55 protein-coding genes and 3 pseudogenes (2 of these 58 cut by a window edge) are annotated in these 56149 nt (G+C 69.7%); 31 read left to right on the plus strand and 27 right to left on the minus strand.

The genetic code is table 11. The annotated features are described in order from the left end of the window. Nucleotides 1-78, plus strand: the 3' end of a protein-coding gene (locus tag CD790_RS18125) for a DEAD/DEAH box helicase (RefSeq protein WP_144384290.1). It extends 1584 nt beyond the left edge of the window; 78 of the gene's 1662 nt are visible here — the last part of the coding sequence; its start codon lies off the left edge, out of view; it ends in the stop codon at nt 76-78. A gap of 386 nt (nt 79-464) precedes the next feature. After that, nucleotides 465-1964: a carboxylesterase/lipase family protein gene (locus CD790_RS18130; protein ID WP_144384291.1), complete on the plus strand. Its 1500-nt coding sequence runs from the start codon at nt 465-467 to the stop codon at nt 1962-1964. Between the two features lie 177 nt (nt 1965-2141). Here CD790_RS18130 and CD790_RS18135 read toward each other — a convergent pair whose 3' ends face one another. Together CD790_RS18135 and galE are read right to left on the minus strand one after the other, a co-directional pair. After that, the gene (locus CD790_RS18135; RefSeq protein WP_144384293.1) at nt 2142-3272 is read right to left on the minus strand and encodes a hypothetical protein; all 1131 of its coding nucleotides are present in this window, start codon (nt 3270-3272) and stop codon (nt 2142-2144) included. A 184-nt stretch (nt 3273-3456) separates the two neighbouring features. Beyond that, on the minus strand, nt 3457-4452 hold the full coding sequence (galE, locus tag CD790_RS18140) for a UDP-glucose 4-epimerase GalE (RefSeq protein WP_144384295.1): 996 nt from the start codon (nt 4450-4452) through the stop codon (nt 3457-3459). A 1760-nt stretch (nt 4453-6212) separates the two neighbouring features. Here galE and CD790_RS18155 point away from each other — a divergent pair. Continuing rightward, nucleotides 6213-6695: a macro domain-containing protein gene (locus CD790_RS18155; protein WP_144384299.1), complete on the plus strand. Its 483-nt coding sequence runs from the start codon at nt 6213-6215 to the stop codon at nt 6693-6695. Nucleotides 6696-6785: 90 nt separating this feature from the next. Here CD790_RS18155 and CD790_RS18160 read toward each other — a convergent pair whose 3' ends face one another. Together CD790_RS18160 and CD790_RS18165 are read right to left on the minus strand one after the other, a co-directional pair. Continuing rightward, nucleotides 6786-7262 carry a hypothetical protein gene (locus tag CD790_RS18160; RefSeq protein WP_144384301.1) on the minus strand — a complete coding sequence of 159 codons (477 nt, stop codon included), beginning with the start codon at nt 7260-7262 and terminating at the stop codon, nt 6786-6788. A 236-nt stretch (nt 7263-7498) separates the two neighbouring features. After that, complete coding sequence (locus CD790_RS18165) at nt 7499-8017, minus strand: N-acetyltransferase (protein ID WP_260867703.1); 519 nt, start codon at nt 8015-8017, stop codon at nt 7499-7501. A 61-nt stretch (nt 8018-8078) separates the two neighbouring features. Here CD790_RS18165 and CD790_RS18170 point away from each other — a divergent pair. Next, a pseudogene (locus tag CD790_RS18170) lies at nt 8079-8269 on the plus strand (IS5/IS1182 family transposase); the annotation flags it as partial. Between the two features lie 246 nt (nt 8270-8515). On the opposite strand, the gene CD790_RS18180 reads toward CD790_RS18170, so the two are convergent. Then, on the minus strand, nt 8516-8809 hold the full coding sequence (locus tag CD790_RS18180) for a hypothetical protein (protein ID WP_144384303.1): 294 nt from the start codon (nt 8807-8809) through the stop codon (nt 8516-8518). Between the two features lie 327 nt (nt 8810-9136). Between CD790_RS18180 and CD790_RS18185 the strand changes: the two genes are divergently transcribed. Further along, complete coding sequence (locus tag CD790_RS18185) at nt 9137-10228, plus strand: endonuclease/exonuclease/phosphatase family protein (protein ID WP_144384304.1); 1092 nt, start codon at nt 9137-9139, stop codon at nt 10226-10228. A 403-nt stretch (nt 10229-10631) separates the two neighbouring features. Here CD790_RS18185 and CD790_RS18190 read toward each other — a convergent pair whose 3' ends face one another. Next, nucleotides 10632-12095, minus strand: a complete 1464-nt coding sequence (locus CD790_RS18190; protein ID WP_144384306.1) for a PepSY domain-containing protein — start codon at nt 12093-12095, stop codon at nt 10632-10634. A gap of 114 nt (nt 12096-12209) precedes the next feature. Then, nucleotides 12210-12941 carry a hypothetical protein gene (locus CD790_RS18195; protein ID WP_144384308.1) on the minus strand — a complete coding sequence of 244 codons (732 nt, stop codon included), beginning with the start codon at nt 12939-12941 and terminating at the stop codon, nt 12210-12212. A gap of 346 nt (nt 12942-13287) precedes the next feature. Between CD790_RS18195 and CD790_RS18200 the strand changes: the two genes are divergently transcribed. The 5 genes from CD790_RS18200 (at nt 13288) to CD790_RS18220 (ending at nt 17767) form a co-directional block, all read left to right on the plus strand. After that, a complete protein-coding gene (locus CD790_RS18200) occupies nt 13288-13764 on the plus strand; it encodes a hypothetical protein (protein WP_144384310.1) in 477 nt (158 codons plus the stop codon). Nucleotides 13765-13848: 84 nt separating this feature from the next. Continuing rightward, nucleotides 13849-14196 (plus strand): hypothetical protein, encoded by a 348-nt coding sequence (locus CD790_RS36865; protein WP_399217761.1) that lies wholly within the window; start codon nt 13849-13851, stop codon nt 14194-14196. A 118-nt stretch (nt 14197-14314) separates the two neighbouring features. Next, on the plus strand, nt 14315-14971 hold the full coding sequence (locus tag CD790_RS18210; RefSeq protein ID WP_144384311.1) for a TetR/AcrR family transcriptional regulator: 657 nt from the start codon (nt 14315-14317) through the stop codon (nt 14969-14971). Between the two features lie 928 nt (nt 14972-15899). After that, on the plus strand, nt 15900-16559 hold the full coding sequence (locus CD790_RS18215; RefSeq protein ID WP_144384312.1) for a DJ-1/PfpI family protein: 660 nt from the start codon (nt 15900-15902) through the stop codon (nt 16557-16559). Nucleotides 16560-16726: 167 nt separating this feature from the next. Further along, complete coding sequence (locus CD790_RS18220; protein WP_144384313.1) at nt 16727-17767, plus strand: vWA domain-containing protein; 1041 nt, start codon at nt 16727-16729, stop codon at nt 17765-17767. A gap of 476 nt (nt 17768-18243) precedes the next feature. Here the strand turns inward: CD790_RS18220 and CD790_RS35265 are convergent, their stop codons facing one another. Then, nucleotides 18244-19287: a hypothetical protein gene (locus CD790_RS35265; protein WP_222108269.1), complete on the minus strand. Its 1044-nt coding sequence runs from the start codon at nt 19285-19287 to the stop codon at nt 18244-18246. On the opposite strand from CD790_RS35265, the gene CD790_RS18230 reads away from it, so the two are divergent. The 3 genes from CD790_RS18230 to CD790_RS35860 all read left to right on the plus strand — a co-directional run bounded on the left by CD790_RS18230 (nt 19271) and on the right by CD790_RS35860 (nt 21691). Further along, entirely contained in the window at nt 19271-20188 is a 918-nt protein-coding gene (locus CD790_RS18230; protein WP_144384314.1) for a hypothetical protein, read from the plus strand. The genes CD790_RS35265 and CD790_RS18230 overlap by 17 nt on opposite strands. Before the next feature lie 314 nt (nt 20189-20502). Then, nucleotides 20503-20889 (plus strand): VOC family protein, encoded by a 387-nt coding sequence (locus tag CD790_RS18235; RefSeq protein WP_144384315.1) that lies wholly within the window; start codon nt 20503-20505, stop codon nt 20887-20889. Between the two features lie 496 nt (nt 20890-21385). Beyond that, nucleotides 21386-21691 carry a hypothetical protein gene (locus tag CD790_RS35860; protein ID WP_260867675.1) on the plus strand — a complete coding sequence of 102 codons (306 nt, stop codon included), beginning with the start codon at nt 21386-21388 and terminating at the stop codon, nt 21689-21691. A 204-nt stretch (nt 21692-21895) separates the two neighbouring features. Here the strand turns inward: CD790_RS35860 and CD790_RS18245 are convergent, their stop codons facing one another. Further along, nucleotides 21896-23923: an AAA family ATPase gene (locus CD790_RS18245; RefSeq protein WP_186319090.1), complete on the minus strand. Its 2028-nt coding sequence runs from the start codon at nt 23921-23923 to the stop codon at nt 21896-21898. Between the two features lie 395 nt (nt 23924-24318). Here CD790_RS18245 and CD790_RS35865 point away from each other — a divergent pair. Beyond that, nucleotides 24319-24402: pseudogene (locus CD790_RS35865) on the plus strand (type I restriction endonuclease subunit M); the annotation flags it as partial. Nucleotides 24403-24754: 352 nt separating this feature from the next. Here the strand turns inward: CD790_RS35865 and CD790_RS18255 are convergent. Next, complete coding sequence (locus CD790_RS18255) at nt 24755-25558, minus strand: SDR family oxidoreductase (RefSeq protein ID WP_144384317.1); 804 nt, start codon at nt 25556-25558, stop codon at nt 24755-24757. A gap of 158 nt (nt 25559-25716) precedes the next feature. Between CD790_RS18255 and CD790_RS18265 the strand changes: the two genes are divergently transcribed. Continuing rightward, a complete protein-coding gene (locus tag CD790_RS18265) occupies nt 25717-26361 on the plus strand; it encodes a dihydrofolate reductase family protein (RefSeq protein ID WP_144384319.1) in 645 nt (214 codons plus the stop codon). A gap of 192 nt (nt 26362-26553) precedes the next feature. Here the strand turns inward: CD790_RS18265 and CD790_RS18270 are convergent, their stop codons facing one another. Both CD790_RS18270 and CD790_RS18275 read right to left on the minus strand, forming a co-directional pair. Next, nucleotides 26554-27213: a DUF5701 family protein gene (locus tag CD790_RS18270; protein WP_144384321.1), complete on the minus strand. Its 660-nt coding sequence runs from the start codon at nt 27211-27213 to the stop codon at nt 26554-26556. Between the two features lie 119 nt (nt 27214-27332). Continuing rightward, nucleotides 27333-28163, minus strand: coding sequence for an alpha/beta fold hydrolase (locus CD790_RS18275; RefSeq protein ID WP_144384323.1), 831 nt, complete (start codon nt 28161-28163; stop codon nt 27333-27335). Nucleotides 28164-28205: 42 nt separating this feature from the next. On the opposite strand from CD790_RS18275, the gene CD790_RS18280 reads away from it, so the two are divergent. The 3 genes from CD790_RS18280 (at nt 28206) to CD790_RS18290 (ending at nt 29591) form a co-directional block, all read left to right on the plus strand. Further along, nucleotides 28206-28700, plus strand: a complete 495-nt coding sequence (locus CD790_RS18280) for a MarR family winged helix-turn-helix transcriptional regulator (protein ID WP_144384325.1) — start codon at nt 28206-28208, stop codon at nt 28698-28700. After that, nucleotides 28697-29155 carry a MarR family transcriptional regulator gene (locus tag CD790_RS18285; RefSeq protein WP_144384327.1) on the plus strand — a complete coding sequence of 153 codons (459 nt, stop codon included), beginning with the start codon at nt 28697-28699 and terminating at the stop codon, nt 29153-29155. Before CD790_RS18280 ends, CD790_RS18285 begins: the two co-directional genes overlap by 4 nt. Before the next feature lie 67 nt (nt 29156-29222). Beyond that, a complete protein-coding gene (locus tag CD790_RS18290) occupies nt 29223-29591 on the plus strand; it encodes a tetratricopeptide repeat protein (protein WP_144384329.1) in 369 nt (122 codons plus the stop codon). A gap of 198 nt (nt 29592-29789) precedes the next feature. Here CD790_RS18290 and CD790_RS18295 read toward each other — a convergent pair whose 3' ends face one another. Beyond that, complete coding sequence (locus CD790_RS18295; RefSeq protein WP_144384331.1) at nt 29790-31310, minus strand: serine/threonine-protein kinase; 1521 nt, start codon at nt 31308-31310, stop codon at nt 29790-29792. A gap of 288 nt (nt 31311-31598) precedes the next feature. Between CD790_RS18295 and CD790_RS18300 the strand changes: the two genes are divergently transcribed. Together CD790_RS18300 and CD790_RS18305 are read left to right on the plus strand one after the other, a co-directional pair. Continuing rightward, the gene (locus CD790_RS18300; RefSeq protein WP_186319091.1) at nt 31599-33668 is read left to right on the plus strand and encodes an NACHT domain-containing protein; all 2070 of its coding nucleotides are present in this window, start codon (nt 31599-31601) and stop codon (nt 33666-33668) included. A gap of 336 nt (nt 33669-34004) precedes the next feature. Next, nucleotides 34005-34970 (plus strand): RimK family alpha-L-glutamate ligase, encoded by a 966-nt coding sequence (locus CD790_RS18305; RefSeq protein ID WP_144384335.1) that lies wholly within the window; start codon nt 34005-34007, stop codon nt 34968-34970. Nucleotides 34971-35038: 68 nt separating this feature from the next. On the opposite strand, the gene CD790_RS18310 is transcribed toward CD790_RS18305, so the two are convergent. Continuing rightward, entirely contained in the window at nt 35039-35302 is a 264-nt protein-coding gene (locus CD790_RS18310; RefSeq protein ID WP_260867715.1) for a hypothetical protein, read from the minus strand. On the opposite strand from CD790_RS18310, the pseudogene CD790_RS18315 reads away from it, so the two are divergent. Continuing rightward, nucleotides 35241-35456: pseudogene (locus CD790_RS18315) on the plus strand (SAM-dependent methyltransferase); the annotation flags it as partial. The gene CD790_RS18310 and the pseudogene CD790_RS18315 sit on opposite strands and share 62 nt — an antisense overlap. A 28-nt stretch (nt 35457-35484) precedes the next feature. Here the strand turns inward: CD790_RS18315 and CD790_RS18320 are convergent. Next, nucleotides 35485-36438, minus strand: a complete 954-nt coding sequence (locus CD790_RS18320; RefSeq protein ID WP_222108270.1) for an NADP-dependent oxidoreductase — start codon at nt 36436-36438, stop codon at nt 35485-35487. A gap of 69 nt (nt 36439-36507) precedes the next feature. Between CD790_RS18320 and CD790_RS18325 the strand changes: the two genes are divergently transcribed. Both CD790_RS18325 and CD790_RS18330 read left to right on the plus strand, forming a co-directional pair. Then, nucleotides 36508-37449 (plus strand): GlxA family transcriptional regulator, encoded by a 942-nt coding sequence (locus CD790_RS18325; RefSeq protein ID WP_144384337.1) that lies wholly within the window; start codon nt 36508-36510, stop codon nt 37447-37449. Between the two features lie 277 nt (nt 37450-37726). Continuing rightward, nucleotides 37727-38362, plus strand: a complete 636-nt coding sequence (locus tag CD790_RS18330; protein ID WP_144384339.1) for a LysE family transporter — start codon at nt 37727-37729, stop codon at nt 38360-38362. A gap of 137 nt (nt 38363-38499) precedes the next feature. On the opposite strand, the gene CD790_RS18335 is transcribed toward CD790_RS18330, so the two are convergent. Next, nucleotides 38500-38886, minus strand: coding sequence for a hypothetical protein (locus CD790_RS18335; RefSeq protein WP_144384341.1), 387 nt, complete (start codon nt 38884-38886; stop codon nt 38500-38502). Nucleotides 38887-39105: 219 nt separating this feature from the next. Between CD790_RS18335 and CD790_RS18340 the strand changes: the two genes are divergently transcribed. Beyond that, the gene (locus CD790_RS18340; RefSeq protein ID WP_144384343.1) at nt 39106-39903 is read left to right on the plus strand and encodes a matrixin family metalloprotease; all 798 of its coding nucleotides are present in this window, start codon (nt 39106-39108) and stop codon (nt 39901-39903) included. A 351-nt stretch (nt 39904-40254) separates the two neighbouring features. After that, entirely contained in the window at nt 40255-40803 is a 549-nt protein-coding gene (locus CD790_RS18345) for a hypothetical protein (protein WP_144384345.1), read from the plus strand. Nucleotides 40804-40904: 101 nt separating this feature from the next. Here CD790_RS18345 and CD790_RS18350 read toward each other — a convergent pair whose 3' ends face one another. The 4 genes from CD790_RS18350 to CD790_RS18365 form a co-directional block, all read right to left on the minus strand. Beyond that, entirely contained in the window at nt 40905-41069 is a 165-nt protein-coding gene (locus CD790_RS18350; protein ID WP_399217770.1) for a hypothetical protein, read from the minus strand. A gap of 31 nt (nt 41070-41100) precedes the next feature. Continuing rightward, nucleotides 41101-42705: an alpha/beta fold hydrolase gene (locus tag CD790_RS18355; RefSeq protein WP_186319092.1), complete on the minus strand. Its 1605-nt coding sequence runs from the start codon at nt 42703-42705 to the stop codon at nt 41101-41103. A gap of 12 nt (nt 42706-42717) precedes the next feature. After that, nucleotides 42718-44274, minus strand: coding sequence for an alpha/beta fold hydrolase (locus tag CD790_RS18360; RefSeq protein ID WP_399217771.1), 1557 nt, complete (start codon nt 44272-44274; stop codon nt 42718-42720). A 324-nt stretch (nt 44275-44598) separates the two neighbouring features. After that, nucleotides 44599-45843: an MFS transporter gene (locus CD790_RS18365; RefSeq protein WP_144384349.1), complete on the minus strand. Its 1245-nt coding sequence runs from the start codon at nt 45841-45843 to the stop codon at nt 44599-44601. A 135-nt stretch (nt 45844-45978) separates the two neighbouring features. Between CD790_RS18365 and CD790_RS18370 the strand changes: the two genes are divergently transcribed. Both CD790_RS18370 and CD790_RS18375 read left to right on the plus strand, forming a co-directional pair. Next, nucleotides 45979-46914, plus strand: coding sequence for a LysR family transcriptional regulator (locus CD790_RS18370; RefSeq protein ID WP_144384351.1), 936 nt, complete (start codon nt 45979-45981; stop codon nt 46912-46914). 193 nt (nt 46915-47107) lie between these two features. Beyond that, a complete protein-coding gene (locus tag CD790_RS18375) occupies nt 47108-48013 on the plus strand; it encodes a serine protease (protein ID WP_144384352.1) in 906 nt (301 codons plus the stop codon). Nucleotides 48014-48107: 94 nt separating this feature from the next. Here CD790_RS18375 and CD790_RS18380 read toward each other — a convergent pair whose 3' ends face one another. Continuing rightward, complete coding sequence (locus tag CD790_RS18380) at nt 48108-48533, minus strand: tautomerase family protein (RefSeq protein ID WP_144384353.1); 426 nt, start codon at nt 48531-48533, stop codon at nt 48108-48110. Nucleotides 48534-48568: 35 nt separating this feature from the next. After that, nucleotides 48569-49270 (minus strand): SDR family oxidoreductase, encoded by a 702-nt coding sequence (locus CD790_RS18385; protein ID WP_144384354.1) that lies wholly within the window; start codon nt 49268-49270, stop codon nt 48569-48571. Between the two features lie 91 nt (nt 49271-49361). Between CD790_RS18385 and CD790_RS18390 the strand changes: the two genes are divergently transcribed. Continuing rightward, the gene (locus CD790_RS18390; RefSeq protein WP_144384495.1) at nt 49362-49844 is read left to right on the plus strand and encodes a helix-turn-helix domain-containing protein; all 483 of its coding nucleotides are present in this window, start codon (nt 49362-49364) and stop codon (nt 49842-49844) included. A gap of 105 nt (nt 49845-49949) precedes the next feature. Here CD790_RS18390 and CD790_RS18395 read toward each other — a convergent pair whose 3' ends face one another. From CD790_RS18395 to CD790_RS18405, 3 genes are all read right to left on the minus strand, one after another. Then, nucleotides 49950-50921 carry a YihY/virulence factor BrkB family protein gene (locus tag CD790_RS18395; RefSeq protein WP_144384355.1) on the minus strand — a complete coding sequence of 324 codons (972 nt, stop codon included), beginning with the start codon at nt 50919-50921 and terminating at the stop codon, nt 49950-49952. 331 nt (nt 50922-51252) lie between these two features. Next, complete coding sequence (locus CD790_RS18400) at nt 51253-51777, minus strand: hypothetical protein (RefSeq protein ID WP_144384357.1); 525 nt, start codon at nt 51775-51777, stop codon at nt 51253-51255. A 316-nt stretch (nt 51778-52093) separates the two neighbouring features. Then, a complete protein-coding gene (locus tag CD790_RS18405) occupies nt 52094-52723 on the minus strand; it encodes an ABATE domain-containing protein (RefSeq protein WP_144384359.1) in 630 nt (209 codons plus the stop codon). Nucleotides 52724-52835: 112 nt separating this feature from the next. On the opposite strand from CD790_RS18405, the gene CD790_RS18410 reads away from it, so the two are divergent. The 3 genes from CD790_RS18410 to CD790_RS18420 all read left to right on the plus strand — a co-directional run bounded on the left by CD790_RS18410 (nt 52836) and on the right by CD790_RS18420 (nt 55183). Next, a complete protein-coding gene (locus CD790_RS18410) occupies nt 52836-53828 on the plus strand; it encodes a zinc-binding alcohol dehydrogenase family protein (RefSeq protein WP_144384361.1) in 993 nt (330 codons plus the stop codon). Between the two features lie 146 nt (nt 53829-53974). Beyond that, entirely contained in the window at nt 53975-54352 is a 378-nt protein-coding gene (locus CD790_RS18415; protein ID WP_144384362.1) for a nuclear transport factor 2 family protein, read from the plus strand. A 450-nt stretch (nt 54353-54802) separates the two neighbouring features. Continuing rightward, a complete protein-coding gene (locus tag CD790_RS18420; RefSeq protein WP_144384364.1) occupies nt 54803-55183 on the plus strand; it encodes a hypothetical protein in 381 nt (126 codons plus the stop codon). A 482-nt stretch (nt 55184-55665) separates the two neighbouring features. Here the strand turns inward: CD790_RS18420 and CD790_RS18425 are convergent, their stop codons facing one another. Continuing rightward, entirely contained in the window at nt 55666-55878 is a 213-nt protein-coding gene (locus CD790_RS18425) for a DUF4287 domain-containing protein (RefSeq protein ID WP_144384366.1), read from the minus strand. Beyond that, on the minus strand, nt 55875-56149 hold the 3' portion of the coding sequence (locus tag CD790_RS18430; protein WP_186319094.1) for a hypothetical protein. Its footprint extends 241 nt past the window's final position; 275 of the gene's 516 nt are visible here — the last part of the coding sequence; the start codon falls outside the window, past its right edge — the gene reads right to left on this strand; it ends in the stop codon at nt 55875-55877. Before CD790_RS18430 ends, CD790_RS18425 begins: the two co-directional genes overlap by 4 nt.

Below are 56149 nucleotides of genomic sequence, written 5' to 3' on the forward strand. Positions count from 1 at the left end.
GTGGCCCGCGGATCCGGCCGACCGACGGCGTCCACGGCGAAAGCGCCGACGAGGAAACCGTCGCGGACGGCGAAGTAACCGTCAGTGATGCTTAGGGCTCCTGGAGGCATCGGCCTCCAGGAGCCCAGACGGTGGGCCCGGACTCCTCCATCGAGCACATCCTCCGCCAAGCGCCAGCGCCCGTCACTGTCCGTGACTGCGAAGTCTCCGGGTTCCCCGTCGCGGTGGTCAGCTCGTCCGCTCAGCCGATGCGACACATCTCCCGCGTCACACGATCAGCGACAGAGCCGGTCGCCCTGCGAGCGGCCCGCAGCCGATTGACATCACACATGCGTCAATCGGGCGGATCCCGGTGTTGGTGCTGGACTCCGCATCCCTGTCAGGCTGAGACCCGAGTTCGACGACACGCTCGAGTCGATGTTGCTACGCGCAGCCGACCGCGTACCACCTGATGGAGGAAGCCCGTGGATGTCCGCAGGACGAAAGACGGTTTGGTTCGGGGCCGTCGGTCGGCCCCCGATGTCGTGGCGTTCCTCGGTATTCCCTATGCTGCCGCGCCCTTCGGAGCCAACCGGTTCAGAGAGCCGCGTCCCGTTCAGGCGTGGGAGGGCGTCCGTGAGTGCCGGGACTTCGGACCGGTGGCCCCGCAGTCGGCCCAGCTTCCCGGGGCGCCGTCCTGGTCGCCCGGCGACGAGGACATCCTCACGCTCAACGTCTGGGCTCCGGCATCCGACAGCGGCCCGGTGCCGGTTCTGGTCTGGATCCATGGTGGTGCCTACACCTTCGGCTCTTCCGCGCAGCCCGACTTCGACGGCACCGCCCTCGCTGGTGCCGGGCTGGTGGTGGTGACCTTCAACTACCGACTCGGCTTCGAGGGCTTCGGTCACATACCGCCCGGCGCCGAGCCGCCGTACCCGGAGAACCGGGGCCTGCTCGACCAGATCGCCGCGTTGCGGTGGGTGCGCGAGAACATCGCCGCATTCGGTGGCGATCCGACCAATGTCACGGTGGCGGGGCAGTCCTCCGGGGCGACCTCGGCCGCCTGCCTGATGGTGATGGACCGGGCGCGCGGGCTGTTCCGCCGCGTCATCGCCCACAGCGCCGTCGGCCCCTGCTACTCAAGGGAGCTCGCGGCTGAGACCACCCGGAGGGTCGCCGCGGCGGCCGGCATCCCCGCCACGTCCGAGCACCTGGCATCCGCGACCCCGCACACACTGGTCGTGGCCTCCGATCGTGTCGTCGAGAGCTACCGGCAAGATCCGGGTTCCGGGCCCCGCCACTACAACCCCGTGATCTACGGTCCGGTCGCCGACGGAGACATCCTGCCCGCCGACCCCCTGTCGGCGGCCGCCGGAGCCTCAGAGACGGTGGACCTCCTGGTGTCCCACACCACGGAGGAGTACTGGCTGATGGACGCGGTCGGCAGCAGTGCGAAGGTCACCACCGACGAACAACTGGCCGACTTCGCCCGGGACTTCCGCCTCCCCGCCGACGTGGTGCCGGGCTACCGGGCGCTGATGCCCGACGCCCCCGTGCTCGACGTCTATCTTGCGATCTTCGGCGACCTGTTGTTCAGCGAGTACAGCAACCGGCTCGCGGAGCGGCACGCCCAATCCGGTGGCCGAGCCTTCACATCCCGCTTCGCCCGCCACCGCGAGGGCCCCGAGGGAGTGGTACGCGCCTGGCACTCCGCCGACATCCCCTTCGCCTTCGGCAACCTCGCCCTCGAAAGTGTCGAGTTCCTCATCGGAGGCCCACCCCGTACCGCAGACCATGAGCTGTCCCAACGCATGATGGCAGCCTGGGTCGGCTTCGCCTCCACGGGTGATCCCGGTTGGCCACCCCTCGACGGCACGACGTCGACCTCCCAGGTCTGGTACACGGCAGACAGCCCTGCCGGGGCCCAGAACACCGCGGCCCGTGCCCTGTGGCGCCAAGCAGACTTCTCACCCCTTCGACCCTGATCCGAATCGTTGGCCAGCGGGTCGAGGTCGACGGTGGTCGGCCAGCGGTGCGCCGGTGCTCCAGCCAGTCCGGCAGCGGCTTCAGGTCGAGTTCGTCGAGAAGGCGGACGCGGTGGCGTGGGCGTGCTGATCAAAGCGGCGGCGCTTCGGCATCGGCGGCGAGGGCATCGTAGCTAGCTACCAGCCCAGGCGCAGGGCGGAGATGTAGCCGTCTCTCATCTCGAAGCGCAGTGGTGCGGCGTGGTGCCGCTCGATCCCGCGCGTACGCGCCCAGCGGTCGTAGATCTCGGACAGCTGCTTCCAGCCGTCCAGGAACCCGTCGACGCGCCCTTGGTACGCCTCGCGTCGGGCGATGGTGGCTGCGGGCGGGTGGCTGGTCACATGCTGTGCTGCGGCCCGGTAGGTGCCGTTGCTGTGCTGGAACACGGAGCGGTCGAAGGCGTCGAGGTCGGGGATTGCTCCGGTTTCAACGGCGTCGGTTCGAGCCGTGACCAGTGCGGCGATGAGGCGGCTGGCGTAGCCCAGCTCCAGTCGGGTGCCGAGCAGGCAGGTCTCCATGTCGCGGCACTCGGGCTCGACGGCGTTGTCGCCGAGCCGTTCGAGGTAGTACGCGAGGTAGGCGCGCTCGGCGTCGTAGAGGATGGCGAACGCCTCGGGATCGGTGGCCAGGTGGCCCACGACCTCCTTGAGAGGCCACTCGGAGTTGTGGTCCTCGTACCAGAAGACGGCGTGAGCCTCACCCGGGTGCGGGTACGGCGTCGCCCAGTTTCCGCTGCCGTTCCCGTATGCCGCCTCCTCGCTGAGCACGGCGGGGCGGCCGGTGGCCTCATCGCCTCGGGACCCGGAGAAGTCCCGGTGGACGTCGGCGATGTACGCGGCGAGCATGCGGGCTATATACGGCTCCAGGCCCTTTGGCATGCGCGAATCCGGGGCCTCGCCGAGTGCCAGGACCGCCGTGTGGGCGATGCGGGCCATCGTCCGGCTGTGCGGCCGCTGCCCGTCGGCCGTGGCCGCGACCAGCGCGCGCCCCGCCGCCTGTACGCCGGTGTGCCCCGCGCACAGCACCCTTCCCCGTAGTCCGAGCACGTCCTTCAGCCGCCCGATCCGGGCCAGGTCCTCGCCTGGGTCGAGGGCGCGCGTAGCCGCTCGAGGATCGCCTGCGAGTGCGACGGTGGACGCGGGCGCGGAGCGGCAGGAGGGACCGTCGTCACCCAGCCTGGGGGCCACAACAGCGGTGGCTATGCCGAGCACGACCACCGCCAACGAGGCGGCGAGCAGCCCGACCCTCTTGCGCCGCCCTAACCCCATCCGCCCCCCTGCTTCCGCCCCTACCTTCTCGTCCCAGTCTCGTGCCCCGGGCGCAGCATAGCGACCGCCCGTCCCTCCGGACCGGAAGGACGCGCTGCTGAGAAGTTTCGGCGGCAGCCGCACCGGCCCGGGGTTGTCTGCCAAGGCCGAGGCGCCCCCGCAGGAGTGACGGCGAGAGAAAGACTCAGTCCTTCAGCATCTCGTCGCGCACCGGGATCCAGTTCAGGGCGGACCGGATGCCCTCCTCCAGGGACAGCTTCGGCGTCCACCCCAAGAGCGTCGCGGCCCGGTCGCTCGTGGTGTAGCCACCGGCGACGTCACCAGGACGCGGATCGGTGTCGACCGTGCTCAGGGGTGTGCTCACCACGTTGTCGAACGCCGCGCACAGCTCCCGGACGGTGGTGCCGGAGCCGGTGCCCAGGTTGATCGCGATCGACGGCTTCGACGCCGTGAGGATGGCGTCGAAGCAGTCGATCGCCGCGATGTGAGCCGCGGCGAGGTCCCACACGTGCACGTAGTCACGGATGCCCGTCCCGTCGCGGGTCGGGTAGTTCACGCCGGTGACCGGGAACGGCGTGCCCTCCTGGTGGGCCTGGATCAACTTGCCCAGGGCGTGGCTGGGTCTCTTGAGCTGGAGACCGGTCCGTAGCAGGGGGTCGGAGCCGACCGGGTTGAAGTAGCGCAGCGACAGCACCCGCATCTTTCCGGCCGCGGCGATGTCGGTGAACATCTCCTCGCACACGGCTTTGGTCCGCGCGTAGGGGCTCTGCGGTGCCAGTGGCGAGTCCTCGGTGACGGGGGAGCCGTCCTCGGCCTGGTAGATGGAGCCCGAGCTGCTGAAGACAAGGCGGTCGCAGCCGTTGCGGTGGAGATGGCTGACGAAGGCCAGGCTCTTGGTGACGTTCGCCTCGTAGTAGCCGATCGGGTCCGCCACGGACTCCGGCACCACGATCAGCGCCGCGCAGTGCACCACGGCGGAGATGTCCGGGTGCTCCGAGAAGATCCGGTCGATCAGGGCTCCGTCCGAGATATCGCCTTCGTAGAAGATCCGTCCGTCGGTGAACTCGCGGCGGCCCCTGACGAGGTTGTCGAGGATCACCGGGGTGACCCCCGCGTCCAGGCAGGCTGAAGCGACGGTACTTCCGATGTAACCGGCTCCCCCGGCGATAAGGACAGACACCGTGATTCTTCCCTGCCTCGTTCCAGACCCGGTAGGCGACCGGCAGCAAGGCTAGCGGAGCAGGCGGGCAAGGAAGGGCGGCCGTGCCAGCAGGGCCTGAAGCCGCCCTGAGCGTGAGCGGGCCAGGCTTGCTACCGATTCACCTTGGCGCTGGACCTGTCTGACAAATTCAACGTCGTACTGGTCTCGGACGGTAGTTAATGGTCTTGCTGTGATGGTGGGGCCCAGCGATGCTGGGCCGATGCCAGGGCAGCGGAAGCGACGACGTCAGCAGCAGGAGGACATGCAGCGGACGGCTGCTCGCTTCGCGCCTGGCGCGGGCCGCTGGGAGGTGCTCTTCGAGACCCAGGATGAGTCGGAATGGCGCGCTCACATCCGCCGTCTCCGAGCGTCGGACACGCAAGTCGACTGGACGGCGGTGCGAATGGACACGTTCTGTGGGCGCCTGATGCAGCCGACCACCTACAGGCTGAGCCGCTTTCAGCCGAATGCAGTGCCCGATCCGGGCCAGGACTCGCTCGATAATTGATCTTGTGGTTGGTAGAGGTGAACTGACGCATGTGGCGGGGGGAGCGAATTAAAGCCCTGATGCCACAGGTGAATCGGCGTCGTCGCACTCACCCACTGGGAGCTGACGGCACCTGGGCCGGCTGCTGGGGCACGTCCAAGTCAGCAGGGAGAAGAGCTCGTCGCGGTCGAGGCTTTGAGTGATCGAGCCCGTCGGGGCAGCGGCCGGCAGCCATGCGGGGTCTTCACCGGCCATCCGACCAGCAAGCCGAGGTGCTGCCGCAGGGTCAAGGCGCCACGCCCTTACGGGGGGTCGGCAGCGCGGGTGGAGGCGTCCACCAGTACCCGGCTGCGTCGATGCGGCTCAGGATCCACGCCCGTCGCTCCTCGCCGGCCACATTCCACCGATAGCTCATCGGCCGCGCGCGCATCGCCCGGGTGTGTCTGCTCGGGTATCCGACGCCGCGCCGGGAGAAGTGCCGAGGGCGTGGACCGGAGGCGATGGCCCACATGTCACGGCAGAAGTCGGCCAGCCTGTCCATCCTGTCGATGACCTCGGCAGGTGCGACACCCTCAGGGGACATCCTGGCACGCCTGGCACGGTTCGCCCAAGGCCGAACGGCCTTCGGCCGGGGCAGCGCGACGCGGTCACAAGCCGCACTTCTCCGCGCGGGCTCAGAAGGAAGCACCGAGCACGGTGGCTGCAACGGCTGGGCACAGGCACCGTGATCACATCCCCGGCCGTCGCACCCACGGTGCCAAGCGCTCCCCGGTCGCCAGGTTCTCACGCCAGTACCGGAAGACGGTTCTCCGGACGACGTTGAGCCGCCCGGCGGCGATGAGACCCGAGGCGGGTTCCGGGCGTGATCTTGCATTGCCTGTACTCCCGGCACAGCGACGGCAGGGTACGCCAGCGTCGACTCGAACAGGTCGTGGGGTCGAGGAGGCTGGTGAGCTACTGGTCCTGCTACCACCGTGGGAAGTACCCGGTGTTCGGCACGTATCCGGGAAGCCCCCTGGCGGAGGCGTTCCGGGCCGCCGCGTCGGAACACACCGGCACGCGGTGGCCCCGGCACATGCCGCCCCCGGTGGCGGCAAGGGGGAGCGGATCCAGCTGACTCCGGCCATCGTGCCTCCGGTGTAGGCGATGTTGCGCGAACGGCGAAGCGCCGGTCGCCCGCGCGCTGCCTGTCGGGCCGCATCCGGCGTCGGAGAACGCATCGGTTGTCAGACCCGGTCGATACCGTTCGTGCATGAGTGCAGAGATCGGGTACGAGTGTGGCGACGCGACCAGACCGCCGGGGCCGGGACCCAAGATCATCGCTCACGTGTGCAACGATGCCGGGCGGTGGGGCGCGGGCTTCGTGGTGGCGGTCTCCCGTAGATGGCCGCAGCCTGAGGCGGCCTACCGAGAGTGGTACTGCGGCCGCCAGAGCAACGATTTCGCCTTGGGCGCCGTACAGCTCGTTCAGACCCAGGACGATGTGTGGGTAGCCAACATGATCGGCCAACACGGCATCCGCAGCCGCACCAGGACCGAGGTGCCCGTGCGGTACGAGGCCATCGATCAAGCCCTGGAAAGCCTGTCGAATCACGCGTCGGCCCTGGCGGCCTCAGTCCACATGCCCAGAATCGGATGCGGACTTGCCGGCGGACGGTGGGAGAGGATCGAACCGCTCATCGCCCACCACCTGACGGCGCAGGGCATCTCCGTGACTGTTTACGATCGTCCGTAGTCGCCCGACGTCCTGAGCGACATCTGCGGCCGGTTGGCAAGGACTGCCTTTTTGCCTTCGGCGCAACCTTCTTCGGGGTTCGCTGGTGGGCTATTCCATGACCGCTCGGGCCGCGTCGAGGAACGCCAGCCGGTTCTCCTCCAGGTAGTCCCGTACGCTCTCGCCGTCAGGAAGACCTTCCCACACCGTCCGGTTGAGGTCGAGGAAGTACGCACGTGCCGCGTCATGCACGGGCAGGGGGAACTGGATGCGGATGAGCCGCTCGGCGACCCACAGCCTGTTCATGACGTCCTGGGTCTTGAGGTACCAGGGGTGGGTGTCGTCGAACTCGGAAGGCCGGCTGAACGCGGAGCGTTCGGCCTCGGCCCCCACCTCGACGAATCGCTCCAGCAGCGCCAGCCGTTCCGCGCGCCGAGCCTCCGACAGGGTGTTCTGCTGCCGTTGCTGTTCAGCGCGTTCCGCTGACAGTTGAGTCCTGTGCTGAACGAGGTAGGACAACACGCCTCCAAGGACAACGCCGCCCAACGATATGAGTGACACCCAGACCTGACCTGACACGGTGGTCATCGTTCCATGCCGTCGATCCTTGAGACGATCTCGCTGTGGCCGGCGTGATCACGGCGTCCGAGCCGCGGAGCGGCCGAACTGGGTGCGGATGGGCCCGCTCCGCGACCACAGCTTGGCTGGATCCGAGCAAGAAGCCTCCGCCGTGGCCGACAGCTTTGGAGGACGGCGCCTGGATCTGATGACTACATGACCTGGGACGACGCGTCCGCTGAAAGATCCCGCGAAGGTGACTGAGCCTACGTGAGTTCCTTCCGCATCAACGTGCACATCGTTTCGTAGCAGCGCAACGATCCATCAGGCGCTTGCTCGTCCCAGGAGTCCGGCTGACGGTCGTACGCGACATATCCCAGTCGTTCGTATAGTGCACGTGCCCGGGGGTTGCTTTCCTCCACACCCAGCTCGGCCCGCCGCAGACCGCGGTTCCTGATCCTCAGTTCTGCGGCTTCGACGAGGAACGTGCCGATCCCGCACGACTGCAATGCGGGGTGGACTGCCAGCTGCCACAAAGTGCCGACGCCCTTCTTGACCTGGTAGTCGACGCCGCCCTTCGCCACCGGGATGTCCGTTGCAGGGCAGACCGCGAGGTAGTCGACCTCGCCGAGCCGGGCACGTGCCAACTGCTTGGCGACGTTGGCCAGGTGGCGGTCAGACCCCGCCCACCCGCACGACGCCAGGTCCGCGTGCACCAAATCACGGGCTGACAGCTTCAACACAACGTTGATCATCTTCAGTACCTCCGGCGAGCCAGCATCCATGCCGATCACGCAGGGCGCAAAGCCGTTTCCTCTGCCCACACTCCTGGCTCACGGGCCATCGCTGCCCAAGCAATTGGCACTGCGGCAGCGCAAGCGAGTCCGCAAAGGAGGCTGTGCTGATCGTGGACGGCACCCTGGTTCCAACCCGGTGACCATACGGTGGCCGAGCAGTCGAAAAGCTACTGGTACTCCACCAACCACCAGGTCGTCATCGACGCCGACACCCGGCGCGTCGTGGCCGTCGGCCGGCCCGCCGGCGCTTCGCACCGGCGCGCAGGGCCCGCTTCTTGGCCTGGACGCGAGCTTGGCGTGGTGGCGTTCGTGCCATAACGGACCGATCTCCGAGACGGGTTCAGCGATCACATCGCCCGACAGGGCGGTGATCATTCGGTCGCTGGCGATGGCTGTACGAGTCGAGTTCCCCACCACACGACCATGATCGGTGATCGGGAAGTCGACGCCGCACCGCCAACCGGGCACGAGCGCGTCAGGTACGAATCACTCCGGACATATCCGGCTGCAAAGGCCGTCGTCGTCGTTCGGCCACTCGCAGCAGGCGTGGTGAGCACGCGCGACCTTGTCGCGATCGAGGAACTCCGTGATGATGCGACCGTCCTCAATGCGCGTGACCCCTACCTGCTTTTTAAAGTCGATCTTCAGTATCTCGAGCTCCAACCTTCTACATTTCACCGCATACCTGTCGGCAGCCTCAGGGTACTTGGCGAACAGTCTGTCCACTTCTTCGAAGAAGTCAGGGTCGCGCTGCGGTCCACAGGCGGGCTTGGTGTCCATGGTTCTCGCTCCCGCGTCGAGTGCTTGAGGGCCCCGGATTTCATGGTCCCTCAGCCTTGAGCCCGGTGCCACCGAGCCCAGGAACCTCCCCGTTCAACCATCCATGGCCCGCGCACGATCTACCGCGGGGCTGGGGGAGAGGCGAGTTCTCGGAGCCGGATCGGCCGCGACGTTGATCCGGGGCCTGCACGCGGGCGGCCTGGCCTGGTACCGCAACCCGTTATACGTCACGGACAGCGAGTAGAGCTGCTCCCTCGGGTGCGGCCCCGCTCCGTTCGACAGACATGGTGCGCCGCCGGAGAATCGGATTACGTGTGAGGAGGGGCCATGAGCATCCGCATAGCCACTTTCAACTGCGAAAACCTCTTCCGGAGGCCCATCGTCTTCGGTATCGGAAACGACCCTGTACGCGACGCCGTGCTCGAGGACTACAGGAAACTTGTCGACATCCTCGATCATGACACGTATACGGCCAACGACAAGACAAAGATCATCGAGCTTCTCAAGAAGCACAGCGTCGACGTCTCCCAAGACATCTCCACCCAGACGATCCTGGTGAACGAGCCGCGTGGACGGGCCCGACTACTCAAGGGCGAGGGCCGGAACATCGAGGTCAGGGCCGAGGTCACGGGACGGTCCGCCTGGGTCGGCTGGGCCGAACTGGTCAAGGACGACCTCAGCTGGGACGCCGTCAAGAACACCGCCAAGGTGATCGCCGAGGTGAACGCCGACATACTGCTGACGGTTGAAGTCGAGGACCGGCTCACTCTGCACCGCTTCAACAAACAGGTGCTGGCAGGCCAGTTCGATACGGAACCGTATCCATTCAACCTGCTGATCGACGGCAACGACATTCGCGGCATCGACGTGGGGCTGTTCAGCCGACATCCGATCACCTCCGTACGCTCGCACATCTTCGACAAGAAGGATTCCCGGGACATCTTCAGCCGGGACTGCCCGGAATTCGAGATCGACATCGATGGCGAACCGCTCTGGCTCCTCGGAAACCACTTCAAGAGCAAGCGCGGCGGCGGAGGTGGCGACAAGCGCAAGCTCCAGGGCGAGCGTGTCGCCCAGCTCTACCAGGCCGCGCTCGATCGCTCGGCCCATGTCGTAGTAGCCGGGGACCTCAACGACACCCCGGGCAGCCCGCCGCTCACGTTCCTCGAGGCCACCAGCCTCAAGGAAGCGATGAACCACGACAGTTACGAGGGACCGCCCGGCACCCATGGGAAGTGCACGAACCTCAACGACAAGATCGACTACCTGATGTTCTCGCCGGAGCTGTTCGCCAGGGTAGACAAGGTCGAGGTGGAGCGGCGTGGGATCTTCGAGTTCGGTACCCCGTTCGACACCGTGACCGGACCCGGCGACCAGGCTTCCGACCACGCTGCCATCGTCGCCGAACTCGACCTGTGAAGGCAGCCCGGCGGCACGGCCAGCCCCCGGGTGAGTTCGCCGTGCAGCGCCCGCCAAGCGGGCGAGTTGCGGCGGCGGGCGTTGCGGACCTGAGGGTACAGCTCGCGAGCCGATTCCCTGGATGAGGCCCTCCTCCCGGTGTCCTCCTCCAGGCACTGCCGGGCGCGGGCCAAGAAGAGCCCCTACTCACTGGCCGTCGACTTCAGCGCCCCGAGCTCGCACAGCCGGATCATTGGTCGGTGAACACACCGGATTCACTTCTCGCCGGAGTGGGGAGCGGTTCGTGATGAGGGTGCTCGAGGGCGTGGGCCACTGGCAAAGCCAGGCACGTGCTCCCGTCGACGTCGCGGTCCCCCTGGGGCGACCGCGTGCCGGCGGGGCACGTGCCTGCCGTGCCCTGCGGCTACCTGGTGCGCAGTCGCTTGACCAGTCCGGCGCCGAGGTCGGCCAGCAGGAAGCCGGCCAGGGTGATACCGAGTACGGGAAGCGCCCAGCCGAGGGCGGCCACGGCCGGAACGCCGAGGATCAGCACCGGCAGCGGGATGCGGCGCCAGGCGCCGCGGGCGGGAGCCTTGCCGAAGGGCGCCGAACGGTCCGCGCGAGTGGGGCGGCGCTGCCACCACATGCGGTAGCCCCAGAAGGTGATCAGCATGAGGCCGATCGCGATGGCCGCGAGGACGATCTGGTTGAGGATGCCGAAGAGGGCGCCCATGTGTCCTTGGACGCCGAGCTTGGTGAGCTTGGCGGGCAGCGGGTGGTCCGCCCATCGGGTGTGCGCGGTGACCTCGCCCCTGGCCGTGTCGACCGCGACGCGGTCGTAGTGGACGGGCCAGACGTTGTCCTTCTGCGCGACCGTCCATGCGCTGGACGGGTCGGCGGGCGGGGTGACCTCGACGGTTCCGCCGAGCCCGGCCTGCCGGGCGACCTTGAGGGCCGCGTCGAAGTCCGAGGGGACGGCGTCGGCCTGCTTCTCGGTGTGAGCCGCACCGTGGCCGGCGTGGCCGGCGTGGCCGGCGTGCGCGTCGTCGGCGGGAGGGGGCCCGCCGGGCAGTCGGGTATCGAGCTCCGGGGCGTGGCCCTGGACCGCGTCGAGGGCCTGGCCGAACCGCTCACCGGCGTACTTCGACCACGTCAGACCGGTGGCGCTGAGGAAGAGCAGGCCCAGTGCGAGCCAGAGGCCGGTGGCGGCATGCCAGCCGCGGGTGCGCCGCACGCCGCGTGCCGACCGGTCGGGTAGCAGCACCCCTCGCAGGGAGCGGGCCCGCTGGCCGCGGCCGCGGCCGAGCCACAGGACGAGTCCGCCGGCTACGACCACCCACAACCAGCTTGCCGCGACCTCCGAGTACAGCCGCCCCGTCTCCCCGAGGTGGAGGTTGCGGTGCAGGTCGTCGAGCCATGTCCGCAGAGGTGTCGAGCCCCACCAGGTGGTGAGCTCGCCTCGGACGTCGGCGGTGTAGGGGTCGACGAAGACGGTGCGCTGCTTGTCGCCCAGTCCGGGGACCGACAGCACCACACGGGTGGTGTCCTCGGGCTCCGACGGGGTGACGACGGAGGCCAGGGTGCCCTCGGGGTGAGCCTCGCGGGCGGCGGCGATCTGCTCGGCCAGCGGCCGCGGCGCCTGGCCGACCGTCTCGACGGTCAGTTTGTCGCCGTAGAGAAGCTGGTCGAGCTGTGGCGTGAGGGTGTAGAGCAGGCCGGTGAAGGCGGCCACGAAGAGGAAGGGGGCGACGAACACCCCGGCGTAGAAGTGCAGGCGGACCAGCAGGGCGCGTACGCCCTGCCAGGAACGTCCGGCGGCGGGGTCCGGCCCACCGGACGGCAGGTCATGGTGCGGTCTTCGTGTGCTTCGGTCAGTGGTTGTGGACATGCGTGGTGATCCTCACGTGCTGCGCGCCGCGACAGCGACGCGTGCTGCGATGACAGGAGGGTGTGAGCCCGCCCCTGCGGGGCGGGGTGTCGTGATCGCGGGGTGAACGGGCGATCAGACCGTCATCGGCACGGGAGGCCCGCGCAGCGGCAGGCTGCGGACCAGCAGCACACCGAACGGCGGAAAAAGGTCGCGAGCAGCGAGCGGCGACCGTGGAGGTGCGGGTACCACCGCCACCTCGGGGTCGACGCGGCGGAGGCCGGAGAACAGCAGGGACACCAGGCGGCGCAGTACGCGTTCGCCGTAGACCAGGCACACGGCGGTCCCGAGGGTGGCCAGCGCGTGGGCCGCGGTCATCGCGGCGGGCATCGAGTGCGCGGCGGCCCCGGCGGTCTCGACACCACGACCGGTCGCGTTCGCCAGTCCCGGACGGCCGAGGTCCGGCGGCGCGAGCCAGTCGAGCTGCCCGGACGGACGGTGGGCAGGCGCCAGGCGCGCCGAGGTGTGATGCGGACCTGACGGGCCGGCCCCGCCCGGTCCATGTGGTCCGCCGTGGGCGACATGCCCGCCGAGGCGGGCGGACGACAGGAAGTGCAACGCGAGGTGCAGCGCGAACTGCGCCCCGCCGACCAGCAGCACACTGACGTCGAACCGTGGCCGCCGCACGCCGAAGGCCGCCGTCCCGACCACGGTCAGCACGGCGAGAACGACCAGCAGCGCGCCGACGCCGGGAAGGTGCCCGCCGGCCGCTCCGTGCCCCGCCATGGCGAGCAACAGGCAGACGCAGGCACAGAGCAGGCCCCTACGGGCCCGGCTCAGCCAGCTTCCCGGTTCACGCACCGGCATAACGTACAGTCGAATTCCAGCCACTTCTGAAACCGGCCACCCGACACGCCGCAGGCTGGCAGATGCGCCATCTCGCCCTGTGCGCACAGTTGTTGAGCGGTTGCCGCATCGGCCGCGATGTGAAGATCATGTCACTGCGGCACTGATCGAGTGTCTGAAATCACGCCGGGATGAGCATCCTTTATTTCGGTGCATCAGTGGATGTTCCAGGGCGACCGGGGCGCTGTCGATCCGCCGAACGTCCAGACCGCCGCCACCGCGAACATATCCGCGGGACAGCCAGGGGCAGGCATGGTCCGAGCGTCCGGCCGAGCCTCGCCGCTCGACCAGCGGGGATGATGGTGCGGTGATATCCCTGGACAGACGTCTCATAGGAAGCTGGTTCGGCCCCGTCGTCAACGTGATGGAGTCGACCGACATCGTGTTCCTGGCCAATGGGTGGGGCTGGAGCAGGCTGGACAGTGTCAGCGGAATGCTGGCCGTCTCCCGGTTCCGCTGGTCCTGCCCGTCCGTAGGAGTACTGCGGCTTCGCTACACCTGGCTGATCAGCGGGCAGGCCGACGCACGTGACGTATTCAAGACCGTCGACCATAACGAGTCGACAGACGAGATCATCGAGACCGGTTACCGGATCACCCGTCAGCCGCCTCCGTTCTCGGAGGAGATGGAGACGGCTCTCCTGGTGGACCAGCTGATCGACTACGAGGACACCTTTTATCGCGGACAGGGGACCCTCACCGCTGACGACGACCCTTCGGCCGTGTTGGTCCCCTACCCGCCCTCGCCCCGCCCCGGACCTCTTGGCCCCAGGCGTGTCTCATAGGAGAGACGTCGATCACGTCGCGGATCTGGTCGGGGTGGTGCACGACGGGCGGGTCGCTGGTGGTCCAGGGCGGGACGGACTGAGGTGTTCGGGCAGGACGGCCGCGCTGCCGTATCCGACCCTGCGGGCTATCTCCTCGACGGCAGGTCCGTTGTCTCCAGGGGCTGCTCCTCGGCGCTGCTCAGCCGTAGGTCGCGCAGCCAGGCGGCGGGGTGGTGCCGGTGGCGGCATGACCGCAAGGCGATCTACGAGGCCGACCAGCGGACCGACCGGGACGCCGAGAGGTATGAGTGCACCCCGTCGCTGCGGCCGATCCGCACCCCAGGGCGCAGTCCCGAAGACAGCACACTGCTGGCGGGTACGGACGCCGGCGTGGTGGCCTCGTGGGGGACCTGTGGTGGCGACCGGACGGCCCGGTGGGTGATCCGGTGACGATCGGGTGACCCCGACCCGGAGGGGAGACCCGCTGCGCCGCCTGGTCGGCGGGTCCAGGAGGGCGAACAAGCGACATGTGTAGACACTGTCTACTCGCATCTGGTAGACAGTGTCTATGGAGACTGAGAGTTCCTTGCGGGAACGGTTGATCGACGTCGGCGTGGAGCTCGTGCTGACTGAGGGTTCCGCGTCCCTGGGGCTGCGCGAGATCGCCCGCAGGGCCGGGGTGTCGCACGGGGCGCCTCGCCGGCACTTCCCGACACACCACGCCCTGCTGTCGGCGATCGCCCGTCGCGGCTTCGAGGACCTCGTGGCCCGGGTCGGTGCCGCGCTCGCTGACGCGACGTCGCCGCGGGCACAGTTGCGGGCCGTCGCGCGGGTGTACGTCGGGTACGCGCTGGAGCGCCGCGGCATGTTCGAGCTGATGTTCCGGCACGAACTGCTCGACAGTGAGCAGCACGCGTCGGGCGAGCGACGGCTGCGGGAGTCGACGATCCCGCTGTTCGAGCGCATCGTCGCCCTCGTCGCCCGGTGCGGGGCGGACGGGGACACCACACAGCGGCGACCCGGCGGGCCGGACGCGACCCCGCCGCCGGCCGTGACGGCTGCCGCCCTGTGGTCCAACCTGCACGGCGTCGCCCAACTGTGGGCATGGGGCAGCCTGCAGCTCGCCCTCGACGCCACACAGTCGGACGGTACGCTTCGCGGCGACCCACTCGATCGCATCGTCGCGGCGGTTCTGGACGCCCACCTGGGCCCGGTGAACCCGTGACCGTGCCCGCACGGGCCCCCAGCCGGCGACGCTCGCCCTGCCGCCACCGACATACCCGGCGGACTCGCTCGACACGCCGATCGCCATCCGTGTCCATGTGATCGAAGTGGCCGCCGGAGCCGGGCCACCGCTCGGGCGTGGCCTGGGCGCACACGGAGGCCGGCGCGCCGTGCGCTGAATCAACGTTCCCCTCGCGCTCCTGATCACCGGCTCACCCTCGCCCTCCAGCCACCGCCGGAACGCACCGGCTCGTAGCGCCTCGCCCCCCTGGACGCAGCCCCGTTCGCGACCGCGCTCGCGGCGCTGGTCCACCCCCTGACCGGTGTACCGGTGTACCGGTGTACCGGCGGCCCGATGTCCGGCGTACCGGCACACGGCTGGACGGCCGCGCCGACACGACTCGGACTCGCCTCCGTCGTCGTCCTCCCAGACGTGGCACGAACGCCGCACCGAGCATCCGATCGTGCGCCGCCTGCCATGGCGCGGTCCATACCGGTGACAGCACCGACGGCGCGTCTGTCGGCCACCGTCGCCGGCGGGTTCGACCCGCTGTTCACGGCACGGTCCCCTCCAAGACGTACCCCTCGGTCTCTTCACCGGCAACGTGCACGTCGTTCCACTGACCGAGGGACCAACGGCACGGCCTCGTGGTCATCGTTGGTCATCGGTACCGCGGGGCTGTCCCGGCCCGGTCCGACCAGCGAGTGGATCGCCTTACGGAACGAAGAGCAGGTGACATGAATCCCGACCATGTAGCCGACGACCGTACCGACGCGGCCGTCGGGGGCACCGACTACGACACCTCGGAGATGCTGCGCCAGGTGTTCCTGCGCGCACTGTCCGGACCACGCCTGGAAGACGGGCATCGCTTGCGACCGATCAGACCGGTCAGACCGACCAGACCGGTTACCGACCCAAGGACTGCCTGATGCAGATAGCCATCCTGCTCTACGACCGCTTCACCGCGCTGGACGCCGTCGGCCCCTACGAGATCCTGGGCCGCGTGCCGGGTGTCGAGGTCGTCTTCACCGCCGCGAGGCCCGGTCTGGTCCGCACCGATCTGGGCAGCCTCGCGCTCACCGCGGACCGGCCGCTGTCCGACGTCACCTCACCCGACATCCTGCTGGTGCCCGGCGGACCGGGCACCGCCGACCTGTTGGGCGACCGAGTCGTCCTCGACTGGCTCCGCACCGCGGATGCCGCCACCACATGGACCACCTCCGTCTGCTCGGGTTCCCTCCTGCTGGCGGCAGCAGGTCTGTTGAACGGGCGCCGGGCCACCTCGCACTGGATCGCCCTCGACCACCTCGCGGACCTGGGCGCCGTACCCAGCAGGGAGCATGTCGTCCTCGACGGCAAGTACGCGACGGCCGCCGGCGTCTCCGCCGGCATCGACCTGGCCCTCCAGCTCGCCGGCCGCATCGCCGGAGACGAAGTCGCCCAGGCCGTCCAACTCGTCGTCGAGTACGCCCCTCAGCCGCCCTACGACGCGGGTTCCGTCTCCACCGCCCCGCCCGAACTGGTCACCTCCCTGCGGGCCAGCAACCTCGTCGTACAGGCGGGAACGGGCCTGATGTCCAGTGCCTGAGCCCTTCAGCACCGGTCAACCGCTGGCCCTGGACAGTGGCGCGGCGCGGTGGCCGTGCCCCCGCGCGGGTCGGTCCTCCGCGCGGTCTGCTCCCTCCCGGAATCGAGATCGGTTGTCAGTGGTGGGTGCGAAGATCGGAGCATCGAGTCGGAGAAGGGGGAGCGGCCATGTCCGGAAACCAGAACTACATCAATCACGTTGCTCTTGTGTTGGATGCCAGTTCGTCCATGTCACACCTGAGCCGCAAGGTGATTGAAGTAGCCGACCAGCAGATCGCGTATCTGGCGCGCCGGTCGGAGGAACTGGATCAGGAAACCCGCGTCACGGTGTACGTCTTCGCCCAGGAGGTGGAGTGCGTCATCTACGACAAGGACGTGCTGCGGATGCCGTCCCTGAAGCATCTGTACCGGGTCGGTGGAATGACGGCTCTGCTGGCGGCCACGCTGAAGTCGCAGCGGGAGCTGGCGCAGACGGCTCAACTGTACGGCGACCACAGCTTCCTCACGTTCGTGCTGACCGACGGGCAGGAGAACGCGAGTCATCGCTGCGCGGATGCCCCCAGCAGGGATCCGCGTGAGCTGGTGCAGGCCGTGGCCGAGATGTTCCAGACACAGGAGGACAACTGGACGCTGGCGGTCCTGGTGCCGGACCAGATGGGCAAGCGCGAGGCCATGCAGTGTGGTTTCCCGAAGGACAACATCGCCATTTGGGACGCCACGAGCACACAGGGCCTGGAGGAGGCCGGGCAGGTCATCCAGCAGGCCACCGAGAAATTCATGGTGGGCCGCACCCAGGGCATCCGGGGATCGCGGGCGGTGTTCTCGATGGGCGCGGAGGCGGTCAACAAGGACACCATCGAGGCGGCTGGTCTCACCCCGGTGAATCCGTCGGAATACCAGCTGATTCCGGTGGCTCGCGAAGCGGCGATACGGGACTGGGTTATCGAGTGCGGGCACACGTACCGTACCGGTTGTGCGTTCTATCAGCTGAGTAAGTCGGAGAAGATCCAGGCGCGGAAGCAGATCGCGGTGCTGGAGAAGAAGACGGATCGGGTGTACACGGGCCCGGAGGCCCGAGCCCTGCTCGGCCTGCCGGACATGGAAGTCCGCGTCAAGCCGGACTACAACGACGACTTCACGATCTTCGTGCAGAGCACCAGTGTGAACCGAAAGCTGGTGCCGAACACCCGTCTGCTGCTGATGACCTGACGCCTCGAAGGCTCTGAACGGTCCAACGGTCCGCTGGGGATCTCTCCGACCTCGCAACGCCCGACATCCGGGTAGCGATGGAAGAGGGAAGGGCCACTGCTGGGGGACGCCCTCATGACCAGAAAGAGGGCGTCCTCCGGGTGATGGAGGACCTTGCGATCGCCGTCAGAGGTCTCCTTGGCAACGCCAGAGCTCGCCTGTCAGGAGCGGGGCGAGATGGCTCCACGAGGTGGAGCCGTCCGGGGTGGTCCCGCCGGCGACCATGAACGCGTCTGCGGTGACAGACCGCTTTCGCCACGGCATTGCTCACAGCGCCTTCTGCGTGATCACGGACAGACCCGTTGGGCCGGCACGCGCACCGGAAGGCCGGCTTTCTCGTCTACGGTGAAATGCCGGTCGCCGATCACACCGCACAGCTCGCGCCGCCACTGGTCGGGGTCGAGCCGCAGGGGGCCGCCGGTGTTGTCCGAGCTCTGTTAGATCACGGTTCTGCCGTCCGGGGCCATGTCCCGGAAGACGTACGAGCCGTCCACCAGCAGGCCGCTGGAGGGGATGCGGCCGAAGTCGTACGAGTCGCTGTAGGCGCGATCACCGACCCGGTAGATCCGCACGGAGCTGTTGGCGGCCACGGCGAAGCGGCCCTCCTTGTCGAGGAATCCCGCCACGTACGGTTTCTCGGCGCTCTCGGCCATGCTGCGCAACGGCCCCAGCTCCTTGCGCAGAGGGTCGCGCCGCCACAGTTCCACGATGCCGCCGCTGCGGAGCACCGCGAAGTAGCGCCCGCTGGGGTCGAACTGCGTGGCGACAGCGTCGGTGGGCACCTTCACGGTTGTCGTCGTGCGCCCCGTGGTGAGGTCGATGACACGCACCGTGGGATCGCCCCAGACGAGCACGGCCACCTGGTTGTCCGCCGGGTAACGATTGACGTTCGCCTGCCGCGGCGTGCTCGCGCCGCGGCTCCCGGCGATGATGCCCTTGATGTCGTGGTGAGCGAGTTGTCTGCCCGTCCGCGCGTCCCACTGCTGCACCCGCGTCCCGGAGACGGTCACGAGACGTCCGTCCTGGTCGAAGAAGTACTGGAGATCAGCGGGGGTGGGCGGCTTGGGAATGCCGATCCGGGCCGTTCGCCGCAGCGTGGACACCTCCCGGACGGAGATGGCGTCCTCGGCGTCCCAGTCGGCCAGGAGTTTTCGGCCCGGACCGGACTCGAGGCGGTATCCCTTGGGGGGAGCCAGTACGGCCGCGGGCGTCTCACCTCGGCGATCAGCAGGGTCGTCGCCGTCCCGGGGCATGGCGGAGTGAAGCTGCAGGCTCGCGCCGTCGTCCACGACGCTGACGGTCTTGCCGCCGTCCGCGGTGAGTTTCTGTTCGCTCACCTTGAGGACATTGGGCTCGGCCGACAGTTCGACGTAGTTGATCAGCGAGTCGCCGTGTCCGACGAGGAGGAGTTTTCCGCGGGACGACACGAGGTCCCACGCCGTCGCCGTGACCCCGTCGAGCTGGGTGGCCTTGCTGATCACCTTTCCCTGGGAGAGGTCCACCAGCGACAGGTCGTTCCCGTCCTTCGTGACGAATGCGACGCCCGGTCATATCGACGCCTGGGCCCTGGGTGGCGCAGGAGGTGTAGTCGCCCGCGTGGTAGGGGCGTCCCCGCTGGGCGCCGTCGGAGATCCGCCGCAGGCTGAAGAACGCCCCAGAGTCGCCGCCCCGGCAGACGACGACCGTCGACCGGTCGCCGGAGACGAGGACGCCGTCGACATCGCGCACGACGGTCCGGCTCCTCCCGGTGGCCATGTCGACGGCGACCAGACCCGAGGAGTGCTTTCGCCCGAGGCGGGACTCCTCCGCCAGCAGGCTCCGGTTGTCGGGGCCGAACCACAGCCTGCCGCCGATGTCCGCGGGCGCGCGCACCCGTCCGCCGACGGTGTCGCGGTCCAGGTCCCACCACATCAGGTCCTTCCCCGACCGGACGACGACAAGCCGTCCGTCCGCGGACATCGCGAACCCGTTCCTCTTCTCGAAGGGGTACTGGAGCAGGCCCGTCACCCTGGGAAGTTCGTGCACCCGGCCGATGATCCGGTCCGCGTCCGGGCGCACCTCGAACCAACCGGCTCTCCCACCCTCACAGACGAAGGCGACCCGGCCGCCGTCGGCCGACACCATGGCGTAGACGACCTGCTTGACGGAGAACTGCTCAGTGCGCACCGTGCCGTCGAGAGCATGCACGAACAGCATTGCGCGGCCCACCCTCGACCTGGCGAAGACCACATTGCCGTCCCGACTCGTCTGAAACTGCTCGATCGTCCCCAACAGGCCGGAGACCTGTCCGGGCCTGGCGACCTGGACCAGGCCGTCCTCCTTCTGCTCGACCTGGACCTTCACCATCTCTGGGCTTCCACCGCCCGCCGTGCTGACCGGTAACTCCACGAGATAGGTCACCCTTCCCCCTCACCCGCACCGGCTCCTCCCGCCTACTGGAAGCCCGGACACGCCATCGTGCCCCAACTCGCCATCGTCTGAAGGTAGTTGTGGATTCACGGTTGTGGAGAGACCCGCGCAGTCGAGCCTCCGTCTCGGAATATCCGGTCGTGGAAGTGGGCGTGATCCTGATAGGACACGGCCATGGGTGCTGAAGCGCCGACACCGATGGATCGTCTGTTGGCGGAGCGAGCCATCAGGCACTGTGATGCAGCGTGTGGCCTTCGGCGGACGGCTACTTGACTGGAGGTCCTGACATGGCCAGTAAGTTCACCGAGCTTGCGATCGACTGTGCCGATCCCCACGGTCTCGCCCGGTTCTGGTGCTCGGTCCTCGACTATGAGGTGCAAGACGAAGGCGACGGAATCGTCACCATTGGCTCCCCCGAGGTGCCTGAAGGCGACAAGCGCCTTGGCCCGGTGCCGCCGACGTTGACCTTCGCGCACGTGCCCGAGGGCAAGACCGTCAAGAACAGGCTTCACCTCGACGTCAACCCGACCGACAGGGAGCAGGACGAAGAGGTCCGTCGCCTACTCGAGCTGGGTGCTCGATACGTCGACGTCGGCCAAGGCGATGAGAGCTGGGTCGTACTCGCCGACCCGGAGGGGAACGAGTTCTGTGTCCTCGCGGGCCGCCGCCCCTGATCGGAGGCCGCGCCCCGCGCCGGACCTGCTTCCGGTCGCCCCCCACGCTGGACGAGGTCGGCCGCACCCAGGCGAGACGGCACCCGCTGCCCCGGCCGATGACGGCCGTCCCGGATCCTTCCGTCTACCCCGGCGCCGACTACTACGAGATCACGATGCGGCAGGGCTCATGGCGCTTTCACCGGGATCTCGGGCCGGCAACCGTGTGGGGTTACTGGGCTGCGAACCCGCACGAGCCTCACGAGGCCATCGGCATGGGCTACCTCGGGCCCACCATCAGCGTGACCAAGGACCATCCGACGGTCGTCAAGTACCGCAACGAGTTGCCGACCACCCACCTGTTCCAGTTCGTGATCGACGCCATCCGCGACGGGGACCCGCAGCTCACCCCGATCGCTCCGCCTCCCTACAAGAGCCAACCGCCTTTCCCCCGAATATCAACGTGTGGAACGTCGTGCACCAGCACGGCGGTTTCACGGCACCACAGTCCGACGGAATGCCGCTGCAGTCGTTCAGCCCCGACGGCTTCCATGCCGGGGGCTACTCCACCCTGGACCCGAGCCGGGTCGAATCCAACGAGGCGATCTGCGGCTACACCAACCACGAGCGTGCGTCCATGCTCTGGTATCACGATCACGGCATGGGGATGACCAGCCTCAACGTCTATGCGGGCCTTGCCGGTCTCTACCTCGTTCGCGGCCCCGCCGACGAGCGGCTCGGTCTGCGCGAGGCCAATTCGAGGTGCCCCTCATCCTGCAGGACCGGACCCTCCACCGGGACGGCTCGCTCGCCTACACCATGACCCAGAGGGAAGGCGAGGACACCCCGGTCGTCAACGGGAAGGCGTACCTCTTCCTGGCCGTCGAGCCTGATGCGCCCGTGGACGATCGTCCACCCCGGCGGCCACGGCGGTGGCGGCCACGGCCACGGCCACTGACGGGGTGGGTCGCCCCCCCCGGCACCGTCTACTGGCTGGATTGGTGGCGACGACGCGGGCGCCGAGTCGTCAGGCGGGCTGGACGGTGATGGTGCAGAGGCGCTTGGTGGCCCGGGTCAGGGCTACGTACAAGTCCCTGTCTCCACCGGGGCGGGCCGTGATGATCTCCTCGGGGTTCATGACGACGACCCCGTCGAATTCCAGGCCGCGTGCTTCGGACGCCGGCACGATGCGTGCGTGGTGGGCGATGCCCTGGGCCGTCAGCTCGTTCACCCTGGTGTCCGCGCAGATCACTCCCAGAAGCTCGCCCGGGTGCGCTGTGCTCTGGGTGCGGAGTTCCCGAACGACGGCGGCGACCAACCCGTCCGGAGGTGCGGTCACGATGCGAGGGCTCTCACCGCTTCGCAGCGACCGTGTCGGCTTCTGGTCTGGAGCGATCCGCGTGAGCAGGTCCCGGACGCTCTCCAGGATCTCCTGCGTGGTGCGGTAGCTGACGGTCAGATGGTGCAGTTTGAACCGCGGTCCGACGTGGGGGCTCAGTGCTTCCTTCCAGTCGCGTGCTGTCGCGACCGGGCCTGCCTGGGCGAAGTCACCCACCAGCGTCATCGCCCTTCCCGGGCAGCGGCGGACGATCATCCGCCACTGCATGGCGGTCAGCTCCTGCGCCTCGTCGACGACGACGTGCCCGTACGTCCGCTCGGGGGGACCGTCGACCAGGCTCGCCGCCTCGTCCAGCAACGGCACGTCGGCATCGGTCCACGGGTCGTCCGGACCGCGCAGCAGAAGGGACCGCTCCTGCGCGGTCAGGCGGGGCAGGTACTCGGCGAGAGCGCCGGCATCCGTCAGGAGCGCCTTCACGAGGTCACCGGGTACCAGCCGCGGCCACAACGCCTCGACCGCTCGGTCGACGCCGGCGTCGTCGAGGAGATCGGCTCGGATGGCGTCCAAGTCCAGCTCGTGGACCGGACCCGAGTCGGCCGCACCTTCGGTACGGCGCTGGGCGACTCCCGTGAACCGGTCGAGGTTGATGCCCGTCATCCTTTCGGCATCGGCGTCGATCTGCTCCAGGAGGTCGCCCATGTCTCGTTGCATCGCGTCGGTGACGGCGTCGACCAAGAGCTCCTTGAACACCTGGCGCGCGGGGTTGTGCCCCGGTGCGGCCGCCGCGGCGGCGTCGCGTGCCGTGGCGACTTCCTCGCCGGACAGGTGAACCATTCCCTGTCCGACCCGCACGGTGAAGTCACCGGCGGGGGCTTGGTGGACGCGCAGCAGGCCGGCCAAGGCGTCGGCGAGGTCGGAGCTGCCCTTGAGACGCGCCGTGTCGAACGGGTCCACCGTGTCCGTGGACACTCCGGCCAGTTCCCGGCAGGTCGCCAGAACGACGTCGTTCTCTCCGAGCGAGGGAAGGACCTGGGAGATGTAGTCGAGGAACCGGGCGTTCGGGCCCACCACCAGGACACCCTCCTCCGCGGCGCGCGGGAACGCGTACAGGACATAGGCCGCCCGGTGCAGGGCGACCACCGTCTTGCCGGTGCCGGGCCCGCCCTGCACCACGGTCACCCCGCGGTGAGCGGAGCGGACGATCTCGTCCTGCTCGGCCTGCAGCGTCGCGACGGCCGCGTGCATCCTGCCCGTACGCCGCGCCGACAGAGCCTCGGTCAACGGGCCGTCCCCCACGACGTCCTCGTCGGTCGGGGCGGTCCCGTCGAGCAGTTCGTCGCTCACCGAGATGACCGAGCGCTCCTCGAGGCGCAGGTGCCGGCGCCGCCGCAGGTCCATCGGGTGGACCGGTGTCGCCTCGTAGAAGGGCCGCGCCGCGTTCGCGCGCCAGTCCACGAGCAGAGGCAGGTCATCCTCCTCCGTATGCAGTCCAATCCGCCCGATGCGCAGGGCCGTGCCATCCGTCCAGTCGATGCGCCCGAAGACCAGCCCCTTTTCGGCGCCCTCCAGCCGGCCGATTTCCTTGGCCAGACGCTCGGCGGCGATTTCTCTCTCGTATGCCTCACCGGCGCTTTCCGCCGGGGCCTTCAGCACACTCGCTCGGTGTACTCGCGCCTCGGAAAGCCGTTCGGTGAGCAACTCATACAGGGAGGACACATAATCCTGCTCCGATGCAACCGCACGCACAGCGGGATCATTCATTTTCGACAACAGGGGGCTCCTTGGCTCCTTCGATTCGAGCGAAACCATACGGTCAAAGTTCCCTGAAGGTAAGTCTTGACTTACTTGGTGAAGTTATGTCCCTGTGACTGAATCCATGACGGCTGACCGTATGGCACATCACGTATTCCGTCGTTCCGTATATCCCTCATTGCGCTCCCGATGCCCGCCTGCCTTATGGGCGAGCCCGCCCTTGGATGCCCGCGATGTTTTGCCGCGCTCGGGAAAAGGGGAAGGCCCGGCGAGGCGACCGGCGCCATCGAGCTCACGGTCGGGGGATCTGGTCGCTTCGTCTGGCGACCCGACCGAGGAGACGAGCACAGAACGGGTGCCTGCGCGAGGGCCTCGACGGCCGGACCGGGTTGCGCGCCGAACACGAGAAGCAGATCGACGAGGAAGCCCGTGCGGCCTACTGAGGGAAGATCGGGCAGGCCGCCAGGCCGGCCGCACCCATCAAGGCTTAGCGGTTGTCTCACGTGACTTGATGTTCGTGCGGCATGACGCCGGTCGTGGGTTGCCGCGTCGTACGGCACGCTCGCGGCTGCCTCGGTGAACGCGCGGGCCATGGCCGCGCGGGCCGCAGGAAGGTGCTGGGACCGGGGCGCTCGTCCAGCACTCGGGAGACGGGCGTCATCCACAGTTCTCGTCGAGGAACGGTTTCGCGGCCGACCGTTCACGCGGCCAGGCCAGCCGTTCCGGCGAGTATGCGGTCACCAGGCGCTGAGCTGCCGTCCATTCCCAGGTCGTCGCCGGACGGGACTTGAGGCTCTAGGCGATGCCACCGTTGCTCATCAGCAGCTGACCGTTGATCCACTCACCTTTACGGGAGCACAGGAAGTCCACGAGGTGGGCGGTGTCCTGCGGCGTGCCCAGACGGCCGAGCGGGGTGCTGCGGACGCAGTGCTCGCGGATTTCCTCGGACATCCATCCGGTGTCGACCGGCCCGGGATTGATCACGTTGGCGGTCACGCCGAGGTGGGCGAGTTCGCGAGCGGCGGCCAGGGTGATGCGGTCCAGAGCTCCCTTGCTCGCGCCGTAGGGCAGGTTGCCGACGGTGTGGTCGCTGGTGAGGCTGATGATCCGGCCGGTTCCGGGGGTTGCGGCGAAGCGGTGTCCGAACTCGCGGATGAGCAGCCAGGTGGCGCGCGCGTTGACGGCGAAGTGCCGGTCGAAACTCTCCACGGTGGTGTCGAGCAGACCGGAGTCGACCGACTCGCAGTGGCACATCACCAGCGCGGTGACATCGCCCAGTCGTCGTTCGACCTCGTCGAAGACGTGTGCCGGGGTCTCCGGGTCGGCGAGATCCGCCTCGACCGCCGCGGTGGACGCACCGTGTGCGGCCAGGGCCTGGCTGATCGCTTCGGTCGCGCCGGGCTCTCTGCCCCAGGTCATACGGTCGTCGTAGGGGGTCCAGTAGGTGAAGGCGACATCCCAACCCGACGCGGCCAGCCGGCGAGCGATGCCGGCGCCGATACCGACGGTGCGGCCCACACCGGTGACCAGAGCTATCGGGCGGGCTGTGGGAGGAACGCGGCCGGGGCCGGTCTGGTCTTGATCGCTACTCGACGTCACGGTCTGGGATCGTCCAGGACCGGCGCTGGAGCGTCAAGTTCGGCCATCAGCGGCCGACCGGGAGCTAAGAGACCGGATCCGGCCGATCACGGACGCGGCGATGAGTTTTCCCGGACCGGACAGTCTCATCATCGTTATTGCCAACGCAGGAGGAACACGTGGCTCAGCTGCTGAGAGTCCAGAACTTCAACGTCTCAAGTGACGGCATCGGTGCCGGTGAGGACCAGAGTCTTGAGAGTCCGTTCGGCCACGCCGAGCCCGAGAGGCTGTTCGCCTGGGCCGGCGCCACGGCGAGCTGGCCCATGCGTACCGATCCCGGGGGGAGCCGGGGACTCGATGACTACTTCACGCGAGACTACGCGCGTGACATCGGTGCCGAGATCATGGGCCGCAACAAGTTCGGGCCCCAGCGCGGGCCATGGCGCGACGATGAGTGGCGCGGCTGGTGGGGCGTCAAGCCCCCGTTCCGTACCCCGGTCTTCGTCATGACCCACCACAGGCGTCCTTCGTTCACACTCTCCGACACCACGTTCCACTTCGTCGACGGCGACCCAGCCACGGTCCTTGAGCAGGCGCGGGAGGCGGCGCAGGGCAAGGACGTCCGACTCGGCGGTGGGGTGACCACCATCCGGCAGTTCCTCGACGCGGACCTCGTCGACACCATGCATGTGGCGGTCTCGCCGCTGAAGCTCGGGTCCGGGCTACGACTCTGGGAGTCCCCCGATGAGCTGCTCGACCGGTTCCACCTGGAGGTCGTCCCCAGCCCGAGCGGCGTGACGCACCATCTGTTCTGGCGAAAGTAACCGGACCTCAAGGAGCCCCGGCAGGCGGAACAGCCAGCCGGGGCTCCTTGTGGCGGGTTGTCGAGTCACGCCTCGGGCGGTCTCGACCTTGGTGGATTTCTCAGCTCGTGCCCGGGTGGAGGCTGTGCCCGAGTGGCGGCGAGCCGGTAGGCCCCTTCTGTGGAACCAGGGGAACCAGGGGAACCAGAAGAACTAGGAGTGGCTTCGGCCCGTGGCGGAGGCGAAGCCAAGCCAGGTGTGGCGGTTGCCCCACCAGCACCAGCCGACCTTCGGGGCATTGCGCCGCTCGTGGCCGTCCCGCCCGGTGCCGTTGCTGATCCAGATCGCCGGGGTACGGGCGTCCAGGGCACCGTTGGCCTTGCGCAGCCGGGAACCGATGGTCATGAAGCAGTGGTTACGCTCCAGGACGGCCGGCCGCTGGAGCACCCAGTGGATGCCCTCGGTGATCAGCAGCGGGGTGCGGTCCTGCTGGGCGAGAGCGGGCAGCGCCTCCTCCGGGCTCCAGTTGGCCATGTGGTCGCCACGATCGACGTCGGTGACGAGATAGAGAGGGGCGTCGGGGACCTCCACCGTGTAGGGGTCGAAGCAGTCGACGTCGGGCATGTCGGTGACGACGAAGCCGGGCTTGCCGTCGTGCCGGAGCAGCGGTGCGAGGGCGGAGGCGGGGGCGCGGTCCGGGTGGACGGCGAGCAGGGCGTCGCCGTCATGGCTCCCGGCCTCCGCCGCGAAGGCACGCAGCTGGTCGGCGGGTATCCCCGCGAGCTCGGGCACCCCGAGCTCGATCAGGTGTTCTGCCTGGGCGGCGAGCGACGGGAGAGGGGTCACGGTGGTGGAGGACGAGGTATCGGGCAAGGTACTCCTCGCATCGCGGTTAAGGGGTAGACCCAAGATCGAACGCGGTGGTCCGCCGGAATGTTCCCGGCGCGGCGGCGCCGCGACAGGCGAAGCACCCGGACAGGGGCCGTGTCTGCTCAGGCGTCGGTCGCGGCGGGTGTCGTGGAGGGGCCTTCGGTGAAGTCGGTCACCAACTTGACGAAGGCGTCCTCCTGCTCGAAGAACATCACGTGGCCCGCGTCGATCTCGGCGTAGCCGCTGCCGCTGATCGCGGCGTGGAGGGCCCAGCTGTGCTCCACCGGGACGGTGATGTCCTGGCTGCCGCCGATCACGAGTGTGGGGGCCTCGATGCGGGGGAGCAGGGGGCGGATGTCCACCCGCAGGTCGTAGTGGATATGACGCAGCGTGCCCGGAGTGGGCGGCATGTTGGGGATCAGGGCCTCGAACTGGTCGCGACCTATGGTGTTGAGGAAGCCGCGGCTGAAGCCGGTCATCGCGACGGCGCGGCCGAAGGACGCGGGGTCGCTGGCTCCCAGGTTCTGCCAGAGGGTGAAGAGGCTGGTCAGATACTCGTCACTGCCGGTGTGGGCCCAGCCGGCGACCAGGATCAGCCGCCGAACGAGGTCAGGTCGCAGGGCCGCGACGGTGGCGGCGACGGTGGCGCCCATGGAGAAGCCGAGCAGGTCGACCGGTCCGTCCTCCGTCGCCTCGATGACGGCGATGACCTGGGCGGCGAGTCGTTCGGCGGTCAGCGGAGCGCCGTCGTCGACGGTGGCATCGGTCCCGGACAGGTCAGGGGTGATCACGGTCCGGTGCGGGGTGAACCGGGGAAGCGTCTGCCCCCAGTTGACGGCGGCCCCCGCCGATCCGGTGCCGTGTACACGCCGCCCATCGGGTGCGACACCGCCGAACGCCTCGCCCTGCTCAAGGTCGTCGGCATAGAGCAGCCGTCTGCATAGATGAGCCATCGATAGTAGCCATGGACATAGTAGCCATGTAATCTATTCGCCATGAGTAAGGGCTCACCGGGCCCCACGCCCGGCTTCCTGGTATGGCGGCTCGCCAACAAGTGGCGTGTCGCGGTCGATCGCGCGGTGGCTCCGCTGGGTCTCACCCACGCGCAGTACTCGCTCGTCGCGTCGCTGCACGGCATGCAGCGCGCCGGCGAGCGGCCCAGTCAGCGCCGGCTCGCCGACCACACCGGCCTGGAGGCGCTGTACGTCTCGAAGCTGGCGCGCGCCCTGGAGTCGGCCGGCCTGATCGAGCGCACCCGCGATCCCCGCGATCCGCGCGCCGTACAGCTCGCCCTCACCGAGCGGGGCCAGGCCGTCACGCGGCAGGCCATCGCGGTGGTCCAGGAGCTGCTTCAGCAGTTGCTGGAGCCGCTCGGCGGCCTCGACGCCCCCCGGACGCGCGCGTTCACCGACGAGCTGACGACCTTGCTCGACGCGCCTCTCACGCCATCCGTACCGAACGACGAGATCACTCAGGAGGCAACACCATGACCACGACCGCATCCTCCGCCGCCGCGCCCGTCGCCGACGCTCGCGCCCTCGGCCTGGCCCACCACGCCGCCCGCGGCGTCCTGGAGCATGTCCTGGCTCGGCACGGCGTCACGTTCCAGCAGCAGATCGCCCTGCGTGCCGCCGTCACCGCCGACACCCCGCAGACGTCGGACGATCTCGTCGCCCAGGTCCGGGGCTCCCTCAAGGCCGATCCGGACGACATCCGTGCCACCCTCGATGAGCTGCTGGCCAAGCGGCTGCTCCTCGCGGACGGCGCGCACCTTCGCCCCACGGACGCGGGGCGCGAGCTGATCGCCGCCGTCGGCGCGGAGACCGCCCCCGTATCCGCCCGCATCTGGGGTGAGATACCCGCCCAGGACCTGGCCGCCGCCGGTCGCGTCCTCGCCCTGGTCACCGAGCGCGCCAACGCGGAGCTCGCGGCGCTGACCGCCTGACCCCCTGACCCCGATAGTGGAATATTCAACCGTCGGTTGCGGTTGACGGCGCCGAAGGAGGTCACCAGTGAACACGACCTACGGCGCCCCCGGCGACGCCTACTACACCCACGGCGCCCCGGCCGAGCGCTGGGAGCGGGCGCAGCTGTTCTTCGAGGCCAGGAACTACGCCGCCGCGGCACGGGTGCTCCGCGGGCTGGTCGAGGAGGTACCCGAACAGACGGGGCCGCGGCTGCTGCTGGCGCGCGCCTACTACCACTCGGCCCAACTACGCCGCGCGGAGACCGAGTTGCGGATCATCGTAGAGCGCGACCCGGTCGAGCACTACGCCCGGCTGATGCTGGGCCGCACCCTGGAGCGGCAGGGGCGCACCGAGGAGGCCCGGTCCCATGCGCGTATCGCCTCCGCGCTCGCCGGCGATGTCGGGGACCTCTGACGCGCCCGACCGGAGGACGCCGGCGCGACCCCCTCTACGGAGCCGGCGCCCGACCTTCTCTACGGAGTCGGCGCCCGACCGGAGGACGCCGGCCCGACCCCTCTACGGAGCCGGACCGGCGTCCCATCGCGTCCCATCGCGCCTCGTGGCGTCAGCCGGCCTGGCGGACAGCCCCGAGCGCTTCGGTCGACAGATCTGTCAAGACCCGTTACTCAGGTGGACTCCGTTGACGGTGGCGTCGAGGACCGGCCGATACTGATGCCATTGCGCATCCGGTGCGGAGAGGTAGACCACGTACTGGGTGCCGTCGGCGCTGGCGAATGCCAGCTCCGCCGCCCGGTACTTCCGCGCCCTGCCGTCGAATGTGAACTCCCAGTAGCCGGCCGGCCGTCCTCGGAAGGTCGTTGCGGCCATCCTGACCCGCTCATACCCGGGATTGATCCGGCGGGTCTGGTCCTCTTCGGTGTCGCGCCAGTGCTGCAGCGGGTCGGAACCCGCGAAGGTGACGACGTTGACCCTCAGGCCCACCAAACCGGACCGGTCTACGTAGACGACTTCACCGCCGGGCTTCCGCTTGCGGGTCCAGCCGTCTCGTACGGGGAAGGAGAAGCCGCGGTCCCCCTTTTCGAGGTGGTATCCGGCGGGGAGCGTCGGAGGCGAGGCCGGGCTGCTGTGCGAAGCGGAGACCGAGGCGTTCTCCGTGGGCCGCCCCTGCGTGCTCGGTCGGTCGGCACTTCCCTTGGGCCACCACATCGCGCCGCCCGCCACGATGGCGGCCAGTGCCGCCGCCGCGACGGACCACAACACCCCGCGGCTCCTGCCGCCGCCTCCCCGCCCAGGGTCCGCGGCGTCGCCGGTGCGTTCCGGCCGCGTGGGGGAGGCCAGGAGGCCGGCCCGAGTCCCGGTCACGTCGTCCAGGAGGCGCTCGACCTCATGGACGTCCATACGCTGCTCGGGTTCCTTGACGAGCAGCCCCTCGATCACCGGGGTGAGGCCCCCGGCGTTGCGCATGGGCTCGTAGGTGTCGGCGGCGATGGCGTACGCGATCTCGATCGGGGTGTCGCGGCGGAACGGGTGCCGCCCCTCGACCGCCTGGTACAAGGTGGCCCCGAGGGCCCACAGGTCGCTGGCGGGGCCGGGCTCGGTGCTCCCGCGCCTGAGGCGTTCGGGGGCCAGGTAGTGGATGGAGCCGATCAGCTCGCCGGGCTTGGTCAGCGACGACGTTCCCGCCTCCATGGCGATGCCGAAGTCGGTGAGCACGATCCGTCCGTCGTCACCGAGCAGGACGTTGGCGGGTTTGACATCCCGGTGCAGGACGCCGGCATCGTGGGCGGCACGCAAGGCGGCGGCCATGGCGGAGCCGATCCGGGCGGCCTCACCGGGTGGCAGCGCGCCCTGCCGCTTCAGCACATCACCGAGTGTGACCGACGGTATGTACTCCATGACGATGCACGGCAGACCCTCGTCATCGACGACGTCGTGCACCACGATGACATTGGGGTGGGCGATCCGTGCGGCGCTGCGGGCCTCGCGGCGGGTGCGCTCGTAGAGCGTGTGGACCTCGTCGTCATGCAGGTGCGGTGGGATGTGCAGCTTCTTCACGGCGACATGACGGCCGAGCAACTTGTCCTCGGCGCGCCACACCGTGCCCATGCCGCCGCTGCCTACCCGCTCCACCAGCAGATACCGGTCGGCGACGAGCCGCCCCAGATCGGACACCTTGGAATCTTCTCCTTCTCCTCTTCCCCCGTTCGCGAACAGTCGAGGTCGAGGAGGCACGATAGCCCATCCGGTCGAACAGGCATCGCCGCCGCTTGAGCAGCACCTTCCGGCTCAGCGCGCCCGGCGAAGCCCCTCTGGAGAACAAGGTGGGCCGCGGGCCGCGGTCGGCCATGTCGCGTGTCCGTGGATTCGGTGTGTCGTTGGCAGGCCATGAAGACCTGGCCCAGGTGGAGAGCGCGGCCTGAAGCCGACGGAGGGAGGCGGGGGGCCGGAGTCCGGGAACGCATGAGGCGTACCAGGCGCCTGTATGTCCTCCTCACCCTTGGCGGCCTCGTGGCGGCGGTGTGTCTGGCGTACGACGCCGGTGAACTGGCGGCCGCTCTGCCCGCCCTGCCGCCCACGGTCGCCGGAGCCTTCCTGACCTGGGCGGCGTTCAGCGGCGACCGGATCGAGGGCGCGCGCCGTGAGCTTCCGTCGGCAGTTCAGGAACTGGCCGGTGCGGTGCGGCAGCAGTGGGACGCCGAACTCAGTCGTCAGCGGCTGGTCCGACCGATTCCGCCCGCGGTCTCCTGGGCCGCCGCCGCCCGGGAACTCTCCGTTCCCTGGAGCGAACTGGTCGCCGCGGCGCGGCGATGGCCTGGTGGTCCGCCGTCGGATCCCGCCGGCTGGGCCGCCGGCCCTGAGGGACTCGCCGGTCAGGAAGAGGAGATCACAGAGACCTATCTGCGCCGGATCCCCACCCGCCGTCTGGTCCTGCTGGGAGAGCCGGGCTCGGGGAAGACGACGTTGCTGATCCGGCTGCTGCTGGGCCTGGTCAGGCAGCGCGCGCCCGATGACCGGGTCCCCGTGCTCTTCACCGTGGCGAGCCTGGACCCCCGCCCCGGCTCGGGAGACGGCCGGGACGACACCTTGGACACCTGGATGGCCGGACAGCTGGAGCGTGATCACGAGATTCTGGCCGACCCGGCGCCGCCCGGGTTCGGCGAGGTGAGCCTCGCTCGCGCCCTGCTGAACCGGGGAATGATCATCCCCATGTTCGACGGCTTCGACGAGTTGCCCAAGGAACAGCGCCGGCGGGCTATGGCCCTGGTGAACGAGTCGCTACCCCTGGACCAGCCGGTGGTGCTGGCCTGCCGGTCCGCCGAGTACCGCGCGCTGCTGGAGGTGTCCGCGCCCCTGGGGGAGGCGGCCACGCTCGAACTCCTCCCCCTCCGCAGTGAAGAGGTAGAGGAGTATCTGCGCGCCACCGCCCTGGGACATGGACCACGCACGGCGACGGCGTCCGCCGCCGTCGAAGAACGGTGGGGTCCGGTTCTCGAAAGACTGGGCGGCACCAGTCCTTTGGCGCAAACCCTCGCGACGCCCCTGGGGGTCTTTCTCGCTCGGGCGGTCTACCACCCCGACGAGGCGCCCGTATCCCGGGCCCCGACTCCGCGGGATGAGCCGCGGGAGCTGCTGACATTCGCCACCCGGGAGGCGGTGGAGCGACATCTCTTCCGCGCCTTCATACGCACCGCGTATCGGTCGGCCCCCCAGCGTGGCCGCCGTTGGACCGATGTCGAGGCCGAACGGGTCTTCGTCTTCCTGGCCCGGCACATGAAGGTCCATCTCGAAGGCAGTACGGAAATCGCCTGGTGGGAGCTCTACCGGGCCATCCCTGCCGCGCCCCTGCGGCTGCTGGTGTCCGTCGGCGCGGGGGCCCTGGTCGCCGTCGTTCCGTGGTGCGTCGCCGGACCGGTCGCCGGACTGGGCGCAGGGCTCACCGTCGGTCCGGTGGCTCTCCTGGCCACCGGTCAGCGGCGGGAACCCGCAGCCGGGATCCGCTGGTCGTGGCGTCACTCGACTCTCGTCCCCGGCACGGTGGCCGGGATGGTGACCGGCTTCGCCATCGGGCCCGTCACCGGACTGCGACTCGCCCTGGTCTGCGTACTCGCCATCGGCTTCGCGGTCGGCTTCATGACCGGGCTGCGCCCCAAGGCCATGGACGTCACCGCCGGCAGCGGCCCCGGTGAGTCCCTCAGCCGGGACCGGGTGACCGCGTGGCGGATCATGCTCCTGTGGGCCCTGGCTGCCGGGCCGGTGGCGGGGTTGGTCGCGGACCTGGTGGCAGGCCGGACCGCGGCTGTGGTCGCCACCCCCGTGGTGGGGGTGGCGATAGGACTGGCAGTCGGTTTCGGAGGCACGGCCTGGGGGCTGTTCACCTTGGCCCGGGGCTACCTGTTCGTACGCGAACGTCTTCCCGGCGACCTGATGGCCTTCCTGGACGACGCACACCGCCAACGCGGAGTGCTCCGCAAGACCGGGGCCGTCTACCAGTTCCGTCACATCAACCTGCAGCGGCATCTGGAAGAGTGAGCACACGGCAGCCGAGGGCGGACCGCGGCGCGCGGTCCGGCGCGGGAGCCGGCGACGGCTGCGGGGCTCCGGCCGGCAGGCGCATCGGCGAGGGCCTCGGCAGGCGGATCGGCAAGGCATCGGCAGGCGCATCGGCGAGGGCATCGGCGGGGGCATCAGCAGGGGCCGAGGGCGCTCAATGCGTCGCTTCGTCCGGGATTGTCCGGCGCGGTCGGTCGACTGAACCCCCGGTTCCCTCCGAGAGTGGATATGGGAGGAGAGGTCTCCCTCCCTGTCTGTTACGGCACGGCTGTGGAGGAATCGATGGTTGCTCGAGGGCTGCGGGTGGGGACCTTCTTGTCCAGTGGGCCCGTCGGGACCTCCGAGGCCGTGTGGCGGCTGCCGCACAGCGCCGCCGTCCCGGTGGAAGCCCGGGACCGATGCCTCGGCCTCCTCGCCGACATGGCGGATGTCCAGTTCTTCCACGGGTTGAACATCGACCGCAGCTACATCCGTGGCGGTCGGGTGCACCACGGGGAGATCTGCCTCAACGAGCTGGACCTGTACGTATGGCACGCGCAGATCGACCGCAGGCCCGGCAGCTATCACCTCGAAGCGCTACGGACCCTCAGCCACGACACCCGGGTCGTCGCCGACCCCGACATGTTCGCCGTCGGCATCGACAAATTCCGCGCCCACCTGCTGCTGCGCCGTGCCGGAGTACGGGTACCGGACACCGTCCTGCTGGACCAGGGCAACGTGGGCGCGGCCGAGCCGGTCCTCGCGGAGTGGGGCCGCGCCCTGCTCAAACCCCGCTTCGGCTACTTCGGGCGGGGGGTGCTGCTCATCGAGGATTTCGCCACGTTGCGGGACGCTGTCGGCTACCTGGCCGCGACCGCTCCGGGAGCCGGCGACGGGACACTGCTGCTGGAGCGGTTCTACGACAACGACCTCGCCGAGTGGGTCTCGGTGGCGATGGTGGGCGGCGAGATCATGTACGGCTACCGCAAGCGGCCCTCGCGCTGGGCGGCGATGCGAGGCGGCGCGGCGAAGGTCTACGACCTGGCCGGAGCGGGTGGCGAGGTCGATCTGTGCGAGGTGCCGGCCGCCCACGCGGAGCTGGCTTCGCGGGCTCAGAACGTGATGGGGGCGCAGATCATCGGCTTCGACATGATCCTTCACCAGGGCCTGCCGGTCATCGTCGACGAGAACACCTTTCCCGGCTTCTATCCCGAACTCTTCCGCCGGGCCGACAAGGACCTGGGCTTCGAGCTGTACCGGATGATCGCCCAGGCGGTCGACGAGTGCCGCGGAGCCCGGTGAGGAGCAGCGGCAGGCCACCTGAGCCGCTCAGGGCGGTGCGGAGCCGGGGGAGGCGGCGGTGCGTCGGGTCACCCTGAGGCGGATGTCGATGTACCGGGCGAGGTGCGGAACGACGGCGGCTGTGGTGCGCCGAGGACGTGCTGCTGCCAGCCGCGGAGCAGCTCGAAGTCGAGCGGGGCGCCGCGTGCCGCGTCGGCCCGCAGCAGCTCCAGGGCGGTGAGCAGGCCCTTGGCGCGGACGGGGTCCACGGCGCCGTCGAAGGCGCGGATGCGGGCCGCCCCGATGAGGTTCTGGCGCAGGCCGTTGCACGCGATGATCGATGCCTTCGCCACCGCCGGCTTCCGTCTTTCCGTCATCAGCGAGCCGCAGCCCGACCCCGCCGCCCGTGAGCTGTTCCCCGACGGCTTCCACGACCTTTCGAGTAAAACCTGCTTCCTGTTCTTCGTCGTCGAGGTACCGCCGTCGGCTACCGGCTCGGACGACTAACCAGTGGTCCGGTCCGTCTGAGGCCCGCTCAGCGGACGACGAGGACCAGCTTGCCCCGGGTACGCCCGGTCTCGCCCAGCGCGTGGGCCGTGGCGGCCTCGGCGAGCGGGAAGGCGCCCGCGACGGTCGGCCGGAGCCTGCCGCTCTCGACGAGGTCGGCGATGGCCGTCATGCCCGCGTGGTCGGCCTCGACGAGCAGGAGTTCCGTGCGGACACCGAGCCTGTCGGCCTCCTCGGAGAGTCCCTCCGTGCCGTGGGGCAGCAACGAGACGAGCAGGCCGCCGGGGCGGAGCGTACGCAGGGAGCGGAGGCGGACCTCGCCGCCGAGGGCGTCCAGGACGACGTCGACGTCGCGCACCGTCTCCGCGACGTCGGTGGTGTGGTAGTCGATGACCTCGTCCGCGCCGAGCTCGCGCAGGTAGTCGTGGTTCGCCGCGCTCGCCGTGCCGATGACGTACGCGCCACGCGCCTTGGCGACCTGGACGGCCATGTGCCCGACGCCGCCGGCCGCGGCATGGACGAGGACGCGCTGTCCGGCCTGGACATCGGCGGTGTCGACGAGAGCCTGCCAGGCCGTGAGCCCCGCGAGCGGAAGGGCGGCCGCCGCGACGTGGTCGATGGAAGAGGGCTTGCGCACCAGGGCACGCGCGGGAGCGGTGACGTACTCGGCGTGGGAGCCGGCGCCGTACGGATAGGGAAGCATCCCGAAGACCTCGTCCCCCGGCTTGAACAGGGTGACCCCGACCCCCACCGCCTCGACGACGCCGGAGACGTCCCAGCCCAGGACATACGGGGGCTCGCCCAGAAACAATGTGAAGGCCCGGTGCTTCCAATCGGTCGGGTTGAGCCCGGCCGCGTGCACCCGCACGAGCACCTCGTTCAGACCCGGGGTCGGAACAGGCAGCTCGACCTCCTTCAGGACCTCGGGTCTGCCGAGGACATCCTGGCTGATGGCACGCATGGTGGTGGTGAGTTCGCTCATGCCTCCAGGCTGCGATCTCGGCAACGCCCCGACAATGGCACGATGGTCAACCTTCGCTAGGATCCTGCCATGCATCGTGTGGTCGTCCTGGCGCTCGACGGGTTCTACCCCTTCGAACTCGGCATCCCCCAGCGGGTCTTCGGCTCGGCGGACGGCCGATACGAGGTCCTCACCTGTACGGTCGACGGCCGTCCGGTGCGCAGCGACTCCGACTTCACACTGAGCGTCGAACAAGGCGCCGAGGTCCTGCGCACCGCCGACACGGTCGTCGTCCCGCCGTGCTCCATGTCCCTGATCAGCGCCGAGCTCCCGGCGGCGGTTGCCGACGCACTCGCACAGATCCGGCCGGGCACCCGCCTGGTGTCCATCTGCACCGGCGCCTTCGTCCTCGCGGCCGCCGGGTTGCTCGACGGACGCCCCGCCACCACCCACTGGGCGCTGGCCGACACCTTCCGCCGCATGTTCCCCCGGGTGGCGCTCGACCCGAAGGTGCTGTTCGTCGACGACGGTGATGTGCTCACCTCCGCCGGGGCCGCCTCCGGAGTGGACGTCTGCCTGCACCTCATCCGCGAGGACCACGGGAGCGAGGTCGCCAACAGTGTGGCCCGCCGGTGCGTCGTACCGCCGTGGCGCGACGGCGGGCAGGCCCAGTACATCGAGCAACCCGTCCCCGAACCGTCCGCCACCGGTACCGCCGCGACACGCGAGTGGGCCCTGGCGCGCCTGGACCAGCCGCTCAGCCTCGCCGACCTCGCGGGCCACGCGCGCATGAGCGTGCGCACGTTCGCCCGTCGCTTCCAGGAGGAGACCGGTACGAGTCCGGGCCGCTGGCTCATCGGACAACGACTGCACCGGGCACGCCGGCTCCTGGAGTCCACCGACCTTTCCGTGGACCGCATCGCGGGCGAGGTCGGCTTCGCGACCGCGGCGTCCCTGCGGCACCATCTGCAGGCATCGATCGGTGTGTCACCGGCGGCGTACCGACGCACCTTTCTGGCCGGCGCGAGATGACCGAGCCGCCGAGATCACCGGCCGCCGAGATGACCGAGTCGCCGAGATGACCGGCCGCCGAGATGACCGAGTCGCCGAGATGACCGGCCGCCGAGTTTGATCGGCACGGGCCTCAGCTCGGCAGGCGTCTCGAAAAACGAGTTGCCCGGGCCGCCGCGGCACCACAGGATCTGCCCATGACCATCACCGTCGCCTTCCTGCCGCCGACCACCGCCGACCGATCGGCGTGCGGCCAGCAGCAGCCCGGCCGAACCCGGAGGCCGATGCCCGCGCGCTCGTGACCGCCGCCCTGGTCGCGGGCCTCGTCGCCGGATACGGCATCGCCGTTCCGGTGGGGGCGGTCGCGACGTATCTGGTGGCCCTCACGGCCCGGACGTCGTGGAGGGTCGGCGCCGCCGCCGCGCTGGGTGTCGCCACGGCCGACGGCCTCTATGCCCTGCTCGCCGTGGTCGGGGGCTCCGGACTCACCCACGTCGTCGAGCCGATCGCCATTCCTCTGCGCTGTGCCTCGGCCGTGGTGCTCATCGCGCTGGCGGCCCACAGCGGTGCCAGCGCGATCAGTCGGTACCGCGAACGCCGGACGGCGGCGGCCCGGACAGAGGCAGCCCGTATCGGCCCCGCGCGGGCCTATCTGGGGTTGTTGGGGATCACCATGATGAACCCCCTGACCGTGCTCTACTTCGCGGCGCTCGTGCTCGGCGGCCAGACCGCGGCGGATCCCACCCTGCTGGAGCAAGCCGTCTTCGTCCTCGCCGCCTTCGCGGCATCCGCCAGCTGGCAACTGCTGCTCGCCGGTGGCGGAGCACTGCTCGGCCGGGCGCTGACCGGAGACCGCGGGCGGCTCGTCACCGCCATGGCCTCCAGCACCCTGATCACCGCACTCGCCGTCCACCTGCTGATCTCCGTACCCTGACCCTGACCAGTCGTGACGTCGAGGTGCTGAGCCCCGGATCCGAGGACTCATCCGGTCAGGGGGACTGGGGCGCCGTTCCGCGGGCAGGGGGTCCGCAGCGGTGGAAGCCCGGCGTCCACGCGTGCCCGCGCGAAGCCCTACGAGGCGGCCGCGGCGGTGTGGAGTACCGCGAAGAGTCCACGGATCCGGGTGCCGTCCGGCAGGGCCCAGTGGCCTGTGACCTGGCCGGTCGCACCCTCCGGGAGGTGATCCCGGCCGTCCGGGCTGGGCCGCAGGACGCGCTGCAGCCGGAGCGTCACACCCCGCGGCGCACGTAGCTCGGTGCCCTCCCGGTCGTCCGCGGCGCTGGTGGCCATGCCGTCACCGAGGGGGAACGTGCCGATGTAGGAGCGGGTGACCTGCCGGTCTACGGTGTCGCTGACGCTCTGCGCCTGGGCCTCGACCCGGCCCTCCACCAAGGCCAGCAACTCGGCGACCAGCACCGGGTCATGGGCCCCGTCGTAGACCCAGCGCGGCCCCAACACCCCGTGCTCCGTATACCGGCGGTCCCCTTCCGTGGCGCGGTGATGATCACTTCTACTCCGCCACCTGCCGTGGCGCTCCGGGCCGGCCGCCCCGGCGGGGGCCGCGGGCCGGCGCCCTGCCGGGAGGGCCGACCCGAGGTGCGGATGCCCGGTCACCTGCGCACGATGGAAAGCGGGGCTGAGGGGATCGTGCGCAGATTCTGAGAACGGGAGGCGGGAATGGCCGAGCAACGGTTCACGATCGAGCTTGAGCGCGCCGGTGTGGGCGACGAGAACCCCGAGCTCGTCAAGGTCCAGGAGTATCTCTCGAGGTACGGCTACCTCCGCGGCAGGCAGGAGCAGGGCCGGCTCGACACCGCGACAAGCGAGGCGGTGGCCACCTTCCAGCGGTTCGCCGGCATCGAGGAGACCGGCGAGGTGGACCGGACGACCATCGAGGCGATGGAGCGCCGCCGCTGCGGAGTGCCCGACACCCGGAGCGTCGACCAGATGCGGGGCGGCGCCAGTGCCGAATTCGTACTGAGAGGCTGCAAGTACGAACAGGAGAGCATGCGTTACCGGTTCCTCAACGGCACCCAGGACATCGCCGCCGAGGACGAGCGTGGCGCGGTCGGCAGGGCCTTCGACACCTGGGCGGCGGTTCTCTCCGGAATGACCTTCGAGGAGAGCGACTCCTCCGACGCGGACTTCACCATCACATGGGCCAGCAGTTCCCACGGCGACGGATCCGCGTTCGACGGCGTCGGCAACACCCTCGCCCACGCCTTCTTCCCCCCACCGTGCGGCGGGCCCAACGCCGGGGCGCTGCACTTCGACGAGGCCGAGAAGTGGAGCCTGACGGGCAGCGGACAGACCATCGACACCGAGACCGTCGCGCTCCACGAGATCGGTCACCTCCTCGGCCTGGACCACTCCCAGGTGAACACGGCGGTGATGGCACCCTTCTACGGCGGCCCCCGTCGAACGCTGTCACAGGACGACATCGACGGCATCCGGGTGCTCTACCCGGCGGCGTGACGCACGGGGGAGCGCGCCACGCGGCGGCGTGGCGCGCTGGGGAGCGGGCTACCCGGCGGTGTGGCGCACGGGGGAGCAGGCCACGGCGAACGACCACTTCGACGGCTGGGGCTCCCGAGGCGGGGCTACGGAACCGGGCTTCGCCGTCTCGCGTCCCTCCCTGGCGAAACGTGAACTGAACCGGCGATCAGGGACCGGGCGGATGGGGGCGGACGGATGCGGGCGGGGGAGAAGGCGAGGCGTCGACGAACGGGCGGCCGAGCGTGGTTGGTCTGCGTCGCGGCGCTCGGGATGACGGCCGCCCTCTCCGGATGCGCCGGGGACGGCGACGACGAGGCATCGAAAGCACCCGTGTCGTTCGGAGCGGACTGGGACCGCGAGGCCGACCCGGGTACCCCGCACTCCATCGGCGGTGACGGCGTGCCACGTCTTCGGCTCACGCTGCCGGACGGCGTGGACGTCAAGAAGGGCCACACCCTGGTGACCGCCCCCGGCACCCCGGCTGAATGCCGGGTCCCGCCTCAGCGGGCCGTCGACGACCACTGGAACGTCTACTACTCCTGGTACTCGATGCCGACCTCCTGCGAGGTCGACAAGGAGAGGAACGAGAATCCGCACAACGGCATGCACCCCCGCTACCGGACGGCCGCCGATATCCCACCCGCGGTGAACAAGACCGCTCGTACGGTGAGCACCCCGCTGGGCCCGGCGCGGGTGTTCAAGCAGAAGTTCTGGAGAGCGACCAACGAGTATCGCTCCTTCTACGAACCGTTCGTGGTCATCACCCTGGACAAGCCCGCCGACCCCGAGTACCCGACCCTGGTGTTCACGTCGGAAGAGGCCAAGATCTCGGAGACCGATCTGCTTCGGGTCGTCACCAGGGATCTGACTCCCCGCTGAGGACTCCGCCGCGGACCGAGGTGAGCGGCGGCGCACCGGGTGTCCCGGTGATGGCTTCCTGGGCGGACAGCATCTTCCCCGCCTCTAGCAGGCACGCGGGGCTACCAGGCCGGATTCGTAGGCGAGCACCACGAGCTGCGCCCGGTCCGCTCCACGGGGAGCTCGGCATGGACGGTGAAGCCGCCCCCGCCGCGCGCTTCGGCGCGCAGCCGACCGCCGAGGGTGGTGACGCGCTCGCGCCTGCCGAGCAGCCCGAGACCGGGCACGGAAGATGCCGCAGGACTGTGAGCCCTGCGCTCACGGCCCGATCTCGAACTGGGGCGGCTTGAGGCCGGTGACGCATCCGGTATTCGGAGCGGTCGGAGTGTCGAAGAAGGAGGCGGTGATCTCTTGGGCGCACCGTGACGTGGCGAACACCACATGGGGCTCGTAGGGGACCGTGACGACGGTGGCCTGACTCAACGTACGGGCGACGTACGGGCCGTTGTCCGCCCCGGTCTGGGAGTCGAAGCCGCCCGACAGGGCGAGGGTGGGGATGTCGCTCCGTGTGACGTCGCGGATGGAGGGCGGCGCCGCGGGGATGTTCCAGACGGCGCAGTCCGGACGGAGGAAGGTGAGCTGCGGAGCCTGGGCCTGTACCGAGCGGGGGAACGACGGGAACGCCTCCTGCCCGGCCCGGATCACCTCGGCCTGGCTCTCGTACGGCACCCACTCACTGCAGAAGACGCCGTAGGCGAGCCCGTGGGCGACCCTGCCGAATGCCTGGGGGCTGAGCCTGCCGCCCGCCCACTGCTCGGCGATCCGCTGCGGGTTGCCGTGGGCCAGTTCGTCGAGAGAACGGGGTACGCCCGGCGCCACATGGGTGGCGGAGGTCATCCAGTTCACCAGGGCTCCGCCGTCCAGTACGACCTTCACCGGCTCCGGGTGGCCGGGGACCGTGACGGTGGTCGTGACCGGGTGAGCTTCCAGTTCACGGACGAGGCGGTCGAAGGTGGCGGACAGGTTCGGATAGCGGCGGTCGCACGCGGGCTGCTCCGCGCAGGCTTTGAACAGGCCGTCGAAGCCCTGCCGGGCGCTGCTCCAGGCCAGCGCCGAACCCGCCTTGGACGGCGGCAGGATGCCGTCGATGCCGACCGACCGGATTCCCTGGGGGTGTTGGCGCATGTAGATGAGCGCCAGGTGAGTGCCGTAGGAGATGCCGAACACGTTCCACTGATCGAGGCCCAGCGCGACGCGCAGATCCGCGTAGTCGGCGGCGCTCTCGGTGTCGTCGTAGGCGCTGAGGTCGACACCGCGGCCCGCCAACCGCTCGCGGCAGGTGCGCGTCGCCTCGACGTGCAGGCGCTCGGTGGACGGCGCACCGAAGACGAGGCCGACCACGCGTGCGTTGAACTCGTCGATATTGGGGCAGGTGAGCGCCGGGTCGGCCGAGTACGTCCCCCGCTGGGACATGAAGATCACGTCCCGGTCGCGGTTCAGGCCGCCGTCGATCGCCATCTGCGCCTCCCCGACCGCGTCGTCGCCCGGTCCACCGGCGAACCACACGATCGGGTCGGGCTTCGGTCGGGCGGCCGCCGCCGGCACGATCGCGACACCGAGGGTGATCGTGCGACCGTCGCGCTCGGCGCGGTTCTCGGGCACGGTGAGTGTGCCGCAGCGGGCCTCCGTGAGCGCGGGGATCGGCTCCGGCGTCTTCGGGCAAGGGCCCGGCTCGAAGCGGGCATCGCCCACCGTCCGGGCAACGGTGCCGATTCCCGCTCCGGTGGAGGTGCTGGTGCCGTGGTGTTCCGCGCGGGCGGGCGTCGCGAGCAGGCCGGTGACGAGGATTCCGGTCGCCACCGCGGCCGACATGGCGTGGAGCCGAACGGTGCCGCGACGACGGGGCGGGTGGTTGAGTGCCATCTGACCTCCCGGTCACTTCGGGATGATCGTGAACGGTTTCGGCGTGAGACCGGCCACGCACCCGGTGTCGGGCGCGGTCGGACGAGCGAGGAACGAGGCCAGCACGCGCTGCGCGCACGGCGATTGCGGGACCACCCAGTGTCCGATGCCGGGGACCTGCACGGAGGTCGAGCGGGACAGCGTACGGGCCGCGACCCGCGCCCAGCTCGCCCCGGTCTTCGTGTCGAACGTCCCGGAGATCAGGAGTGTCGGCACGGCGCTGACGGTGGCCACCCGTTGGAGGGATGTGCGGTCAGGAACGTCCCAGATGCGGCACACCTGGTGCTGGAACGGAAGCTGCGGTGCCTGGGCCAGGACGGTGTCCGGCCACCCGGGGAAGGCCCGGCGCCCCGCCCGCAGCACATCGGACGGCGTCGAGCCCGGCACCCACTCGCTGCACGCCACCGACTCCGTCAGGCCGTGGGCGTTCTCACCGACGACCTGGACCGAGCCGGCCGCGCGGGCCTGCGCGAAGCGCTCCGGACGCCCGTGGGCGAGCTCCTCGATCGCCGCGGGGACGTCGGGCGGCGGGATGGCGTTGGCGACCAGCAGGTTCAGCAGTGCGCCCCCGTCGAGGACGACCTTCACCGGGTCTCCTCCGCGGGGCGGCCGGGCGTTCAGCGTCAGGGGCTGTGCCTCCAGCCTGCGCACCTGCTCGGTGAGGGTGCGACGGAGGTCCGGGTAGCGGCTCTTGCAGCGGGGCTCGGCCGCGCATGCCTCAAGGAGGTTCTCGATCCCCTCCCGGGCGCTGCTCCAGGTCCACGGGAGGGTTGCGACCTGCGGAGGGGTGACCGAGTCGATCGCCACCGCGCGAATCCCCCGAGGATGCTCGCGCAGGTAGGTGAGGGCCAGGTCGCTGCCGTAGGAGTACCCGTAGACGTTCCACCGGGAGATGCCCAGCGCCGTGCGCAGGCCGGCGAAGTCCGCCGCGTTCTCCGTGGTGTTGTAGGCGCTCAGGTCGATCCCGTCGGCTGCCAGGCGGTTCCGGCACTTCTTCACCGAGTCGAGCAGGAGCCGTTCCGCCTGCGGCGAAGCGTAGCCGAGCCCCACGGACTCGGCGTAGAACCGGTCCATCTCCGGACAGGCGAGGTTCGGTTGCGAGTAGAGGTTGCCGCGCTGGGCCATGATGATCAGTGCGCGATCCCGGTTCAGGCCGGAGTCGACCAGGAAGGGAATGTCGTCGAACGTGTCGCCGCCGGGGCCGCCCGCCATGAAGACCACCGGGTCCTCGGCGGGCTTCGCCGATATGGCGGGGATGACCGCCACGGCCAGTCGGATCGTCCGGCTGCCAGGGCGGGCGCGGTTCTCGGGGACTTCCAGGAAGCCACACCGCGCGGTGTTCAGCGCGGCGATCGGCTCGGGCGTCTTCGGGCAGGGACCGGGCACGAACCGCGACGGGGCGGTCGGGCTGTGTCCGGCGGTGTGGCGGGGTGGTGATGCGGCACTGCGTGGTGATGCGGCACTGCTCGGTGTCAGGCCGAACGCCGCGAGGAGCAGGGCGGCCGCGGCGGCCGCCGCGTGGGTGGGCACCCCGCCGGGGCGCCGCCGGGCGCACCGGCGTGGCGCTCTCGTCCGCGGGGCCCTGCCCTTCTCCGGAGCGCCCTGCTCCGGCGCGGATGACGGGCCGTCGCCCCTTTCCGGCGCGGATGACGGGCCGCTTGGACTGATGCTGCGCTCTGCCATGTGATCCCGCTCCTCTGTCAGTCCACGGCTGCCCGGTCGACAACGCCACAGCGGTATGGGGCGGAATGTGCGGTATTAGGACGATACCGGGTGAGGTGAATGCGCGCACACGGACAGCCGGAGCTCATCGCCGAAAGCCCCCGGCCGCGGCGTCGGCCGTGACGGCGGCCGTCAGGTGCGGCTCGGAGCCGACTCCGGCTCGGAGAGGGGCGCTGCCGCGCGGCGGGGGAGCAGCAGCGGGGTCGCCAGCAGGAGCACGCCGGCCAGGCCGATGGCCGTACGCGGGCCGAGCAGGCTGCCCAGCACGCCCCAGACGGCCGTCAGCAGCGCGGTCGTGGCCTTGGCCGTCACAGCCCAGGCGGTCAGCGTGCGGGTGACCCGGCCGGCCGCGGTGCGTTCGAGGCGGTAGGTGGTGTAGACGGGGTTGAAGACCCCGCAGCAGAGGATGAGCCCGAGCTCGACGCCCATCACCAGCAGCAGACCTCCGCCACCCGGCCCCAGGAAGGCCAGGCCGATGGGCCAGAGCGCGCGCAGCGCCCCGGACACGACCAGGACCTGGTGCTGCCCGAACCGGGTGACGAGCGGTCGGGCCAGCCGCGAACCGAGCAGCCCGCCGATCGAGGGCGCGGCGAAGGCGAGGGCGTACTGCCAAGGGGCGAAGCCGAGTTGGCCGAGCATCAGGACGGCCAGCAGCGGCTGGGCGGCCATCACCAGGCCGTTGAACACGGCGGTGTTGAAGAACAGCGAACGCAGCGTCGCGTCGGCGAGGATGTACCGCCAGCCGTCGAGCAGATCCCCGGCCCGCACGCGCGCGGGCTCCCGGCGCTCGGGCCGCGGCTCGTGGCCGCCCGTCGCGCGGATGCCCAGGGCCGAGAGCAGGTAGCTGACCGCGTCGGCCACCACCGTCGCCACCGGGCCGAGGAGCCCGATCGCGGCGCCGCCCAGCGGCGGTCCGATGATCGTGGTCGTCCAGGTCGTGGACTCGAATCGGGCGTTGGCGACGAGCAGGTCCTCGGCCGGCAGCAGTGTCTTCAGGTACGCGCCGGAGGCGGCGCGGAAGGTGATGTCGGCCGCGGCGACGACGACCGAGACCAGCAGGAGCTGAAGGAAGGTGAGCACGCCGAGCGCGTACGCGCTGGGGACCGTCAGCAGCGCCGCGCACCGCACCAGGTCCATCGCGACCAGCACGGACCGCTTGCGGCGGAACTCCACCCAGGGACCGAGCGGCACCGCCACCGCCGCGCCCACCGCGGCTCCCACGGAGGAGAGCGCGGCGACCTCGGCCGGTCCGGCGTGCAGCACCTGGATGGCGATCAGCGGGAACGCCCCGAAGGCGAGCCACGTGCCGAGCGCGCTGGTCCCGTACGCGGCCCAGAGCCACCCGAACCGCCGCCCCAGCCGGTGCCCGCTGCTCATGCCCGACGCCCCTCCGCCACTCACCCGCACCACCGATCCGCGATCGGAAGCATCAAAGCGAGCAGCACACCCGGGGATCAAACAACCGCAGGACCGCCTGGCCACAACCAACGGTTGTGTCCCTAGGGTGTCGACATGGACCTCGACACCGTCCGGACCTTCGTCGCCGTCGTCGACGCGGGGCGGTTCCAGGAGGCCGCCGCCGAGCTGGCGGTCACCCAGCAGGCCGTCTCCAAGCGCATCGCCGCGCTGGAACGCGGCCTCGGCGTGCGGCTGTTCACCCGCACCGCGCGCGGCGCCGGGCTCACCATCGACGGGCAGGCGTTCCTGCCCCACGCGCGCGAGCTGCTGCGCGTCGCCGAGCGCGCGGTCGCGTCCGTGCGCCCCGGCCACCGTCCGCTGCGCGTCGACGTGATCGCCTCGCGCGTCGCCCCGTCGGGCCTGATGCGCGGCTTCCACCGGGCGCGGCCCGAGATCGACCTCGACGTGGTGATGCTGTCCGACATCGAAACGGCCGTCACCGCCATCCGGTCCGGTGAGATCGACGCGTCCTTCCGCGCCGTCGCCGCCCCCGGCCGGCCCCTCCCCGAAGACATCGAGTCCGTCCGGGTGCTCGACGAACCGCTCCAGCTCCTTATCGGCCCCGCCCACGCGCTGGCGGACGCCCGGTCGGTGCCCGTCGCCCAGCTCGCCGGGCACCGGATCTGGATGCCCGGCATCGTGCCCGGTACCGAGTGGGCCGCCTACTACGACGACCTCGTCGCCGAGTTCGGACTCACCATCGAGGCGACCGGCCCCAACTTCGGCTCCGACGCGCTCCTCGACACCATCGCCGACACCCCTGCCCTGGCCACCTTCATGGGCGAACGCACCCGCCTCGTCTGGCCCGCCGACCACGGCCTGCGCCGCATCCCGGTGACCGACCCGACGCCCGTCTACCCGCACTCGCTCCTCTGGCACCGCGACAACCCCCACCCGGCGCTGGCCATCCTCCGCGCCCACCTCGCCGCCACGGCGGCCGACCAGGACGCCGCCGGGACCTGGGCGCCGAGCTGGGTGATTCCGCGCTGAACGCCGCCACGTCCGCGAGTGCGGCGGAACACCGCGGCGGGTGATCCGGACGCGGCGGAGGTGCGACGGGCTGATACCTCACACCGAACAAGATGGCCATGGCAACGAAAGATCAGACGACGGATGCACCCCACTCGCCGAAATCGCATCCTTCCGGGTGATGGCCCCATCCCGATCATCCGAGAGGACACCCATGTCACCCAGCCCGTCCCGAGGCGTGCGCCGCACCGTCTCCGGTCTCGCCACCGCCCTGCTGGCCCTGGCCGGCCCCCTGCTGGCCCCGGCCGTACCCGCGGCGGCCGCCGCCGGAACCGGGCAGGTCGGCACGGTCACCTACACGGCGGCGGAGCAGGCCGCCGCCCTCTCGCACTGGACGCCCGCACGCATGAAGCAGGTCGGCCGCGACATCGACCAGGGACGGACCGGACCGCTGAGCAAGCCCTGGACCGGCAAGGGCGTCCCCAGCATCGGCCGGCTCTTCTTCGTCAACTCGAGGGGGCAGGACACCTGGTGCACGGCCAGCGCCGTCACCAGCGGCAACCGCTCAGTGATCATGACCGCCGCCCACTGCGCCCGCCTCGGCTCCTCGCCCGCCAACACCTACAGCGACATCGTCTTCGTCCCCGGCTACGCCAAGGGCAAGGCGCCGTACGGTCGCTATGCCGTCAAGGCGACCATGACACCGCGCTCCTGGGCCGAGAACACCGTCAACGACGTGGCGGCGATGGTCGTCGCCACCCCGGCCAAGGGGAAGCGGCTCACCGACGCGGTGGGGGCACAGGACATCGCCTTCGGCCGTCCGGCCGGTGAGCGGGTCACCGCCTTCGGCTATCCGGGGACCACTCCCCAGCGGGGCGAGGATCTGCTGTACTGCGCTGGCACCTCTCAGCGCGCCCCCGAGGGCGAGCAGCGCGTCCCCTGTGACCTCGGCGGCGGCGCGAGCGGCGGCCCCTGGCTCGCCGGCTTCGACTCCGCCACCGGTAAGGGCACCGTGGTCTCGGTCAACAGCCACGGCGAGGGCGACGGCGGCTCCCCGATGTACGGGCCGACGTTCGACAAGACCGCGCGGGCCGTCTACGACGCCGCCCAGCGCGGCTGAGCGCCGGGGCTCCGGCCCGGCCGAAGCGGCGGGCCGTCCCGAGGCCCGGAGGCGGTCATGGCGACTGGTCCGGGGACGGTGCCGGCGGGCCTGATCAGTAGGGGGACGCCGAGTTGTTCTCAGCCCAGAGCTTCTCGGCGTCGGAGCCCGCCGGGGGCGGCACGATGCCGTTGATCATCCAGAGGTCGTCGCTGGTCTCGTCGATATGGAACTCCCAGTGCAGCCCTGCGCTCCGTTCCAGGTGGGGCCGCAGCATGCCATCGATCCACTGGGCGGTCCGGCGACGGCTCTCCCGGTCGGGGTTGCGGCGGGCGATGTGATCGATGGTGATGCGGACCCCGACCGGGGTGGGCTCCCCACCGACGTAGAAGTCCTCAGGCCGGGTCTCGTGGAACAGTGTGACCACGTAGAACCGGGGCAGCCCGACCTTTTCGTAGTGGTCGGCGATGTCGGAGGCGAGTCGACGCTTCTCCGCCTCGGTGAAGGTTCCGGGCGTGTGGTGAACGGTCCACAGTGGCATGGCGGTTCGGTACTCCTCGAATGGAGGGATGGGTGTCAACGGGCGGCTGAGAAGGCCAGGCGCTCCACGGGTCCGGACAGCGCCGCCTTGGCGGCGACTGTGGCGTCGTCCGTGAGCACCTCCGTGGCCTCGGCCTCCAGGCCGTCGACGATCCGCGCGGCCACCTCGGCCGGCGTCGCCTTCGGAAGCTCGAAGGCGGAGACCATCTCGGTGTCGATGAACCCTGCGTGTACGCCGACGACCTGGGTGTTCTGACGCGCCAGTTCCAGTCGGAGCGAGTTCGTGACGGACCACGCCGCAGCCTTGGACGCCCCGTAGGCGCCGCTGCCGGCCAGCCAGGACAGCACGGAGTGCATGTTCACCAGTGCGCCCCCGCCGTTCGCGGCCAGGATCGGCGCGAACGTTCGAGCAACCCGCAGCAGCCCGAAGACGTTGACGTCGAACGTCGCGGTGACGCGCTCGAAGTCGCCCGTCAGCAGCGGAGCCGGCAGCAGGGCTCCCGCGTTGTTGAACACGATCTCGACATCGGCGGCGACCTTCGCGAGGGCGGCGACCGACGCCGCCGAGCGGACCTCCAGTTCGGCGGCAATCACCTCTGGACGGTTGTCGAGGTACGCCGAGCGCGCGGTCGAGTACACCTTTCGCGCCCCACGCGCCAGCACCTCGTCCACCAGCGCCGCGCCCAGTCCCCGCCGGCCCCCGGTCACCACGACCACCCTGCCTGCCACTGCGACCACAAGTACCCCCACCTGGATAACGTTGACGTTAGTCAGATGGAATCACGCCCCGCTGGATAACGCAATCGTTAGTTACAATGCCGGGGTGGCGATGAGGTTCGAGGAACGGCTGCGCGACCGAGACGCGTGGTCGATCGGCGACGGATGCTCGGCGGGGCGGGTGTTGGACCTGCTCAGCACCAAGACGGTGTTCCTGGTGGTCCGCGAGTGCTTCTACGGCACCACTCGGTTCGAGGACTTCGTGGAACGGATCGGGGCCTCGGCCCCCGCGGTGTCGCGGGCGCTCAAGCAGCTGAAGGCCGCGCGGATCGTCGAGCCCGTTCCCTACCGGGAGCCGGGGAGCCGGGCCCGGGACGAGTACCGGCTGACGGAGGCCGGTGAGGACCTGCTCCCGGTGTTCCTGTCGCTGATGCAGTGGGGCGACAAGTACCTACAGGAAGGCCGCCCGCCCCTGTCGTTCGCCGAGGCCGACACCGACCGTCCGATACGGGTCCGCGTCACCGCCGACCCGGCGCCGGAGCCGCTGTCCGACGACATCGAGATCCGGCTGAACCCCGCCTGGCGCCGCGGCTAGGACTGCGGAGCGGCTGCGGATGCCCAGTGGCTCGTAGGCGAGCATGGAGACCTTCATCGCTGCCTCCGGCCGCGCATCCGCCGTGACGGTGCCCGCGGCGGGTGTTCAGAGGTTGCGGGTGTCGCGGGGCTCCGCATACGGCTCCTCGCCGGGTGGGTGCCCTGCGTCGATGGCGCGGCCCCGTTCCAGTTCGGCGTCGAATTCCAGGCCGAGCAGGATGGCGATATTCGAGATCCACAGCCAGATCAGGAAGATGATCACCGAGGCCAGGCTGCCGTAGGTCTTGTTGTAGCTGCCGAAGTTCGCCACGTACAGCGCGAAGCCGCCGGAGGCGATGATCCAGATGAGGCAGGCGAGGATGCTGCCGGGGGTGACCCAGCGGAAGCCGCGCTTGACATTCGGTGACGCCCAGTACAGCAGGGCGATGATCAGGCTGAACAGGAAGACCATCACCGGCCATTTGGCGATGTTCCACACCGTGATGGCCGTATCCCCGACGCCCAGGACCTGCCCGGTCTTCTTGGCCATGGTGCCTGTGAAGACGACGCCGACCGCGATCGCCGCCAGGAGCACCACGACGACGATCGTGATGCCGAACCGGGTGGGCAGCGTCTTCCACACCGGCCGCCCCTCCCCGATGTCGTAGACCGCGTTGGAAGCGCGCATGAAGGCCGCGATGTATCCGGACGCCGACCACAGCGCGATCAGGGTGCCGATGACCAGCGCGATGCCGGCGCCGCCCTGGTTGTCCTGGATCTGCTTGAGCATGCTGTCGAGGGTGTCGTGGGCGGCCCCCGGGGCCACGCTGCTCAGGTTGTCGATCAGCGACTGGACGCTGGAGCTCCCCATCAGGCCCAGGATGGACACCAGGGCCAGCAGGGCGGGGAAGATCGAGAGCACCCCGTAGTACGTGAGCGCGGCGCCCCAGTCGGTGAGATTGTCGTCCCTGAACTCCGTCACGGTGCGTTTGAGCGCCCCCTGCCACGTCTTCCCGGGCAGGTCCGTGGGCCCGTTGGCGGGCGGCTTCCTGTCCGGCTCGGGGCGGGAGGCGCCGGCCTCGTCCGTGTTGTGTCCCATGGCTCCACTCCTTGGCTCCGCTTGGCTCCGCGCCAGACTCGGCGCCACCGCGTGAATCCGCTGAAGAAGACGTTGATCCGGGGCTCCCTCCAGTGTCGCGCGGGCTTCGGCGACCGTCTCCTCGACCGGTTCCGATCACCACCGGCGCGCCGTCCTCCAGGTCTGTCAACCGCCCCTCCTCGGCGTCCGCGTCGGCCCCCCACCGCAGGTAGGCGAAGTGCGGTGCGCCTTGGCCCGATGCGACGGGGAACGCCCAGAACGACGTCCTCTCAGCAGGCTTTCCACTGACTCGTGGGAGTAGGCCGCTGTCGGCGGGCCTGAAGGCCGGCGCTCACCCGCCGCCGGGGGTGAAGCCGCCGATGGTGCGCAGGCCCAGCTCGCGGTACAGCTCCTCCGGTGGTGTGGCACGCGCCTCGAGGTAGAGGTTCTCGAAGAAGGCCAGGAAGGGCGCCTGCCGGACCGCGCGCTCCGCCATGATGTACGGCTCCAACGCCTCCCACACCTGGGTGATCCGAAAGTTGAAGACGCCCAGCGCGACGTGGGAGTCCATCATGTCCAGGGCGTGCATCATGCCGACGCTCTCGTACATGAACGCGACGTTCCAGATGGCGTGTTGGGCCTGCTCGGGGAGGGCTGCTATGCCGCCCTCCGTCGGCGGCGGGTGCTCCGTTCCCAGGCGGGTGACGACATAGGTCTGGTCGCGCTGGAAATCCATGTCGCGGATGTCGCGGAAGTACACCTCCAGGATCGTGGTCAGCGCGCTCTGGGACCGCGCCTGGTGGTGCTGCCGCCAGGCGGCGAGGGCCGAGAGGACCAGGGCGATGAACGACACGCCGAACGTGGCGACGTTGTACACGGCAGCTCCCGTCCGTACGGGTGGCCCCCTGCCACGGCGGGCGATGCTCCGGCGCGCTCCGCGCGGTCCGGGCGACCACGGTGGTGCTCCTCAAGCGAGCCTAGTGCGAGGGGAGTTCACGCGACGGCGGTTCGGGGTGGTCTTCCACCGCGGCGTGGCGGTCGTCGCGGGCAGCGCGGTGCCGGTGCTCGGCCCGGGCGCGGCGAAGCCGCGCCGTCGTACGGCGTGACCGGCCCCGTGCGCGACGGCGCGTTCCCCAAGGCTCCCGGTCGGGGAGCTCGGCGGCGGGGTCGGCCGCTCGGCCTCCCCGGTGGCGTCAGGCCCGGCGCGCTGATCGGGAGCGGTAGCCGGCGATCTTGGCGAGGTTGCCGCAGCGTTCCATGGAACACCAGCGTCTGCGGCGGGCCTGGGAGTCGTCGAGGAAGAGCAGGGAGCACTCCGGGCGCTCGCACTCTTTGACCCGCTCCATCAAGGGGCTGCCGACCAGCAGAATGGCGTCGCGCGCGACGGTGGAGAGCGCGGCGGGTACCGGGTGGTCGGCCCGCCGGCGCAGGGACATCCGGCCGGGCTCCTCGTCGGCACGGACGAGTCGGGGTACGAGGTCGGGCCGGGCGGCGGCGGCGTTGACGGCGTCCAGGTCGGCCGCTTCCGGGACCCGCTGACGCATCGCGGCGGTGAGCAGCCCGAAGATCGCCTCCCGCAGTCGGCGGGCGTCCGCCAGGTCCTGCTCGGTGACGGGCAAACCCTCCGGCGGCATGGGGAGTAGCCCGGCCTCGTCGAACCAGCGGGCGAGCGCTTCGGGTAGGGGGAGACGTTCGATGCGATCGGTGTGCCGTTTGCCGAGCGTGGCGACGAAGTTCAGGCAGGCGCGGCCCCCGATCAACGGAAAGGCGAGGAGGGGATCGCGGCCCCCGTCCGCGGGTGCTTCTGGGCGCGTCGGATTCATGCGTCGATCTTAACGCTTGACACCTCCTGATGCGGTGTCGGAGAGTGACACCCGTTGAACAGGTGTTCCGGCCTGGGTGTCCGGCCGGCGTCATGAAGAGGGGTGGAGCGTTATGCGTGCCGTACGGATCGAGGAGTTCGGCGGGCCTGAGGTGCTGGTTCCGGTCGAGGTGGCCGACCCGGTGGCGGGGCCCGGGGAGGTTCTGGTGCGGATCGAGGCGGCGGGGGTGAACCGAGCGGACGTGCTGACCCGCACCGGCCGCTACCACCGGGCGGGCCGGCCGCCGCTGATCCCCGGACTGGAGGCCGCCGGAACGGTGGTCGCCGTCGGTGAGGGCGTGAGCGGGGTCGCGGCCGGGCAGCGCGTCATGGCCATGGGCCCGGTCAACGAACCCGGCTTCTACGCGGAACTCGCCGCGGTGCCGGTGGCACAGGTGACCGTCCTGCCGGACGGGGTCGGGATGACCGAGGCCGCGGCGCTGCCGGTGGCCTGGCTGACCGCCTGGCTGTGCCTGCGGCGGGTCGCGCGGGTCGCCGTGGGGGAGACGGTGGTGGTGCATGCGGCGGCCAGCGGTGTGGGCAGCGCGGCGGTGCAGATCGCTGTGGACGCGGGAGCCCGTGTCATCGCGCTCACGAGCTCGGCCGCCAAGGCCGCCTGGGCGAGCGAACTGGGTGCTCAGGACACCATCGACACCTCCGAGCACCCGGGTGAGGCGGTGGTGGAGGAGGTGCTGCGGCTGACGGCCGGGCAGGGCGCGGACGTCGTACTCGACACGGTCGGAGGCGCGGTGTTCGCCCAGAGTCTGCGGCAGGTCGGCTACGCGGGGCGGGTGGTGACCCTCGCGAACGTGGCCCTGGAACCGAGCACGGTGAACACCCTCGACTTCTATCCGAAGAACGTGACCATTCACGGCTTCCAGCTGACGAACCGGCTGGAACACGGCTACGCGCCCGGCGACGACCTGAACGAGATCGCCCGACGCGTCGCCGAGGGCACCTTCCGCGTCCCGGTGGAGGCCACCTTCCCGCTCGCCGAGGCAAGCCGGGCCCACCAGCGGCTGGAACGGCGGAGCAACCGCGGCAAGGTCGTCCTCACGATGGACTGAACACCGCGACCCGGCCTCGCGGGGGAGTGCGGTCGAAAAAGGATCCGCTGAACGTCGGCTGGTGCTGTGGCCTGGATGGTTCACCGTGTCCGGAAGACGACTCACAGGACGAATGCCTGCCGCGAACGGACTGGTATTACTGGTGCATGCATGAAGAGACCGCACAGTCCGCGATCGACATGTTCATCTCCGCGTTCAACGCCTCGGACGACAGTTATGTGGCTGGGCTGCTCTCTCAGGCCCTGACCTCGGACGTCATCTTCTGGGGGCCGTTGGGCCGCAGTGAGGGGATCGAGGCGGTCGAACGGTTCGTGCTGGACATCCGGCGCCACCCGGCGGGGACCGGCACGATGGTGCGCTGCTCGGCGGTGGACATGCCGGACGAGTGGGCCCGGTACCAGTGGGTCTTCACCACGCCGGACGGAGGCCCCCGCCTAGCGGGAACGGACGTCGTCCATCTGCGGCGGAGCCTCATCGACCAGGTCATCATCTTCGCGGGGGAGATCAAGCCGACCGCCTCCTGAGCCGTTCGTCGCCCGACGACCCCGTTCGCAGCGGACCTATGACGCGCTGTGGCCCGGTTGGTCCGCAGGTTGGTCAGATTGCGGCCGCGAGTGGGCGTCCGGCCCAGAGATGCCTCTCTCGCTGCGGATGCGGGCGCGTTCTCCGCGTTCGGCGCCAGGACGTCGCGTGGCGTGTGTTGGCGTTTGCGCCAGCGCAGGTAGGCGTGCGGTGACCTTGCGGCGGCCGGATACGGTCGGAGGTGGGTACTTTGGGTGCCCGTGGAGCGCACTCCCGAAGTTGGCAACCCTGGCGCACGCTCAGTTGTCCCTGCACGCCCGAGCGCCCCGTAGGTGCCCCTCGCGCCCGATTGCAGGCGGATTGTCACAACATCCCATTGGTTGGTTAGGTAGGGGCCCAGCGGGACACCGTGTCTCCGCGTGTGAGTTGCTCCCTTTTCTGAAAGGAGTGCCATGTCTTCTACGTTCTGCCGTCGTGGCGTCGCCTTCCTCGTGTGCTCGCTCACAGCAGTTGGCTGCCTGGCGGCCGGTCCGGCGGCCGTGGCGGCGACCTCCGCCCACACCTCCGTGTCGCAGAGCGCGAACGTCTCCGGTTCGGTGGCGGTAACGCTGACCGGCGGCACCACGGTCACCCTTCCCGGCATCCTGCTGCCCATCGGAGTCGGGTTCGACACGGGCGTTCAGGTCGGCCTGATCAGCTCCGTGACCAACAACACCGACGCCACGCTCGTGCTGTCGACGGGCGGCAGCGCCACCGTCACCCTGGCTCCAGGGGCGTCAGCCAGCGTCTCCGCCCTGGGAAGCGGAAGCCTGGTCATCACGGCGACGGCCTGATACAGCCGCACCGCCTCTAGCGGGCGGCAGGACGGCCCGCCACAGCTAACCTGTGGCGGGCCGATCTGCCAAATACCCCCGTGCGACTACTCCTTGCCGGGGCAGGGCTCCACCCTGGGAGGGGAAAACAGAACATCGGCTCCCCGTCCACCCCGTCGCCGCGATCACGGTCATGCGGGTGGAGTCGACGCGACGGGGAAGCCCGCCACCGGGATCCCCGAATGCGTGGACCTGAGGTCCCGATCGGCAGCCACATTCCCCACCGCCCTCACCCGCATCGCCCCCGCCACCCTCGACCACCCCTGTCGGACCGTCCATGGCTTACGCCCTGTAGACGGCAGCACTGACTCCTTGTGGACCTGACCGACTGGTAGAGCCGTCGCGGACCTTTGAGGCGGAGCGTGCCGAGCGCCGAGCCACACTGGAAGGGGGTCGGTGGGAATCGTTCCCGCCGACCCCCTTCTGCGAAGCAGATCAGTGGTTCATCGGACGCTGTCTTCGGCCAGCGAGTGCGCGACGAGAGCGTTGGCGTGGCCGTGGCCCAGACCGTGCTCGGTCTTGAGCCAGGTGACGAGTTCCATGTGCCTGGTCAGGTGCGACGAGCGGATGATCTCTTTCCACTCCGCGATCGAGCGGCCGTACTTCTTCTCGATCGAGGGGAAATAGCTGGCGGGGCCCTTCACCGGTGCGGTCATGCTGCTGTCCCTTTCCCGTGTTCGTGATCATGGATTGCCTTGCCTTGCCTTGCCTTGCCTTGCCTTGCCTTGCCCTGCCCGGCACGCGCCTCGGACGATGTGATCCGGTACCTCACATGTGTCACCTTCGGCGAGCCGGGGCCCTCGGTGACGAAGTGGAAAGTGGTGCCGCCCTGCCGCACCCACGGCTCGCGGGGGGTATGGGTGAGGACGAACACGGGCGCGCGGAACGGCGGTGGGTCGGGCCATCCGACCTCCCCCTCGGCGAACA

It is taken from the genome of Streptomyces sp. SAJ15 (genome assembly GCF_007595705.1).
GTDB lineage: Bacteria > Actinomycetota > Actinomycetes > Streptomycetales > Streptomycetaceae > Streptomyces.

Excerpts from the sequence above, each read along its gene's own strand:
- CD790_RS18375 (WP_144384352.1), top strand. The coding sequence starts at position 47,108 with ATGTCACCCAGCCCGTCCCGAGGCGTGCGCCGCACCGTCTCCGGTCTC.
- CD790_RS18420 (WP_144384364.1), top strand. The coding sequence starts at position 54,803 with ATGTCTTCTACGTTCTGCCGTCGTGGCGTCGCCTTCCTCGTGTGCTCG.
- CD790_RS18355 (WP_186319092.1), bottom strand. The coding sequence starts at position 42,705 with ATGGCACTCAACCACCCGCCCCGTCGTCGCGGCACCGTTCGGCTCCAC.
- CD790_RS18155 (WP_144384299.1), top strand. The coding sequence starts at position 6,213 with ATGAGTGCAGAGATCGGGTACGAGTGTGGCGACGCGACCAGACCGCCG.
- CD790_RS18415 (WP_144384362.1), top strand. The coding sequence starts at position 53,975 with ATGCATGAAGAGACCGCACAGTCCGCGATCGACATGTTCATCTCCGCG.
- CD790_RS18410 (WP_144384361.1), top strand. The coding sequence starts at position 52,836 with ATGCGTGCCGTACGGATCGAGGAGTTCGGCGGGCCTGAGGTGCTGGTT.
- CD790_RS18425 (WP_144384366.1), bottom strand. The coding sequence starts at position 55,878 with ATGACCGCACCGGTGAAGGGCCCCGCCAGCTATTTCCCCTCGATCGAG.
- CD790_RS18285 (WP_144384327.1), top strand. The coding sequence starts at position 28,697 with ATGACCACGACCGCATCCTCCGCCGCCGCGCCCGTCGCCGACGCTCGC.
- CD790_RS18210 (WP_144384311.1), top strand. The coding sequence starts at position 14,315 with ATGGAGACTGAGAGTTCCTTGCGGGAACGGTTGATCGACGTCGGCGTG.
- CD790_RS18215 (WP_144384312.1), top strand. The coding sequence starts at position 15,900 with ATGCAGATAGCCATCCTGCTCTACGACCGCTTCACCGCGCTGGACGCC.
- CD790_RS18390 (WP_144384495.1), top strand. The coding sequence starts at position 49,362 with ATGAGGTTCGAGGAACGGCTGCGCGACCGAGACGCGTGGTCGATCGGC.
- CD790_RS18280 (WP_144384325.1), top strand. The coding sequence starts at position 28,206 with ATGAGTAAGGGCTCACCGGGCCCCACGCCCGGCTTCCTGGTATGGCGG.
- CD790_RS18405 (WP_144384359.1), bottom strand. The coding sequence starts at position 52,723 with ATGAATCCGACGCGCCCAGAAGCACCCGCGGACGGGGGCCGCGATCCC.
- CD790_RS18365 (WP_144384349.1), bottom strand. The coding sequence starts at position 45,843 with ATGAGCAGCGGGCACCGGCTGGGGCGGCGGTTCGGGTGGCTCTGGGCC.
- CD790_RS18195 (WP_144384308.1), bottom strand. The coding sequence starts at position 12,941 with ATGCCGGTGCGTGAACCGGGAAGCTGGCTGAGCCGGGCCCGTAGGGGC.
- CD790_RS18190 (WP_144384306.1), bottom strand. The coding sequence starts at position 12,095 with ATGTCCACAACCACTGACCGAAGCACACGAAGACCGCACCATGACCTG.
- CD790_RS18320 (WP_222108270.1), bottom strand. The coding sequence starts at position 36,438 with ATGAGCGAACTCACCACCACCATGCGTGCCATCAGCCAGGATGTCCTC.
- CD790_RS18220 (WP_144384313.1), top strand. The coding sequence starts at position 16,727 with ATGTCCGGAAACCAGAACTACATCAATCACGTTGCTCTTGTGTTGGAT.
- CD790_RS18300 (WP_186319091.1), top strand. The coding sequence starts at position 31,599 with ATGAGGCGTACCAGGCGCCTGTATGTCCTCCTCACCCTTGGCGGCCTC.
- CD790_RS18395 (WP_144384355.1), bottom strand. The coding sequence starts at position 50,921 with ATGGGACACAACACGGACGAGGCCGGCGCCTCCCGCCCCGAGCCGGAC.
- CD790_RS18340 (WP_144384343.1), top strand. The coding sequence starts at position 39,106 with ATGGCCGAGCAACGGTTCACGATCGAGCTTGAGCGCGCCGGTGTGGGC.
- CD790_RS18275 (WP_144384323.1), bottom strand. The coding sequence starts at position 28,163 with ATGGCTCATCTATGCAGACGGCTGCTCTATGCCGACGACCTTGAGCAG.
- CD790_RS18160 (WP_144384301.1), bottom strand. The coding sequence starts at position 7,262 with ATGACCACCGTGTCAGGTCAGGTCTGGGTGTCACTCATATCGTTGGGC.
- CD790_RS18325 (WP_144384337.1), top strand. The coding sequence starts at position 36,508 with ATGCATCGTGTGGTCGTCCTGGCGCTCGACGGGTTCTACCCCTTCGAA.
- CD790_RS18380 (WP_144384353.1), bottom strand. The coding sequence starts at position 48,533 with ATGCCACTGTGGACCGTTCACCACACGCCCGGAACCTTCACCGAGGCG.
- CD790_RS18135 (WP_144384293.1), bottom strand. The coding sequence starts at position 3,272 with ATGGGGTTAGGGCGGCGCAAGAGGGTCGGGCTGCTCGCCGCCTCGTTG.
- CD790_RS18185 (WP_144384304.1), top strand. The coding sequence starts at position 9,137 with ATGAGCATCCGCATAGCCACTTTCAACTGCGAAAACCTCTTCCGGAGG.
- CD790_RS18180 (WP_144384303.1), bottom strand. The coding sequence starts at position 8,809 with ATGGACACCAAGCCCGCCTGTGGACCGCAGCGCGACCCTGACTTCTTC.
- CD790_RS18235 (WP_144384315.1), top strand. The coding sequence starts at position 20,503 with ATGGCCAGTAAGTTCACCGAGCTTGCGATCGACTGTGCCGATCCCCAC.
- CD790_RS35860 (WP_260867675.1), top strand. The coding sequence starts at position 21,386 with ATGCCGCTGCAGTCGTTCAGCCCCGACGGCTTCCATGCCGGGGGCTAC.
- CD790_RS18370 (WP_144384351.1), top strand. The coding sequence starts at position 45,979 with ATGGACCTCGACACCGTCCGGACCTTCGTCGCCGTCGTCGACGCGGGG.
- CD790_RS18165 (WP_260867703.1), bottom strand. The coding sequence starts at position 8,017 with ATGGATGCTGGCTCGCCGGAGGTACTGAAGATGATCAACGTTGTGTTG.